At 74.0% G+C, this 56,714-nt stretch carries 50 protein-coding genes (1 of these 50 cut by a window edge); 14 read left to right on the top strand and 36 right to left on the bottom strand.

All coding sequences use genetic code 11. The features are described from left to right. Window positions 1–765: the 5' portion of a D-alanyl-D-alanine carboxypeptidase family protein gene (locus ACWCHM_RS11030; protein WP_454222326.1), read on the bottom strand. 468 nt of this gene lie to the left of the window's left edge; 765 of the gene's 1,233 nt are visible here — the first part of the coding sequence; its start codon is at window positions 763–765; the stop codon falls past the left edge of the window. Window positions 766–923: 158 nt separating this feature from the next. On the opposite strand from ACWCHM_RS11030, the gene ACWCHM_RS11025 reads away from it, so the two are divergent. Further along, on the top strand, window positions 924–1,154 hold the full coding sequence (locus tag ACWCHM_RS11025; protein WP_454222325.1) for a hypothetical protein: 231 nt from the start codon (window positions 924–926) through the stop codon (window positions 1,152–1,154). Window positions 1,155–1,257: 103 nt separating this feature from the next. Here ACWCHM_RS11025 and ACWCHM_RS11020 read toward each other — a convergent pair whose 3' ends face one another. Both ACWCHM_RS11020 and ACWCHM_RS11015 read right to left on the bottom strand, forming a co-directional pair. Then, window positions 1,258–2,037, bottom strand: coding sequence for a peptidylprolyl isomerase (locus tag ACWCHM_RS11020; protein ID WP_281897251.1), 780 nt, complete (start codon window positions 2,035–2,037; stop codon window positions 1,258–1,260). A gap of 141 nt (window positions 2,038–2,178) precedes the next feature. Beyond that, window positions 2,179–3,429 (bottom strand): D-alanyl-D-alanine carboxypeptidase family protein, encoded by a 1,251-nt coding sequence (locus tag ACWCHM_RS11015; RefSeq protein WP_454222323.1) that lies wholly within the window; start codon window positions 3,427–3,429, stop codon window positions 2,179–2,181. 358 nt (window positions 3,430–3,787) lie between these two features. On the opposite strand from ACWCHM_RS11015, the gene ACWCHM_RS11010 reads away from it, so the two are divergent. Next, window positions 3,788–4,987 carry a hypothetical protein gene (locus tag ACWCHM_RS11010; protein WP_204960679.1) on the top strand — a complete coding sequence of 400 codons (1,200 nt, stop codon included), beginning with the start codon at window positions 3,788–3,790 and terminating at the stop codon, window positions 4,985–4,987. Window positions 4,988–5,079: 92 nt separating this feature from the next. Here ACWCHM_RS11010 and ACWCHM_RS11005 read toward each other — a convergent pair whose 3' ends face one another. Then, entirely contained in the window at window positions 5,080–5,790 is a 711-nt protein-coding gene (locus ACWCHM_RS11005; RefSeq protein ID WP_204960678.1) for a MerR family transcriptional regulator, read from the bottom strand. Window positions 5,791–5,930: 140 nt separating this feature from the next. On the opposite strand from ACWCHM_RS11005, the gene ACWCHM_RS11000 reads away from it, so the two are divergent. Beyond that, entirely contained in the window at window positions 5,931–8,207 is a 2,277-nt protein-coding gene (locus ACWCHM_RS11000) for an ATP-binding cassette domain-containing protein (protein ID WP_454222322.1), read from the top strand. A gap of 33 nt (window positions 8,208–8,240) precedes the next feature. Here ACWCHM_RS11000 and ACWCHM_RS10995 read toward each other — a convergent pair whose 3' ends face one another. The 7 genes from ACWCHM_RS10995 to ACWCHM_RS10965 form a co-directional block, all read right to left on the bottom strand. Continuing rightward, window positions 8,241–8,654: a protein-tyrosine phosphatase family protein gene (locus ACWCHM_RS10995; protein WP_454222321.1), complete on the bottom strand. Its 414-nt coding sequence runs from the start codon at window positions 8,652–8,654 to the stop codon at window positions 8,241–8,243. A gap of 317 nt (window positions 8,655–8,971) precedes the next feature. Beyond that, on the bottom strand, window positions 8,972–9,562 hold the full coding sequence (locus ACWCHM_RS10990) for a hypothetical protein (RefSeq protein ID WP_454222320.1): 591 nt from the start codon (window positions 9,560–9,562) through the stop codon (window positions 8,972–8,974). A 465-nt stretch (window positions 9,563–10,027) separates the two neighbouring features. Continuing rightward, window positions 10,028–10,339: a MazG-like family protein gene (locus tag ACWCHM_RS10985; RefSeq protein WP_454222319.1), complete on the bottom strand. Its 312-nt coding sequence runs from the start codon at window positions 10,337–10,339 to the stop codon at window positions 10,028–10,030. 123 nt (window positions 10,340–10,462) lie between these two features. Further along, a complete protein-coding gene (locus ACWCHM_RS10980; RefSeq protein WP_204960674.1) occupies window positions 10,463–11,095 on the bottom strand; it encodes a hypothetical protein in 633 nt (210 codons plus the stop codon). Between the two features lie 12 nt (window positions 11,096–11,107). Beyond that, window positions 11,108–12,910 carry a DUF4012 domain-containing protein gene (locus ACWCHM_RS10975; RefSeq protein WP_454222318.1) on the bottom strand — a complete coding sequence of 601 codons (1,803 nt, stop codon included), beginning with the start codon at window positions 12,908–12,910 and terminating at the stop codon, window positions 11,108–11,110. Between the two features lie 84 nt (window positions 12,911–12,994). Continuing rightward, window positions 12,995–14,221, bottom strand: a complete 1,227-nt coding sequence (locus ACWCHM_RS10970) for a glycosyltransferase family 4 protein (RefSeq protein WP_454222317.1) — start codon at window positions 14,219–14,221, stop codon at window positions 12,995–12,997. Window positions 14,222–14,378: 157 nt separating this feature from the next. After that, on the bottom strand, window positions 14,379–15,836 hold the full coding sequence (locus tag ACWCHM_RS10965; protein WP_454222316.1) for a polysaccharide biosynthesis tyrosine autokinase: 1,458 nt from the start codon (window positions 15,834–15,836) through the stop codon (window positions 14,379–14,381). 188 nt (window positions 15,837–16,024) lie between these two features. On the opposite strand from ACWCHM_RS10965, the gene ACWCHM_RS10960 reads away from it, so the two are divergent. Further along, window positions 16,025–17,902 carry a polysaccharide biosynthesis protein gene (locus tag ACWCHM_RS10960; RefSeq protein ID WP_454222315.1) on the top strand — a complete coding sequence of 626 codons (1,878 nt, stop codon included), beginning with the start codon at window positions 16,025–16,027 and terminating at the stop codon, window positions 17,900–17,902. A gap of 49 nt (window positions 17,903–17,951) precedes the next feature. On the opposite strand, the gene ACWCHM_RS10955 is transcribed toward ACWCHM_RS10960, so the two are convergent. From ACWCHM_RS10955 to ACWCHM_RS10910, 10 genes are all read right to left on the bottom strand, one after another. After that, window positions 17,952–18,155 (bottom strand): hypothetical protein, encoded by a 204-nt coding sequence (locus ACWCHM_RS10955; protein ID WP_204960670.1) that lies wholly within the window; start codon window positions 18,153–18,155, stop codon window positions 17,952–17,954. After that, entirely contained in the window at window positions 18,152–18,496 is a 345-nt protein-coding gene (locus tag ACWCHM_RS10950; protein ID WP_421488287.1) for a hypothetical protein, read from the bottom strand. Before ACWCHM_RS10950 ends, ACWCHM_RS10955 begins: the two co-directional genes overlap by 4 nt. Further along, the gene (locus tag ACWCHM_RS10945; RefSeq protein WP_204960668.1) at window positions 18,493–18,900 is read right to left on the bottom strand and encodes a DUF1622 domain-containing protein; all 408 of its coding nucleotides are present in this window, start codon (window positions 18,898–18,900) and stop codon (window positions 18,493–18,495) included. Before ACWCHM_RS10945 ends, ACWCHM_RS10950 begins: the two co-directional genes overlap by 4 nt. Before the next feature lie 32 nt (window positions 18,901–18,932). Further along, entirely contained in the window at window positions 18,933–19,520 is a 588-nt protein-coding gene (locus ACWCHM_RS10940) for a TMEM165/GDT1 family protein (protein ID WP_204960667.1), read from the bottom strand. Between the two features lie 327 nt (window positions 19,521–19,847). Next, the gene (gene egtD, locus ACWCHM_RS10935; RefSeq protein ID WP_454222314.1) at window positions 19,848–20,819 is read right to left on the bottom strand and encodes an L-histidine N(alpha)-methyltransferase; all 972 of its coding nucleotides are present in this window, start codon (window positions 20,817–20,819) and stop codon (window positions 19,848–19,850) included. A gap of 41 nt (window positions 20,820–20,860) precedes the next feature. Beyond that, complete coding sequence (egtC, locus tag ACWCHM_RS10930) at window positions 20,861–21,628, bottom strand: ergothioneine biosynthesis protein EgtC (protein WP_204960665.1); 768 nt, start codon at window positions 21,626–21,628, stop codon at window positions 20,861–20,863. 16 nt (window positions 21,629–21,644) lie between these two features. After that, the gene (egtB, locus tag ACWCHM_RS10925) at window positions 21,645–22,982 is read right to left on the bottom strand and encodes an ergothioneine biosynthesis protein EgtB (protein WP_281897221.1); all 1,338 of its coding nucleotides are present in this window, start codon (window positions 22,980–22,982) and stop codon (window positions 21,645–21,647) included. Next, on the bottom strand, window positions 22,979–24,214 hold the full coding sequence (gene egtA / locus ACWCHM_RS10920; RefSeq protein WP_454222313.1) for an ergothioneine biosynthesis glutamate--cysteine ligase EgtA: 1,236 nt from the start codon (window positions 24,212–24,214) through the stop codon (window positions 22,979–22,981). The genes egtB and egtA overlap by 4 nt, the downstream gene beginning before the upstream one ends. A gap of 141 nt (window positions 24,215–24,355) precedes the next feature. Next, window positions 24,356–25,144 carry a hypothetical protein gene (locus tag ACWCHM_RS10915; protein ID WP_204960662.1) on the bottom strand — a complete coding sequence of 263 codons (789 nt, stop codon included), beginning with the start codon at window positions 25,142–25,144 and terminating at the stop codon, window positions 24,356–24,358. Between the two features lie 16 nt (window positions 25,145–25,160). Beyond that, a complete protein-coding gene (locus ACWCHM_RS10910) occupies window positions 25,161–25,784 on the bottom strand; it encodes an RNA polymerase sigma factor (protein WP_421488282.1) in 624 nt (207 codons plus the stop codon). 499 nt (window positions 25,785–26,283) lie between these two features. Here ACWCHM_RS10910 and ACWCHM_RS10905 point away from each other — a divergent pair, with 499 nt between their 5' ends. Next, a complete protein-coding gene (locus ACWCHM_RS10905) occupies window positions 26,284–27,684 on the top strand; it encodes a serine/threonine-protein kinase (protein WP_204960660.1) in 1,401 nt (466 codons plus the stop codon). 113 nt (window positions 27,685–27,797) lie between these two features. Then, a complete protein-coding gene (locus tag ACWCHM_RS10900) occupies window positions 27,798–29,060 on the top strand; it encodes a nucleotide sugar dehydrogenase (RefSeq protein WP_204960659.1) in 1,263 nt (420 codons plus the stop codon). A 37-nt stretch (window positions 29,061–29,097) separates the two neighbouring features. On the opposite strand, the gene ACWCHM_RS10895 is transcribed toward ACWCHM_RS10900, so the two are convergent. From ACWCHM_RS10895 to ACWCHM_RS10880, 4 genes are all read right to left on the bottom strand, one after another. Next, window positions 29,098–31,575, bottom strand: a complete 2,478-nt coding sequence (locus ACWCHM_RS10895) for an FtsX-like permease family protein (protein ID WP_454223062.1) — start codon at window positions 31,573–31,575, stop codon at window positions 29,098–29,100. 227 nt (window positions 31,576–31,802) lie between these two features. Then, window positions 31,803–32,468, bottom strand: a complete 666-nt coding sequence (locus tag ACWCHM_RS10890) for a response regulator (protein ID WP_204960658.1) — start codon at window positions 32,466–32,468, stop codon at window positions 31,803–31,805. Next, entirely contained in the window at window positions 32,465–33,697 is a 1,233-nt protein-coding gene (locus ACWCHM_RS10885) for a sensor histidine kinase (RefSeq protein ID WP_421488281.1), read from the bottom strand. The genes ACWCHM_RS10890 and ACWCHM_RS10885 overlap by 4 nt, the downstream gene beginning before the upstream one ends. 58 nt (window positions 33,698–33,755) lie before the next feature. Further along, window positions 33,756–34,436: a DUF305 domain-containing protein gene (locus ACWCHM_RS10880; protein ID WP_281897205.1), complete on the bottom strand. Its 681-nt coding sequence runs from the start codon at window positions 34,434–34,436 to the stop codon at window positions 33,756–33,758. A 139-nt stretch (window positions 34,437–34,575) separates the two neighbouring features. On the opposite strand from ACWCHM_RS10880, the gene ACWCHM_RS10875 reads away from it, so the two are divergent. Continuing rightward, window positions 34,576–36,030: an LVIVD repeat-containing protein gene (locus ACWCHM_RS10875; RefSeq protein ID WP_454222312.1), complete on the top strand. Its 1,455-nt coding sequence runs from the start codon at window positions 34,576–34,578 to the stop codon at window positions 36,028–36,030. Window positions 36,031–36,099: 69 nt separating this feature from the next. Here ACWCHM_RS10875 and ACWCHM_RS10870 read toward each other — a convergent pair whose 3' ends face one another. Next, window positions 36,100–37,113: a linear amide C-N hydrolase gene (locus ACWCHM_RS10870; protein ID WP_454222311.1), complete on the bottom strand. Its 1,014-nt coding sequence runs from the start codon at window positions 37,111–37,113 to the stop codon at window positions 36,100–36,102. A 151-nt stretch (window positions 37,114–37,264) separates the two neighbouring features. On the opposite strand from ACWCHM_RS10870, the gene ACWCHM_RS10865 reads away from it, so the two are divergent. Continuing rightward, window positions 37,265–38,491, top strand: coding sequence for an SLC13 family permease (locus ACWCHM_RS10865; protein ID WP_281897199.1), 1,227 nt, complete (start codon window positions 37,265–37,267; stop codon window positions 38,489–38,491). A gap of 16 nt (window positions 38,492–38,507) precedes the next feature. Here the strand turns inward: ACWCHM_RS10865 and ACWCHM_RS10860 are convergent, their stop codons facing one another. From ACWCHM_RS10860 to ACWCHM_RS10850, 3 genes are all read right to left on the bottom strand, one after another. Next, the gene (locus ACWCHM_RS10860) at window positions 38,508–39,464 is read right to left on the bottom strand and encodes a hypothetical protein (RefSeq protein ID WP_454222310.1); all 957 of its coding nucleotides are present in this window, start codon (window positions 39,462–39,464) and stop codon (window positions 38,508–38,510) included. 209 nt (window positions 39,465–39,673) lie between these two features. Beyond that, entirely contained in the window at window positions 39,674–41,911 is a 2,238-nt protein-coding gene (locus tag ACWCHM_RS10855) for a glycoside hydrolase family 9 protein (RefSeq protein ID WP_454222308.1), read from the bottom strand. A gap of 115 nt (window positions 41,912–42,026) precedes the next feature. Next, window positions 42,027–42,554 carry a 2'-5' RNA ligase family protein gene (locus tag ACWCHM_RS10850; RefSeq protein ID WP_204960651.1) on the bottom strand — a complete coding sequence of 176 codons (528 nt, stop codon included), beginning with the start codon at window positions 42,552–42,554 and terminating at the stop codon, window positions 42,027–42,029. Window positions 42,555–42,653: 99 nt separating this feature from the next. Here ACWCHM_RS10850 and ACWCHM_RS10845 point away from each other — a divergent pair, with 99 nt between their 5' ends. Then, on the top strand, window positions 42,654–44,372 hold the full coding sequence (locus tag ACWCHM_RS10845; protein WP_204960650.1) for a DEAD/DEAH box helicase: 1,719 nt from the start codon (window positions 42,654–42,656) through the stop codon (window positions 44,370–44,372). Between the two features lie 56 nt (window positions 44,373–44,428). Here ACWCHM_RS10845 and ACWCHM_RS10840 read toward each other — a convergent pair whose 3' ends face one another. Beyond that, complete coding sequence (locus ACWCHM_RS10840) at window positions 44,429–44,800, bottom strand: DoxX family protein (RefSeq protein WP_204960649.1); 372 nt, start codon at window positions 44,798–44,800, stop codon at window positions 44,429–44,431. A gap of 127 nt (window positions 44,801–44,927) precedes the next feature. Then, on the bottom strand, window positions 44,928–47,264 hold the full coding sequence (lon, locus tag ACWCHM_RS10835; RefSeq protein ID WP_454222307.1) for an endopeptidase La: 2,337 nt from the start codon (window positions 47,262–47,264) through the stop codon (window positions 44,928–44,930). A 243-nt stretch (window positions 47,265–47,507) separates the two neighbouring features. Here lon and ACWCHM_RS10830 point away from each other — a divergent pair, with 243 nt between their 5' ends. Further along, the gene (locus ACWCHM_RS10830; RefSeq protein ID WP_204960647.1) at window positions 47,508–47,855 is read left to right on the top strand and encodes a histone-like nucleoid-structuring protein Lsr2; all 348 of its coding nucleotides are present in this window, start codon (window positions 47,508–47,510) and stop codon (window positions 47,853–47,855) included. A gap of 212 nt (window positions 47,856–48,067) precedes the next feature. Here the strand turns inward: ACWCHM_RS10830 and ACWCHM_RS10825 are convergent, their stop codons facing one another. Both ACWCHM_RS10825 and ACWCHM_RS10820 read right to left on the bottom strand, forming a co-directional pair. Further along, entirely contained in the window at window positions 48,068–49,360 is a 1,293-nt protein-coding gene (locus ACWCHM_RS10825) for a hypothetical protein (protein WP_454222305.1), read from the bottom strand. Between the two features lie 321 nt (window positions 49,361–49,681). Continuing rightward, a complete protein-coding gene (locus tag ACWCHM_RS10820; protein ID WP_454222304.1) occupies window positions 49,682–50,554 on the bottom strand; it encodes a hypothetical protein in 873 nt (290 codons plus the stop codon). Window positions 50,555–50,696: 142 nt separating this feature from the next. Here ACWCHM_RS10820 and ACWCHM_RS10815 point away from each other — a divergent pair, with 142 nt between their 5' ends. Beyond that, entirely contained in the window at window positions 50,697–51,806 is a 1,110-nt protein-coding gene (locus ACWCHM_RS10815; RefSeq protein WP_281897186.1) for a DICT sensory domain-containing protein, read from the top strand. Between the two features lie 15 nt (window positions 51,807–51,821). Then, the gene (locus tag ACWCHM_RS10810; protein WP_204960644.1) at window positions 51,822–52,538 is read left to right on the top strand and encodes a helical backbone metal receptor; all 717 of its coding nucleotides are present in this window, start codon (window positions 51,822–51,824) and stop codon (window positions 52,536–52,538) included. 21 nt (window positions 52,539–52,559) lie between these two features. Here ACWCHM_RS10810 and ACWCHM_RS10805 read toward each other — a convergent pair whose 3' ends face one another. Beyond that, entirely contained in the window at window positions 52,560–53,249 is a 690-nt protein-coding gene (locus ACWCHM_RS10805; protein ID WP_204960643.1) for a CBS domain-containing protein, read from the bottom strand. Window positions 53,250–53,475: 226 nt separating this feature from the next. On the opposite strand from ACWCHM_RS10805, the gene ACWCHM_RS10800 reads away from it, so the two are divergent. Together ACWCHM_RS10800 and ACWCHM_RS10795 are read left to right on the top strand one after the other, a co-directional pair. Continuing rightward, window positions 53,476–54,042 (top strand): DoxX family membrane protein, encoded by a 567-nt coding sequence (locus ACWCHM_RS10800; RefSeq protein ID WP_281897178.1) that lies wholly within the window; start codon window positions 53,476–53,478, stop codon window positions 54,040–54,042. Between the two features lie 260 nt (window positions 54,043–54,302). Continuing rightward, the gene (locus ACWCHM_RS10795) at window positions 54,303–54,686 is read left to right on the top strand and encodes an FKBP-type peptidyl-prolyl cis-trans isomerase (protein WP_204960641.1); all 384 of its coding nucleotides are present in this window, start codon (window positions 54,303–54,305) and stop codon (window positions 54,684–54,686) included. A gap of 146 nt (window positions 54,687–54,832) precedes the next feature. Here the strand turns inward: ACWCHM_RS10795 and ACWCHM_RS10790 are convergent, their stop codons facing one another. Together ACWCHM_RS10790 and ACWCHM_RS10785 are read right to left on the bottom strand one after the other, a co-directional pair. Beyond that, complete coding sequence (locus tag ACWCHM_RS10790; protein WP_454222302.1) at window positions 54,833–55,201, bottom strand: STAS domain-containing protein; 369 nt, start codon at window positions 55,199–55,201, stop codon at window positions 54,833–54,835. Between the two features lie 167 nt (window positions 55,202–55,368). Then, entirely contained in the window at window positions 55,369–56,646 is a 1,278-nt protein-coding gene (locus ACWCHM_RS10785; RefSeq protein WP_454222301.1) for an Ig-like domain-containing protein, read from the bottom strand. Between the last annotated feature and the right edge of the window lie 68 nt (window positions 56,647–56,714).

The raw sequence follows: 56,714 nt of genomic DNA, 5'->3' as shown, positions 1-56,714 counted from the left end.
CGCCGGCTGGGCGGGGATCATCGTCTCCCGGGTGGTGTCGTAGCGGCGGAAGGTGGCGTCGGCGAAGCAGGCGCGGGCGATCAGCGCCAGGTCGTAGGCGCTGGTGAACTGGCCCGGCCCGTCCAGCCCGGACGCGGTCACCGCGTGGGTCTGCAACGCGCCGAGCTGCCGGGCGTGCTCGTTCATCGCCCGTAGCCCACCGGGCAGCCCGTCGGGGCCGCCGCCGAGGCGGGCCAGCGCGTTGGCCGCCTCGTTGCCGGATTTGAGCAGCAGACCCAACCAGAGGGTCTCGATCCGGTACCGGCCGCCCTCGGCGAAGCCCACGGCGGAACTGCCCGGCTCGATGTCGAGGTCGCCGGGGGTGAGGGTGACCGTCTGGCGGGGGTCGAGCTTCGGCAGCACGGTCGCGGCGAGCAGCAGCTTCTGCACGCTGGCCGGGGTGCCGTACTCGTGCGGGCCGCAGCCGCCGAGCACGTCGCCACTGTCCAGGTCGGCGACCAGCCAGGAGGTGGCCGGCACGGCGGGCGGCCGGGATGTCCCGGCCGGTCGGACCTGCCCCGTGGTGGCCAGGGCGGGGCCGCCGACCGCGCGGGTGGCGGGGTCGGTGTGGGGTGGGACCGGTCGGGGTGGCCGGGACACCGCCGGCACCGGCGCGCACGGGCCGGTGGTGACCGCCCCGGCGGCGTCCGCCGCACCGGCGGGCGCGACGACCGGCGACAGCAGCAGGGCGGCGATGGCGGCGGCGGTACGTCCCCGAACTCTCACGCTGACGAAGGTAGTGACGCCCGCCCCGCCGGTCCGGCGATCCGGCGAATCCCACCCGGTGGGTGCGGACCGGCCGCTAGCATGCCGCCGGCCGACGGGAGGTGTCGACGGGGGTTGATGGGGGTAGCGGAGGGTAGACCCCGGTGAAGGAGGAGACCATGACCGACCCCCGTTACGCCCCGATCGGCCTCGCGGCCGGTGGTGACCTGGTCGACGTCGACGACGTCGACACCCGTCCCGTGGTGGGTGCGGACGACGCCCGCGCCGACGCCGCCCGGGCCGGCGCGGACGTGGACCTGTCCGACGCCACCCGCGACGGCGACGGCGTGCCGGTCGGCGCGGCCGACGCGGACGCCGACCGGGCCCGGGCGGCAGGCGAACAGAGCTGACCATCGGGCGGGGGCGGGTGACCGCCCCCGCCCGGCGGGGTACTACCCGGCCGGCCCGTCGACGGGCCGGCCGGCCTTGCCCGACGGCCCCGGGTCGCGGGGCTCAGTGGCCCCGGATCGCGCGGTGGATCTGCACCGGCAGGGCCGGGGCACCGTCCACCGGTGCCGGGTCCTCAGGCGTGGGCGCGATGCCACCGGCGGCGATCTTGTCCAGGGTCTTCAGCCCGGCCGCGTCGATGCTGCCGAACACGGTGTAGTTGGGGCGCAGCGCCGAGTCCGACTGGACCAGGAAGAACTGGCTGCCGTTGGTGTCCGGGCCGGCGTTGGCCATGGCGAGCGTGCCCCGGGCGTAGAGCCGGCGCACCCCGGTGGGGTCGGTCGGCGCGGGCGGCAGGTCGGTGGGCAGCTCGTCGCGGTAGCGGTAGCCCGGCCCGCCCTCACCGGTGCCGGACGGGTCGCCGCACTGGAGCACCTGCAACGTCGGGTAGGCGGTCAGCCGGTGGCAGGGCGTCCAGTCGTAGAACCGGTGCTTCGCCAGGTGCAGGAAGCTCTGCACGGTGCACGGGGCCTGCTCGCGGTCCAGGGTCAGCCCGATCGGTCCCTGGCTGGTGCGCAGGGTGACCCGGACCGTGCCCTGGTCGGGCGTCCGGCGCGGGTCCGGCGGCAGCGGCACCGGCCGGGCCGGCGGCTCGTCGGGCGTGGACGTGTACGCGCACGGCCCCTTCGTGGTCCGGGCGGCGGCCGGCCCGTCGGCGGGCGCGGCGACGGCGGCGGTGCCACCGGCGACGACCAGCGCGGCCGAGGCCAGGGCCGCCCCGGCGAGGCGGGCCAGCCGGCCGTGGGGGCGCGACCCGGCGGCGGACGGTCGGGGTTCACTCGACACTGATGGTCCTCCTGGGACTCGTGATACCGGAGAGACGGCGGGTACCGGAACGACCGGAGTCTATGGAGGCTGCCACCGGTTGTCGACGCCGGCCGGTCCCGGCGCGGCGTGACCGGAGGTGCCCGACGCAGGCGGTCCCCGTCAGTCCCAGGCGACCCGCCGCCGGACCCGGCGGCGGGAGCGCCGCCGACGGCCGACCGCGAGCAGGACGGCCAGCAGGCCGACCAGCCCGGCCGCCCCGCCGACCACCGCCCCGCCGAGCCACTGCGGCGCGCGGGGCGTCGGCCGGGAGGCGGCCGGTACGGCGGCCACCCGGGCGGACGGCGTCGCCGACGGGCTGGTGGCGATCGGCTCGCCGGGTTCGACCAGCCGCCCCACCGAGGTGTCCCGGGGCAGGCCGAAGCCCCAGTCGAGCAGCCGCGCCCCCTGTTCCCAGCCGCGTACCGGGCGGGCCTCCGCACCGAGCAGGGTCACCACGAGTCGTCGACCACCGCGCTCGGCGGCCCCGACGTAGGTGTGCCGGGCGAGGTCGGTGTAGCCGGTCTTCCCGCCCAGCGCCCCCGGGTACCGGTAGATCAGCTGGTTCTCGTTCTGAATCTGGAAGCCGGGTTTGCGCAGCGCCGGCTGGGCCGGGATCTGGGTCCGTTCGGTCAGGGCGTACCGGCGGAAGGTGGGGTCGGCGAAGCAGACCCGGGCGATCAGCGCCAGGTCGTAGGCGCTGGTGAACTGGCCGGGCCCGTCCAGCCCGGACGGGGTCACCGCGTGGGTCTGCCACGCCCCGAGCCGGCGTGCCTCGGCGTTCATCTCGCGCACCCCGGCGGCGGCGCTGCCCGCGCCGAGGCGGGCCAGCAGGTTCGCCGCGTCGTTGCCGGACTGGAGCAGCAGGCCGAGCCAGGCGGTCTCGACCGGGTAGCGACCGCCGTCGAGCAGGCCGACGGCGGAACTGCCCGGCTCGATGTCCAGGTCGGCGCGGGTGACCGTGGCCACCTGCTTCGGGTTCAGCTTCGGCAGCATGGTGGCGGCCAGCAGCAGCTTCTGCACGCTGGCCGGGGTGCCGTACTCGTGCGGGCCGCATCCGCCGAGCACCGCCCCGGTGTCCAGGTCGGCGACGAGCCAGGACGTCGCGGTGACCGGCGGCGGCGCGGGCACCCCCGGCGGCACGGTCAGCCCGGGGGTGGCCAGCGCCTCGCCGCCCACCCGCTGCTGCTCGGGCACCGCCGGGGGCGGGGTGGGCCGGGGCGGTCGGGTCACCTTCGGCGTCGGCGTTTTCGGGCACGGCACGACGGCGGCGGCCGACCCGGCGCGGGCCGTGGCGCCCGCGGCGGCGGGGACGGCCGGCACACCGGTGAGGAGTACGGCCGCGACACCGGCGGCCAGGACCCGGGCTCTCATGGTGAGGCACCCTACCGAGGCGGGAACCGGGTTCCCCAGGGGGCGCGGGCCGCCCGGACCTGACCTTCGATGACCATGCGATCACCCCAGGTAGCCGGAATCGGCTTCCCGGGGTCGCCCCGGAACCGCTCCCAGCCCCCTTGAGCTGGGATTTCTTCATCAGCCACGCAGAGCTACCAGAAGCTCACCGGAATTCTTGAACGATCTTCGACCGGTCCCCGTATCCATCGCCGCAAGGACGGATCGGGGTGGACGCCAGTGCCGGGCGTCGGACATCCGGTCCGCCTTGACCCCAGCCACCGTCGGGCCAACGGACGCGATGCCGTCGACGACCCGCCGGAGATCAGAGGAGAGGTACATGGCCAGGCCAATGCGGAAGAATGCCGTCCTCAAGCTCGGCGGAGTGGGCGCCCTGGCGGTGCTGCTCCTGGGTGGCGGTCTGCAACTCGCCTCCGCCGGCGAGAACACCGGCAGCACCGCCGCGCAGACCGTCAACTGCCCGACGGTACGGGACAAGCTGCCGGCGATCCCCGCGTCGGCCGCGGCCGGGGTGGAGCGGGAACTGGCCAACCTGGACGAGGAGATCGCCAGGCAGAACGAGCGGTTGGCGCAGCAGGCGGCCAACCCGCAGGGCGGCGCGAACTTCATCAACAACGCGATCCTCGGCCCGTTGAAGAGCAAGCGGGTCGCGGTGCTGGACCGCATCGAGATCAACTTCAACCGGGCCGGCGCCCAGCGGCCCAACCTGGACGCCCTGGCCACCTGCGGCCTGAACGCTCCGGGTGTGGCCAGCGCGCTGAACAGCTCGGTCAAGGCCGGCAACGCCGCCACCGGCGGGAACAACACCACTGCCGCCGCCCAGACGGTGAACTGCCCGACGCCGCAGATCCCCGCCGTGCCGGCCCAGGCCGCCGCGAACGTCCAGGCCGAACTGGCCAACCTCGACAAGCAGATCAACGAGGCCAACGCCCGCCTCGCCCAGCAGGCCGCCAACCCCCAGGGCGGCGCGAACTTCATCAACAACGCCATCCTCGGCCCACTGAAGGACAAGCGCCAGGCCGCCCTCGACCGCATCGAGATCGCCTTCAACCGCGTCGGCGCACAGCGCCCCAACCTCGACAGCTTCGCCGCCTGCGGGCTCAACGGCGCAGGTGCGGGCAACGCCGGCAACGGCAACGCCGGTGCCGGGAACGGCAACGCGGGCAACGGCAACGCCGGGAACGGGAATGCGGGCAACGGCAACGCGGGCAACGGCAACGCCGGTGCCGCCCGGACGGTGAACTGCCCGACGCCGCAGATCCCCGCCGTGCCGGCCCAGGCCGCCGCGAACGTCCAGGCCGAACTGGCCAACCTCGACAAGCAGATCAACGAGGCCAACGCCCGCCTCGCCCAGCAGGCCGCCAACCCCCAGGGCGGCGCGAACTTCATCAACAACGCCATCCTCGGCCCACTGAAGGACAAGCGCCAGGCCGCCCTCGACCGCATCGAGATCGCCTTCAACCGCGTCGGCGCACAGCGCCCCAACCTCGACAGCTTCGCCGCCTGCGGCCTGAACTGACCCTTCGCGCACCGACGGCCCGGCGGATGATTCCGCCGGGCCGTCCGGCTGTGCACGGCCTGCGCAGCGGGTTGACGCCGCCGCCGGCCGGTTCAGCTGCCGGTGGCGTCCAGGTAGTCGTGCAGGGCTGCGGAGGCCCGCAGCCGGCGCAGGCTACGCCGGTTCAGCTCCTGCTCCCGCCTGGCGAGTTCGGCCCGGACCCGGTCCGGCCGGCCGGTGCTGCGCAGCTCGTCGAGCACCGCAGTGATGATCTCGAACGGATAGCCGCCCCGGCGCAACAGCGCCACCACCTGCGCCGCCCGCCCCTCGGCCGCGTCGTACACCCGGTAGCCGGTGCCCCGCTGGCGGTGCGGGCGGAGCAGGCCACGCTGCTCCCACAGGCGCAGCTGTGAGGTCCGCACGCCCACCTGGGCCGCCACCTCGCCGATCCGGGCGTCCCGACGCGGCACGCCGGCCGGCCGACCGGCCAGCACCGTCTCGAAGGCACCCAGCACCCGGGCGATCTCGGCCCGCTCGCGGTCCAGCTCGGCGTGCCCGGCGTCGAGCGCGGCGAGCGCCGCCGGCAGCTCGCCCCGGTGCACCGCCGCCAGCACCTCCCGGGTACGCGCCCAGCCGTGCCCCTCGGCCATCCGGCGGGCCACCGACAGGGCCCGGACGTGGCGGTCGGTGAAGATCCGGTAGCCGCTCGGGGTGCGGTCGGTCGGCGGTAGCAGCCCGTCGGCCAGATAGTTGCGCACCTGCTGGGCGGAGATGCCGGCACTGGCCGCGACGTCGACCAACCGCCACCGTCGCTGCCCCGTCACCCGGCCCTCCCCACCGCTCGCGCTCCCGCCCACCCTAGTGGTTGTCACGTGGTTTGAGACTTCTCGCCCGATAACCATGTCATCGACGCCCCAGATGCGGAAAAAGTCGCTACAGGAGCACGAATGAGAAAATCGAAGGTATGGAGCAACCAGCGCAGTCCGCCGCCGACCAGCACGACGTGATCGAGGTACGGGGGGCCCGGGAGAACAACCTCACCGGAGTCTCCGTCGACATACCCAAGCGACGGCTCACCGTCTTCACCGGCGTCTCCGGGTCGGGGAAGTCCTCCCTGGTGTTCGGCACCGTAGCCGCCGAGTCCCGCCGCCTGATCAACGAGACCTACAGTGCCTTCCTCCAGTCGTTCATGCCGAACCTGTCCCGCCCCGACGTCGACTCGCTGCGGAACCTGACCCCGGCGATCGTGGTCGACCAGGAACGGATGGGGGCGAACTCCCGCTCCACCGTCGGCACCGCGACCGACGCGTACGCGCTGCTGCGGATCCTGTTCAGCCGGCTCGGCGAGCCGCACGTCGGCGGGGCCGGAGCGTTCAGCTTCAACCTCGCCGAGGGCATGTGCCCGACCTGCGAGGGGCTGGGCCGCGTCTCCGACCTCGACGTGTCGGCCATGGTGGACGTGGAACGCTCGCTCAACGACGGGGCGATCCTGGTGCCGAACTTCGCCGTGGATTCCTGGTACTGGCAGACGATCGTCGGGTCCGGCCTGTTCGACCCGGACGTCAAACTCCAGGACTTCACCCCGCAGCAGTGGGCGGACTTCCTGCACAAACCCGCCACGAAGATCAAGGTCGGAGCCAACAGCTGGACGTACGAGGGGCTGGCGGTGAAGGTCCGCCGGCTCTACCTGGCCAAGGACCGCGATTCCCTGCAGGCGCACATCCGCGCCTTCGTGGACCGGGCGGTCGCCTTCGCCACCTGCGCCGCCTGCGGCGGGGCCCGGCTCAACCCGGCGGCACTGTCCTCGACGATCGCCGGCCGGAACATCGCCGAGTGCGCGGCCATGCAGGTCAGCGACCTGGCCGAGTTCGTCGGCGGGATCGACGCGCCGTCGGTGGCCCCACTGGTGGCCGACCTGCGCGACACCCTGGACTCGATGGTGGAGATCGGCCTGGGCTACCTCAGCCTGGACCGCGAGTCCGGCACCCTGTCCGGCGGCGAGGCGCAGCGGGTCAAGATGGTCCGTCACCTCGGGTCCAGCCTCTCGGACGTGACATACGTCTTCGACGAGCCGACGGTGGGGCTGCACCCGCACGACATCGCCCGGATGAACGGCCTGCTGCTGCGGCTGCGCGACAAGGGCAACACGGTGCTGGTCGTCGAGCACAAGCCGGAGACGATCGCCATCGCCGACCACGTCGTCGACCTGGGTCCGGGCGCGGGCTCGGCCGGCGGGCGGATCTGCTACACCGGCGACGTCGCCGGGCTGCGCCGTTCCGACACCCTGACCGGCCGGCACCTCGACCACCGGGCCACCCTGCGTACGACGTTCCGCCGGCCCACCGGCCACCTGGCGATCCGGGGAGCCGACCTGCACAACCTGCGCGACGTCGACGTCGACCTGCCGCTGGGGGTGCTCACCGTGGTCACCGGCGTGGCCGGCTCGGGCAAGAGTTCACTGATCCACGGTTCGCTGCCCCGCCGCGACGGCGTCGTGGTCGTCGACCAGTCCCCCATCCGGGGCTCCCGGCGCAGCAACCCGGCGACCTGGACGGGCCTGCTCGACCCGATCCGCACCGCGTTCGCCCGCGCCAACGGGGTGAAGGCCGCGCTGTTCAGCGCCAACTCCGAGGGCGCCTGCCCGACCTGCAAGGGGATCGGGCTGGTCTACACCGACCTGGCGACGATGGCGGCCGTCGCCAGGGTCTGCGAGGCGTGCGAGGGACGGCGGTACACCCCCGAGGTGCTGGCCTACACGTTGCGCGGTAGGAACATCAGCGAGGTGCTCGGCATGTCGGTGACCGAGGCCCGGGAGTTCTTCCCGTCCGGCCCGGCCCGGGTGGTGCTGGACCGGCTGAGCGAGGTGGGCCTCGGCTACCTGACCCTCGGGCAGCCACTGACCACCCTGTCCGGTGGGGAACGCCAACGGCTCAAACTGGCCGTGCACATGGCGGAGAAGGCGGCCACCTACGTGCTGGACGAGCCGACCACCGGCCTGCACCTGGCCGACGTGGACCAACTGCTGGCCCTGCTGGACCGGCTGGTCGACGCCGGCAACACGGTGATCGTCATCGAGCACCACCAGGCGGTGATGGCGCACGCGGACTGGATCGTCGACCTGGGCCCCGGCGCCGGCCACGACGGCGGCCGGATCGTCTTCACCGGCACCCCCGCCGACCTGGTCGCCCACGGTGACACCCGTACCGCCCGACACCTGCGCGAGTACGTCGCCCCGCGCTGAGCGGGGCGGTGGGTCAGCCGCCGTGGCATGCGGTCAGTGGCTGGGGAGCCGCCGCAGCCAGGCGCGCTGCCAGGGGGTCTCGACGGCCTTCGGGTGGTAACGCTCGCGGACCCACCGGACGGCGTCGCGGGCCGGCACCCCGTCGAGGATCGCCAGCGCGGCGAGGGTGGTGCCGGTCCGGCCGATCCCACCCCGGCAGGCCGCCTCGACCCGGTCGCCGGCGTGGGCGCGGCGCAGCGCCTCACGGAACGCGTCCAGGGCGTCGGCGCGGTCGGTCGGCACCCAGAAGTCGGGCCACCGGATGCGCCGGTGCGCCCAGACCGGGGTTGGGCCCGGGGCCAGGATCAGGGCGAAGTCGGCCGGGGACACGGCGTCGGCCACCCGCCGCCCGCGTACCGTCGCGCCGCTGGGCAGGGTGATCACACCGACCGAACTGGACCAGTCCACCCCCGTGATTCTGCCCGTTACGCACACAGCGCGCCGCCCCCGGCCGGTTCGGTCGGGGGCGGCGCGTGGTCGGTGTGCGGGTCGCCTCTCGGCGCGTGGCGCGACGCGGCTCCAGCCGAACGGAACTCCGCGACGGCTATTTCAGGTGAGGCCCGGGGACACCGAACACACCGACGCCCTGCACAACGCGGCACCCCACCTACTCCTTCCCCACCCTCCAGTGACCCCCGTCACCGGCGGCCCGCCGAACCGCCGCGGTGAACGTGCCGATGGCCGGCACCCCGGGCGGGGTGCCGGCCATCGTGTCGTACGCAGGGTCAGCTGTTCCAGTGCTGGGCGACGAGGTCGGCGGCCTGCTGTTCCCACTGGGCGTAGTGGTCGGGGTAGGCCGACACCTGGACGGTCTGGGCGGCCTTGGTCAGGGGCATGTCCTGCCAGCCGTCGACCTGCTTGAGGCCCTTGAGGAAGGCCAGGGTGGCGTATTCGGGGTCGGTGATCTGCTCCACCGTGCCCCAGCCGGAGGAGGGGCGCTGCTGGAACAGGCCCTGCGAGTCGTGGTCGTTGCGGTCGCCGAGGTGGCCGAGGTTCTCCAGCTTCGACTCCTGCAGGGCGGTGGCGATCGACACCACCGCGGCCCGCTCGTCCATGCCGGCCTTCTTCGTCGCCGCGATGATCGCCTTGACGTTGCCGGTCTGCTCGTCGTTGAGGTCGATGCGGGACTGCTCGCCCTGCACACCGTGCGGGATCAGCTTGGCGGTGTCGACGGCCGGCTTGTCGGCCTGGACGGCGGCGACGGGGCGGGTGTCGAGGGTGGGGGTGTCGTGGTTGAGCGGGCCGGCGGCCAGGCCACCGGCGACGGCGAGACCGGCGATACCGAGAACACTCTTGCGCAGCATGGTGGTGTTCATGGGGGAAGCTCCTTCGGGGGTAGACGCCCCGTCCGGCCGGTGGAGGCCGGGTGTGCCCGTGGGGGACGGGCGGTGTTGGGGCGTGGGCACCACGTCGGGGGCCGCTCGTGCGGGGAAAGGGATGTTCAGGGGTTCCCGGCCGGGGTGGTTGCCGCTCGTGCCGGGGTCAGATGTAACGACCGGGGTCCCGGGGTCATTCCCGCAGCTGGTGCGGGGTGGGCCGGGGTGCTGCTGCGGTCGTACCGAGGTGTAACGACCGTCGTGCCGGGTCATTCCGCCGGCGGCCGGGGCGTCGGGCGGCCCGGGGGTGCTGCTGCGGTCGTACGGATGGTGTAACGCCGGGGGCCCGGTCGGGATTCCGGCCGGCGGGTGCCGCCGGTCACGGCGACCGGGGTCGGACCGGGCGATACCGGACAACCGTCGCACCGGCGCTGGGGGCATACCACCCACCCGGGCCGCAGGTGGTCAGGTGGTGATCCGGGACTCGACCTTCGCGGCGCAGGCGGCCACCACCGACCGGGCGTCCAGGCCCAGGCTCTCGATGGCGACCAGAGCGGTGAAGACCACGTCGGCCAACTCGGCGGCCACCTCCTCGTGGCTGTGGGTGACCCCCTTGCGGGGGTTCTGGCCGAGCGCGCCGATCCACGCGCCGGCCGCCTCCCCGACCTCCTCGCCGAGCTTGAGGATGCGGCAGGTCAGCTCCGTCTGGTCGGTGCCGTTCGCGGCGTCCAGCCAGGCGCGGGCGGCACGGGCCGCGTTCCAGATCACCTCGTCCACCCGTCCAGTGAACCGGACGGGGGTGACGGTCCGTGCGTGGGGGCGGTCACGGCACACCCGGGACGGACGGTGCCCGCCGGACCGGATGGTCCGACGGGCACCGGGTACCGCAGCGGTTCCGGGTCAGCGGGTCATGCCGAACCGTTGGCGACGCCGCCAGCCGAACGCGGTGAGCATCAGCACCACACCGGCGCCGACCAGCCCGCCGCCGACCTTCAGCGGTGTGCTCAGGTTGTCACCGGTCACCGGCAGGTGCGGGTGCGGCTTCTTCTTCGGCAGCACGGTGATCGTCGTGCTGGCCGTACGGCCCGAGGTGCGCCCCGTCGCCGTGAAGGTGATCCGCCCGACGTCGCTCGGCCGGTAGCTCACGGTGAAGTTGCCGTTCGCGTCGGTCTGCGCCGTGAAGTGCCGCGGCGCGGGCTGCGGCTGCGAATAGTCGACCTTCACCATCGCGACGGTGGTGCCGTCGCTGCGTCGGGCCGGGGCCTGCCCCGGAACGGCCGCGGCGAGGGGCGCCACGGTGACGTCGATGTCGACGATCTCGTTCGGCCCGAAGCCGGTGCCGGTGAGCACCACCGTCTCACCGAGGAAGATGGTCGTCGGGTTGGCCGTCAGCGAGGGCGTGACGGGCGGATACGGTGGCGGCTGCGGCGTGCTGTCGGCGGGTGGCTGCGGCTGAGCAGCCCCCGCGGCGGTCGGCACGGCCACGATGGCCAGACCGACCGTCAGCGCCATGAGAATGCGGGATAGCCGCATGATGGTCTCCTCCTACTGTTTGCAGCTAGGTGCGGGAACTACTTGGGTGGTCCATGGGGTGGCGGTCGGTGTGTGCCACAGTTCGGGGGTGCCGGTGGTGTTCCTGCCGGTGAGCAGGTCCACGTCGAGGGTCCGGGTGGCGCCGGGGGCGACGTCGACGGTGGCGATGACCACCTGCCGCCGACGCTCGATCCCACTGCCCAGCGAGGTCGGTTTTCCGTCGACCCGGGCGCTGAGCACCGTGCCGCCCGCCGGGCTGTAGATGGAGATCAGGGTCCGGGCCGTGTACGGGTCACCGGCCATGCCGAGGCCGAGCACGGACTTGGCCAGACCCGAGTCGGGGGCCGAGGAGTGCAGGGTGAAGCGCAGCTTGAGCTGCCGCCGCCCCTCGTCGGCACAGTCACCGGCGGTGAGGATCGCCGTCGGCCGCAGGTAGTAGCCGAGCTTCGCGCCGCTGCCGTCGTTGAGGAAGACCCCGACGGTCGGGGTGCTCTCCTGTTCGGGAAGCGCACCGGCGAGCCGGGTGTCGGCGAACGTCCGCTGTTCCGTGGATCGGGCACTCCAGAACAGTATCCGTCTTTCCGTGATGGAGCGGTCTAAAGCCGACAAAAGCACTCTTGGGTTGACCTTCTTCGTGAGGAAGGCATCGAACACCGCAGAGGCCGAGGCGGCGAAGAAGGCGTCCTGCCCGGTGTCGTCGCGGCCCTGGTAGGCATCGCTGAGCAGGGTGCGCACCACCTGGGTGCTGACCAGGGTGGCGTCGCCGGGCACCTGCACCGGGCCGGTGGCCTGGAGCAGGTAGGACAGCATCACCGGGTCGACGGTCAGCACCCCGTCGACGGTCACCCCGCTGTGCCGCCGGTACATCTCGCGGTAGAGCTTCGCGGCGGCCGGGAAGTTCGGACTCAGGTTGACGTCGGCCGGATAGATGCCCGGCAGGTCGGTGTAGAGCCGGCGCACCTCGTCGTCCACCCGCAGCGCGGGGGTGAACCGCCCGAACTGGGCGCTGGTGCCCTGCTCGCGCATCCGGATCCGCCCGTCGTCGGCGTGGATCACCGCGTACGCGCCGAACATCCCGCCGGTGGCGCGCAGCTCGGCGAGGTTCTGCGAGAGCAGCAGGTAGGTGCGGGGACCGTCCGCGCCGAGCAGGGCGGGCAGCACCCGGGCGCCCCGGTCCGCCGCGCCGGTCAGCCCGGCCAGTCTGTCGATCTCCGCCCGCAGCTCGGTCAGCGCCGTGCCGAGCTGACTGACCAGGTCCTCGGCGGGTACCGCGTCGAGGCCGGCCCGGGACCGGCGCACGGCGGCGTCGGCGGCGGTCAGGTCCGCCGAGGCGGCCCGCAGCCGGGCCAGGTCCAGCCGTCCCTCGGTCGGCACCAACGTGGTCAGGTCGGTGCGCAGCAGCGCCGGAAACGCCTCCCGGGCCAGGTCGTCGATGGCCACCGCGATGGTCCGCACGGCCGCCACGTCGTCCCCGGCGTACGGGGTGTGCCGGGCGAGCTGCCAGCCGGGGTCCCCGGTGGCGGTCCGGGCCGCCCCGGCCTGCTCCTGCAACGCCGCCAACGTACGCCGGGCCCGGTCGAGGTCACCATCGACCACCTGGGTGCTCAGCTCCCGGGCGAGCCCGGCCGCGTTGACCAGGTGGGCGCGTGCCTGCCAGCCGCGGAACCCCACCCAACCGGCGGCACCGAGCAGCACCGACCCGACGACCAGGCAGACCAGCAGGGCCCGGCGGACCCGTCGCCGGGTCCGCCGCCGTAGTCTCCGTCGGCCGCTGCGCGGCCTACCGCTCTCCGCCACCCGTTGCCCCGCTCTCACTTTCGGGCGATATGACCATTCATGAGCTTTGTAGCACGAAAAATACCGCTGTCATGCTGTTACCGAATTTTCGTACTTGGGTCACTACGCCAGGGATTTCCCGGCAGGCACCCGGGGGGACGCCACGTCCCGCAGCAACGACTCGATCCGGTCCACCCCGGCCCGCAGCGACATCTCCCGCAGGTAGGTCTCCCGCCCCCGCCGCCCCATCTCCGCCCGCGCGGGCGGTGGGATCGTGCTGGCCAGCCAGAACCGGTCGGCCAGCGCGGCCCAGTCCTCGGGCGGGCAGGACAGCCCGGCCCGGGCCCGCTCCACCAGCGCCGCGGTGTCACCCCCGGCCGAGGCGACCAGCGGGGCGGCACAGGCCAGTGCGGACTGCACCTTGCTCGGCACCGTCCCGTTCAGTTCCGGCAGATCCCGCAGGGTCACCAGCTGGTAGTCGGCGGCGGCGTACAACTCGGGCATCTCCCACGGCGACCGCCGGTCGAGGAACCGCACGTTGCCGGCCCCGAGGTCGCCGGCCAGCCCCCGGACCCGCCGTTCCTGCGCCCCGGAGCCGACCAGCACCAGATCCATCCGGTCGGGCAGCGCCGCGGCCGCCCGGACCGCCGTCTCCAGGCCCTGCCGTTCACCGATCGTGCCGGCGTGCATGACGACGCAGCGCGCGTCCCCACGGACCAGCGCCTGGGCGGCCCGGCCGGCACGCACCGGTTGGAAGATCCGCTCGTCGGTCCAGTTGGGCACGGTACGCACCCGGTCTTCGGCGACCCCGTCGGCGAGCACCAGGTCCCGCATCGAGGGGGCGGTGACCGCCACCGCGTCGGCCGCCCGCAGCACCCGGCGCATGGTGGTGGTGATCCGCCCGGGTCGCTGCGGTTCGGCCGCGGCCTCCCCGGTCCAGAGATCCTGCACGTGCAGCACGGTGGGCACCCGGCCGAGCAGCCGCAGCAGCCCGGCCACGGCGAAGCTGGTCGCGGGGAACTGGAAGACGTAGAGCACGTCGACGCCGGCCAGGTAACGCCGTCCGGCGAGCGCCGCGCTGCCGGCGAAGGAGAGGTAGCCGGCCATCCGGGCGGTGGGCGAGGCGTCGCCGCCGGCATAGCGGGGCACCCGCCGCACCGTCAGCCGCTCACTGTGGGTCAGATGCCGCCAACGCTGCCGCCACCCGGGATAGACGTGGCCGCCGGGATAGTCCGGGAAGCCGGTCAGCACCCGCACCTCGTGTCCGCGCCGGGCCAGCTCCTCGGCGAGGCTGCCGGGGATGAAGGCCGGTTCCGGCGGGAAGTGGTACGACAGGATTCCGACCCTCATCGCCGCGCTCCCCCCTGCGTACCAGCGAGGTGGTGGTGACCGGCCGGCCGGCCGGCGCGGCCCCGGGCCGGGGAGCGACGGCGGACCGTCGCCCCCGACCCGCGGGGTCCGCGCGTCGCCCCACCCGCAGGCGACCCGGCCGGCCCGGCGGCGGCACTCATCGCGGCAGCCGGGTGAGTTCCTGCGTACGGTCTGCGGCCGGGTGCAGCCCCTGGTCGTCGCGGTGGGCAGCGGTGGCCCGGTCGGCAGGCACCGACGCCGGCGACGCGGTGGCGATCCGGTACGCCTCGTACTGGTAGGCGTCCGCACGGGCCACCTTGGCCATGTTGAGCACACACCCGAGCAGTCGCACCGACACCGAGTGCAGGGACCGGGCCGCCGCGGCGGCCTGGGCGCGCGAGGTACGCCCCTGCTGGGTGACGAGCAACGCGCCGTCGGCCTGCACGGCCACCACCACGCCGTCGGTGACGGCCAGCAGAGGCGCGGTGTCGATCACCACGATGTCGGCGGACTCACGCAACGACAGGAGCAGGTCGGCCATCGACTTGGACCCCAACAGCTCGCTCGGGTTCGGCGGGGTCGAGCCGCTGGGCAGCACCAGCAGGGACTTGTCGCCCCAGCGCTGCACCACGTCACCGACCTGGACGTCGCCGACGAGCACGTCGGTGAGCCCGACGCCGCCGTCGACGCCGAGGTAGTCGGCGACCTTGGGACGACGCAGGTCGGCGTCGACCAGCAGCACCCGCCAGCCCGCCTCGGCCAGCGCGATCGCCAGGTTGCAGGACAGGGTGGTCTTCCCCTCCCCCTGCAACGCGCTGGTCACCGCGATCACCCGGGCCGGCTCGTGCACGTCCACGAAGCGCAGGTTGGTCCGCAGCTTGCGGACCGCCTCCGCCCGGGCCGAGGTCGCCGCCTCGCCGACGATCAGTGGCGCCGCCTTGGCCCCCTGGTCGAACGGGATGTCGCCGAGCAGCGGACTGCCGGTCGCGCGTTGCAGGCCGGCGGCGTCACGCAGCCGGACGTCGACCATGCCGCGCAGCACGGCGAGCGCCACGCCGAGCAGGAGCCCGACCAGGACGCCGAGGGCGAGGTTGCGGTTGGGCTGCGGGGAGACCGGGCTGGCGCTGACCCGGGGGCCGCCCACCACCTCGATCCGGGTCGGTCCGGCCTTGCCGTCCGAGGTGGTCTCGATCTTCGAGACCAGCTCGACGAACTTGGCCGACAGCGCCTCGGTGACCTTCATGGCCCGGGTCTGGTCGGTGTCGGTGACGCTGGCCCGCAGCAGCACGGTGCCCGGCTCGGTCGAGGTGGCGACCCGGCGTTGGATGTCGTCGGCGGTGAGGCCGAGGCCGGAGTCGGCGACCACGGCCTGCGCCAGACGGTCGCTGCGCAGCAGGTCGGCATACGACTTGACCCGCTGCTGGAGGAAGAGTTCGCCCTGGTAGGCGTTGCTCACGCCCTGGTTGGGGGCGGTGACGAAGAAGGTCACCGAAGCCACGTACCGGGGCGCCGTGCGGACCGTGACCAGCGCCGCCGAGCCGACCGTCAGCATCAGCGTGACCAGGACGATCCACCAGTGTCGGCGGACCAGGCGCAGGCAGGTGCGGACGTCCATCACGCCCTCCGTTCCGGCGGAACGGCCAGCTGGTGAAAAAGCACGAAGTCTCCCTAGGTTCCTATAACGGCGTGAGAGTATCTAAACGCAGCGAGTAGTCCCTTAAGTTGCAAAAACAACGTATACGATACAAACCGCTTGTCAGTGCCGAATCCTCGCAATCACGGAACAAAACGCAGAGGACGCCAATGAACCACGTAGACCCCCGGCCCGACGACGACCCCAGCCAGCGGCGCGACTGGGTCACGCGACGCGCGAAGGCCCTGTCCTTGCTAACGCTCGACACCGCTTCCTGGTGCGCGGGTTTCCTGGTCGCCTCCTGGGCCCGGTACGAGTTCGGCATCACCCCCCGGCAGTGCGCCCTGGCCCTCGGCGCCGCCGGCGTGTGCGCGGTGATCCACGCGGCGCTCGAACAGGTCCGGTTCACCGCCCGGGGCCGGCACCCGGTCGGCAGCGTCGGCGAGGCCCGCGACCTGGGCGGGACCGTCGCGCTGGCCGCCGCCGTGGCGCTGGCCGCGCTGCTGCCGATGGCCGAACGGCCCATCCCGGCCAGCGTGCCGATCCTCGGCGCCGCCGTGGCGTTGCTGCTGATGGGGGCCGGCCGGGTCACCTACCGGTGGCGGCGCGACCGCGACGCCCGACCCGCCCGCTCGGCCGACCGGACCCTGATCTACGGGGTCGACGCGGCCAGCGAACGCCTCGTCCGGGTGCTGCTCGGCGACCCGACCAGCGGATACCTGCCGGTGGGACTGCTCGACGACGACCCCGAACGGCAGGGACTGCGGGTGGCCGGGCTACGGGTACTCGGCGGCCGGGAGCAACTGATCCAGGCCGTCCGCAGCACCCGGGCCGGCACGGTGATCTTCTCGATCAACGGCTCGGACGCCGAGCTGATGCGCGACGTCCGCAGCCGCACCCTGCAGGCCGGTGCCGCGTTCAAGGTGCTGCCGCCCGTACGCGAACTGCTGGACCGCCCGGTCACCGCGCACGCCGTGCGCGACCTGCAACTCACCGACCTGCTCGGACGCGCCCAGCGGGTGGCCGACCTGCCGGTGGAGCGCAACGGGCTCGCCGGACGCCGGGTCCTGGTCACCGGCGCGGGCGGCTCGATCGGCTCCGAGCTGTGCCGGCAGATCGCCCGCTGCGACCCCGGCGAGCTGATGATGCTCGACCGCGACGAGTCGGCGCTGCACGCGCTACAGATGTCGCTGCACGGCCGGGCGCTGCTGGACGGGCCGGAACTGATCCTCGCCGACCTGCGCGACGCCGACCGGATCGCCCGGATCATCGCCGAACGGCGGCCCGACATCGTCTTCCACGCCGCCGCCCTCAAACACCTCACCCTGTTGCAGCGGCACCCGGGCGAGGCGGTCAAGACCAACGTCCAGGGCACGCTGAACGTGCTGGAGGCATGCCGCGACGTCGCCGAGTTCGTGAACATCTCCACCGACAAGGCCGCCAACCCGATCAGCGTCCTGGGCTACTCCAAGCGGATCACCGAGCGGCTGACCGCGCACTACGCCGAGCGGTACGGCGCGGCGTTCCTCAGCGTCCGGTTCGGCAACGTGCTCAGCAGCCGGGGTTCGGTGCTCACCGCCTTCCAGGCCCAGGTCCGGGCCGGGCTGCCGATCACCGTCACCCACCCGGACGTGACCCGCTACTTCATGACCGTGCAGGAAGCGGTGCACCTGGTGCTCCAGGCAGCCGTCGTCGGCCGGGGCGGGGAGGCGCTGGTGCTCGACATGGGCGAGCCGGTACGCATCGCCGAGGTGGCCCAGCGGCTGGCGGCCGAGGCGGCCCAGCCCCCCGAGATCGTCTACACCGGCCTGCGCCCCGGGGAGAAGCTGCACGAGGACCTGTTCGGCGTCGACGAGATCGACAGCCGGCCGCTGCACCCGCTCATCTCCCACGTCCGGGTCCCCGCGCTCGACCCGGCCGGACTGGCCGGGCTCGACCCGTACGGCGACCCGGACGAACTGGTCAAACGACTCGCGGCATGCTGCGACGGGCACCTCGCCCGGGTCGACGACACCGCCCGGTTGTCCACCCTGCCCTCACCACGCTGAACCCACCGTCCGCCCGGTGTGTGCCGCCGGGCGGACGGTGGCCGGCCGGTCAGCGGCGTCGCCGGGCCGCGTCGTCCCGCTCGTCCGGTTCGGTCGCCTCCAGCGCCTCGGTGGCCGACCCGGTCAGGTCGTCACCCGGCACCGCGACCGCCTCGGCCCGGTCCTGCTCGTCGGGGCGTCCACCCGGCGGGGGTTGCGGAGCGGTCGCCCCGCCCGCGAAGCCGTACTCGTTCGGCTCGTCGTGCCGGCTCATAGCGGAATCCTTCCGTCACACGTCCGGTTCGTGCCCTGCTGCCCCCGGTGGGGATGTGCTCGGCTTACCCACGGCGGGGGGTCGGTAGTCGGCGGCGCGGCCGGCGACGCCGGGGCGAGACCCGACCAGAGCATCCGGCGCAGCACGACGACCGCGACCGCCGATGCCAGCGCCGTCCAGCCCGGCCCGCCGGCCAGCCGTAGCAGGCCCGCCGCGACCAGCAGGTCCAGCAGGACCCGCAGGGCGGTCCGCCAGGATCCGACGGTCAGCAGCACCACACCGCCGACGCCGAGGGCGAGCGTGCTCACCACCGTGGCGAGCAGCACCGCGAGGTCGGTCATCCGGGGGTCCCGCCACTGCCGCCCGACGCCGGCTGTGGGTCGGGGCGCGGCCCGTCACCGGCTTCCACCTGCCGTTTCTCCTGGGCGATCTCCCGGCGCAGCACCACGTTCAGCGCGGTCCGGATGGTGGCGATCGCCGCCAGCTGACCGAGCTGGGCGAAGGTCGGTGAGACCGCGGTCCGCAGGATGTCCGCCGCGAGCTGGAACTCCAGGCCGAGGGTGAGGAAGCGGCCGAGGGAGAGCCGGATCGGGGTGAACACGGCGGCGCTGCGGTGCCGCAGCCCCTCGACCACGATCCGCAGCGCCGCCCAGAGCGCGCCGACGACGATGACGGCCGCGCCGATGGTCTCCACGACCCCCACCACGACCGCGTCGCCGTGGCGCAGCAGTTCGTCGACCCCCACCGGGTGGCGTTACCCGCCCGCACCGCGGCTAGTCAGGACAGCTCCCGTACCGCCTCCAGGATCAGCCACAGGCCGCAGATGGCGAAGAGCACCGCCGCGCCGTACCGGATGGTCCGCTCCGGCAGGTGCCGGCCGAGCAGCCGGCCGACCAGGATGGCCAGCGCGTCGGCAGCCACCATGCCCAGCGTCGAGCCGAGCCAGGTGCCGAACCAGCCGTACTTGGTGGCCAGGGTGATGGTGGCGAGCATCGTCTTGTCGCCCAGCTCGGCCAGGAAGAACGCGACACCGACGGCGACGATGGCGGACTTGCCGGTCTTCTCCGCCTTGCGCTTCTCCTCCTCGGTGAGCTTGTCCCCGCGCAGCGTCCAGACGCCGAAGCCGAGGAACGCCAGGCCGGCGACCAGCGAGATCCACCCGGTGGGCAGCGCCGCGTTCAGGCCGACCCCGATCGCCACCGAGGCCAGGTGCACGATCGCGGTGGCGACGGTGATGCCGATCAGCACCGGGACCGTCTTGAAGCGGGTGGCGAACGTGAGCGCCATGAGCTGGGACTTGTCCCCCAGTTCGGCGACGAAGATGACGCCGAAGCTGACGACCAGCGCGACGAGGAAACCGTCCATGAGTAACCTTCCCGATCAGGCCGGGAGGAGGTGACGGGGCGACCTCGACCCGGCTGTGTTGACAGCCCGAGTCGAAGGTCTCGCCCGCCCCACCGTTGGTGGGGCCGCGTGGCCGGGTGCGGAACGCACCAGTGTGTCGACCACGACATTGGGGGCTACTCCCCTTCGCGCGGTCAGCCTAACCGACCGCCCCGACCGGCCGGTGTGCCGGGTGCGTCACGTCACCCCGGAGGGTGCCCATCGACGCCCCGACGCACCGGGCCGGCGGTGTCGTCACCGACGGTCGGGCCCGGTCGGCGGCGGACCGGCCGGCCTGACCGCCGACGGTCAGGCGGCGCGGGCCAGGGTCACCCCGAACAGGCCGGCCGGATCGGTCCAGAACTCCGTCGGCAGGAACCCGGCCGCCGTCAGCTCCGCGCCGATCCCCGCCGGCCGGAACTTCGCCGACACCTCCGTGCGCAGCTCCTCGTCGGCGGCGAAGTCGACGGTCAGGTCGAGCGCGTCGACGCGGACCCGCATCGGGCGTCGGGCCCGTAGCCGCATCTCGATCCACTCCTGCGTCGGGTCCCAGCGGGCGACGTGGGCGAACGCGTCCGGGTCGAAGTCGGCGGCCAACTCCCGGTTGATCACCCGCAGCACGTTGCGGTTGAACTCGGCGGTGACCCCGGCCGCGTCGTCGTACGCCGGGACGATCACCGCCGGGTCCTTGACCAGGTCGGTGCCGATGAGCAGATGGTCGCCCGGCTCCAGGGCGGAGCGCATGGCCGCCAGGAAGTCGGCCCGCTCGGCCGGCACCAGGTTGCCGATGGTGCCGCCCAGGAAGACCACCAACCGGCGGCCACCGGTCGGCAGCCGGTCGAGGTGCCTGGTGAAGTCGCCGACGATGCCGCGTACCCGCAGCTGCGGATAGTCGGTGGCGATCTGCGCGGTGGACTGCCGCAGCGCGCTCACCGACACGTCCAGCGGCACGAAGGTGCCCAGCCCACCGTGCCTGGTGAACGCGTCGAGCAGCAGCCGGGTCTTCTCCGACGAACCGGAGCCCAGCTCGATCAGGGTCTTCGCCCCGGTCGACGCCGCGATGTCGGGTGCCCGGACGGCCAGCACCGTCCGTTCCGCCCTTGTCGGGTAGTACTCCGGCAGCCGGGTGATCTCCTCGAACAACTCGCTGCCCCGGGCGTCGTAGAACCACTTCGGGGGCAGCCACTTGGGGTCGGCGGCCAGCCCGGTCCGCACGTCGGACCGCAGCGCCCGGTCGAGGTCCCGTTCCTGAAGGTAGATCTCCAGCGGTTCCGCGCTCATGTCGTCCTCTCCCTGCATCGCGAAGGTGCTGTTGGGTCGGGTCAATCCAGCTCGCCGACGTGCACGCCGTCCGGTCCCGCCCGGACCCACCGCCGGTCGGGCACCTCCCGCCAGCCGGGCGTGTCGTCCACCGGTTCGGAGGCCAGCAGCGCCGTGCGGTCGTCGGCGCGCACCGACAACGCGTGCCCCCACACGCTCGCCACCACCGACACGCCGTCGGTGAGCAGCAGGTTCAGCCGTGATCCCGGGGCCGCGGCGGCCACCTCCCGGACGGTCGCGGTGACCGCCTCGGTCGGCGACGCGCCGGCCCGCAGCCGGTGCCGCACCAGCGCCCACAGCAGCGCCGAATCGGTCGGCGCGTCGAGGGTGAGCAGGTCCCGCACCGGCAAGCCGCCGGCCGGCCCGAGCACCGCGTCCGGCCAGCCGCGCACCACCCCGTTGTGGCTGAACAGCCACCGTCCCTCGGCGAAGGGCGCGGCGGCGCTCTCCTGCACCGGCATACCGACGGTGCCGGAACGCACCGCCGCCAGCACCGCGCCGGAGCGGGTCACCGCGGCCAGCTCGGGCAGCGTCGGGTCGGACCAGATCGGGCCGGCCCGGCGGTACCGCACCGGGTTCCGGGTGCCGCCGGCGTCGCCAGCGGCCGTCCCGTCGGGATACCAGCCGACGCCGAAGCCGTCGGCGTTGACCGTCCCACCACCACGCATGTCCCGGGGGGCCCAGGACTGCCGGACCAGCGAGTGCGGCGGCTCGTACAGCAGTGACCGCAGGGTCACCGGGGGGCCGAGGTACGCCAGGTGCCGGCACATCAGGCGACACCGCCTCTCACCCGTGGGCCTCCTCGGGGTGGGCGTCACGGGCGCAGCGGAAACCGCTGAAGATCTGCCGCCGGATCGGGTGGTCCCAGTTGCGGAAGGTGCCCCGGCAGGCCGCCCGGTCGGTGCCGAACGAGCCGCCGCGCAGCACCCGGTAGTCGCCGCCGAAGAACACCTCGGAGTACTCCCGGTAGGGGAAGACGGCGAAGCCGGGATGGCCGTGGAAGGGGCTCGCCGTCCACTCCCAGACGTCGCCGATCAGCTGGTGTACGCCGAGCGGCGAGGCACCCGCCGGGTAGGCCCCGACCGGCGCCGGCCACAGGTGCCGCTGCCCCAGGTTGGCGTGCTCGGCGGTCGGCTCGTCGTCACCCCACGGCCAGCGCCGGGACCGGCCGGTCGCCGGGTCCCAGCGGGCCGCCTTCTCCCACTCCGCCTCGGTGGGCAGCCGTTTGCCCGCCCACCGCGCGTACGCCTGCGCCTCGTGCCAGCAGACGTGCACCACCGGCTCGTCGTCGCGTACCGGGGCCCACCGACCGAACCGCTGGTACGCCCAGCCGTCGCCGTCGCGTCGCCAGTGCATCGGCGCGGTCAGCCCGGCCTCGGTGCGGTGCCGCCAGCCGGCCGCGCTCCACCAGCGCGGGTCGTCGTACCCGCCGTCGGCGAGGAACTGCCGGTACGCGCCGTTGGTGACCGGCGCGGCGTCGATGACGTACGCGGGTAGGTCGACGGTGTGCGCCGGACGTTCGTTGTCCAATGCCCACGGGTCGGTCGAGGTGCCCATGGTGAACGGCCCCGCCGGCACCAGCACCTCGGCGGCGACCCGGGCCCGGGGCTCGGGAGGTGGGGGCGCGTCGAGCACCGGTGGCCCGGAGCGCAGTTGGTGGGTGGCGAGCATGGTCTCGTCGTGCTGCTGCTCGTGCTGCACGATCATGCCGAAGACGAAACCGTCTTCGACCAGCGGCCGGTCGGTGAACCGGATCCCGTCGAGCAGGTCGTGCACCTTGTCCCGCACGCTGGCCACGTAGGCCCGCGCCTCGGCCGGGGGCAGCAGCGGCAGGGCGGGGCGGTCCTTGCGGGGCTGTTTGAACGCGTCGTACAGGTCGTCGATGTCGCGGCGTACCGGCTCCCGCCCGCCGACATCGCGGACCAGCCACAGTTCCTCCTGGTTGCCCACGTGGGCGAGGTCCCAGACCAGGGGGGACATCAGCGTCGAGTGCTGCCGGACCAGGTCGTCGTCGTCGACCGCGCCGGTCAGGGCGTCGGTGCGGGCCCGGGTCCGGGCCAGTTCGGCGGCGATCCGGCTGCGCAGCGGCTCGGCCTGCGCGTCCGGTCGTTCGGTGGTGGTCACCGGTCTCCCCTCTCCGCAGCGGCGATCCGTCGGCGGATCCCGCGGTCGATCTCGTCGTGGGTCTCGGTCGGCAGGTCCGACGTCGGCAGCGTCTCCCGGGCCAGGTCGAGCAGGGCCGCGGCAGCTCTGGCCAGGGCCGGGTCGGCCAGCCCCTGCCGGGCGGCGGTGCGCCAGCGGTCGGCCACCGGCGCGGCGATCGTGCGGGCCGCCCGCACCGTCCGGTCGTCGCGCAGCAGCGCGGTCAGCACGGCCAGCGGAAGCGTCCAGTCCCGGCCGGGTTGGGCGTCGAGGTAGCGGACCTCCAGGTAGCCGCGCGGACGCACCGGTGGGAAAAGGGTGCTGACGTGGTAGTCCAGGTCGTCGGTGGTGGGCGGGTCGGGCAGCGCCCCGGCGATCCAGTCGGCGAACGTGACCCCGGGCGGCGGTGTCCAGTCCGGGCCGGCGTGGCGCAGGCAGAGCAGTGGCGCCGCGAGGACGTACTCCGTCCAGGCGGCGACCGGGTCCCGGTCCGGCTGGTGTACCGACCAGACCGGCCCGGTGCGGGCCGGGTCGATGTCCAGCCAGGCGGCCATCCGGGCGGACGCCCATCCGGTGGGCCGGCCGGCGTGCCGGTCGGCGGTGGCGAAGGCGGCCACCAGTGGTGGCCCGATCGCGTGCACCGCCGCCCAGCGCTCGGCCAGGCCGGCGGCCGGGCCGACGTCGAGGCAGACCTGGAGGCCGGCGGTGCTGTACATCATGGTCTGCCCGGCCGGGCCACGCCGGTCGAAGACGCAGCGCATCGCGCGGTAGCGCGGGGTGTCGACCACCGGGCGGGGGGCCCGCCACGGGTCGATGCCGGTCTGCCCGCGCACCAGTCCGGCACGGGCGAGCAGGGCGTCAAGTTCGTCGATGTCGGCCTGGGTGGCCGAGACCAGCGCGGCGACCGAGGATCGCGGCGGGGTGGACACCTCCACCTGGCCGCCCGGCTCGACGGTCACGGTGCTGCCGTGCCGCAGGGGGCGGGCCGGGCCGGTGTCGTCCAGGGTGGGTGGGCTGTGTGGCCCGAGTGCCGCTCGCAGCCGCGCCCGGTCCAGTGGTCGGGCGGGGTCGGCGGCGTCGTGGACGGTCCATTCCAGTTCGACGCCGGTGAGGGTGGGTGGCCCGGTCTTGAAGCAGATGCGGGCCAGATGCCCGGCCGCCCCGGCAACCTCGCCGAGCACGGTCGACCGGTCCAGCCCCGGCGACGTCACCACGAGACGGTTTCCTCCCGACGCAGGGTCCGGCCGTGCCGGCCGGTGGGCACGGCCGCCGTGGGCCCTCCCGTCCTCCATCTTCTGTCTCGGGGGCCGATCCCGCAGACCTGACGGGAAGAAATAATTGTGAAGCCTTTTCGACTAGTTCTTGGGGCCGGGCCCGCCGCCGGTGCCGGCCGGACCGCCGCTGGTGGCGGGTGGACCGGTGGTGGCGTGCGGGCCGCCCGCACCGCCGGGCGCAGCGGACGTTGGGCGCTGCGGGACGAGGGCGCGGCAGTACGCCTCCACCCGGTCGGGCCCACCTGCGGCGGCCACCAGGTCGGCAAAGCCGGGCCTGGTCAACGCCTTCGCCCGCTGCGCGGGCGGCTTGGCCAGGTACGCCCGGCACTGCCCGACCAGCCTGCCGGCGTTCGCCGGCCCGCCCGGAGCGGGCGGGCCGGGTGGCGCGGGTGGGGCCGAGGGGCCGCCGCCGGGCGCGGTGCCGCCGGGCCGCCGCGACGGGGTCTGCCGGGACGGCTCGGACAGGAACGGGGACGGCCGGACCGATCCGGTCCCGGTGACGGACGGGACGGGTCCGGGTGTCCGCTCGGCGGGACGGTCGAGGGCCACGGTGGCGAAGGCCACCCCGGCGGTGGCGGTGGCGGCCAGTCCGGCGATCCAGGCCACCACGCCGGTGGTCAGCCGGGGACGCCGCCGGCCGGCCGGGTCGGGCCCGGGTGCCGGCGCGCCCCGCGCGGCCCGGAACGCCGCCAGCGCCGCCTGCTCACCGGCGAACTCGTCGGGTCGCGCCGGTGCGGCGGCTGCGGCCAGCAACCGGGTGAGCGGATCGTCGGTGGACGGCGCGACCCCGGGCGCGGTCGGGCCGAGCAGCCGCTCGGCCTCGGCCCGGCTCACCCGCCGGCCGGAGCGGGCCGACCGGCGGATGTTCATCCAGTCTCCCCTCATGTCAGCCGTCCGCCGGCTCGGCCCGCGACGCGTGCGGCGTCGGCCGGGGGCGGGGCGGGGTGACCCGCTCGTCGTCGGACGACCGGGGGGCGTCGCCGCGTTCCAGCATCGCGGCCAGCCGGCGCAGCCCCCGGTGGGCGGCGGTGCGGACCGCGCCCGCCCGCCGGCCGAGCACCCGGCCGGCGGTCTCGGCGTCCAGCCCGATCACCGCCCGCAGCAGCACCGCCTCCGCCTCCCGGGGCGGCAGGGTGGCGATCAACGCCAGCGCGGACTCGGTGCCGATCGTCTCGCCGGCCCGCTCGGCGGTGTCGGCGTCGCCGGCCAGGTCGCTGAGGTCCTGGACGGGCACCGGCAGGGACGGGCGACGACGCTGCCGGCGCAGGTGGTCCATGGCCCGGTTCCGGGCAATGGTCACCGCCCAGGCGCGGAACTCCCCGCCGGTGAACCGGGACAGGTCCCGGGCGATCTGCAACCAGGTCTCGGAGGCCACGTCCTCGGCGTCCGGGCCGACGAGCGCGGTGAGGTAGCGCAGCAGGCCCGGCTGGATGCTGCGGTAGAGGACCCGGAACGACTCCTCGTCGCCGGCCTGCGCCGCCGCGACCGCCCCGGACAGGTCGTCGGTCACGGCCGGGCCGCCCCGCCGACCGACCCGGGCCGGCGGTCGGCGGACATGCCGCCACCCCGGCCCGACCAGCGGACCCCTTCGCGCACCTTCAGCCCCCCGCTGCCCCGCTCGCACCCGACACCGGAGGTCGGGTGACCCGTCGGGCACGCCGCCGGGAGAGTACGGCGTCGGGTCTGGGCGCGGTACCGGCACCGGGACGCGCCAGAGGGGGCAACACTAGGAGGCGGAGCGGGGCGCAGGCAAGCGGTCAACGGGGCGGAAAGGGTGAGATAGATCAATCTCGCTGGCGGCGCGTCGGAGTAACACCGATCACCGTCCGGACGCCCACCCGTGACGTCGGTCGGACCGGCCGCGAGGTCACGACGCGCGGCCGGTGACCACCCGTCAGTTGCCGGTGACCGCCCGTCAGATCGGTCCCCGCCGGGACCTGGACGGGTCGCCCCCCGAAAAACCGGAAGGGATATCGGCGTCTGCCGGACGGGAGCACCCTGGGTACGGTATGGGGGTGTTGTCATCCGAGGTCGTGCTCAGCGGTCGCTACCGCCTGGACGAACGTGTCGCCACCGGCGGCATGGGCGATGTGTGGCGGGCCACCGACCTGGTTCTCGGTCGCCAGGTCGCGGTGAAGGTGCTGCTGCCGGCGCTCGTCTCGGACCCCGACTTCATCGCCCGGTTCCGCGCCGAGGCGCGGATCATGGCGGCGCTGCGCCACCCCGGCATCGTGCAGGTCTTCGACTGCGGTGAGGACCGGCTCGCCGACGGCAGCCGGGCCGACTACCTGGTCATGGAGTTCGTCGAGGGCGAACCGCTGTCGCGGCGGATCGAGTCCGCCGGCCACCTGGACGTGGCCGAGACGATGTCGGTCGTCGCCCAGGCCGCCCAGGCCCTGCACGCCGCGCACGCCGGCGGCATCGTCCACCGCGACGTCAAGCCGAGCAACCTGCTGGTGCAGGAGGACGGCACGGTGGTGCTCGTCGACTTCGGCGTCGCCCGCTCCACCAATGTGACGAGCATCACCAGCACGAACGCGGTGCCGGGCACCGCCCTCTACATGGCGCCCGAGCAGGCGTCCGGCCGGCCCGTCTCGGCCGCGACCGACATCTACGCCCTCGGCGCGGTGGCCTACTGCTGCCTGACCGGGCAACCGCCGTTCACCGGGGACAACCCCCTCCAGGTGGCCGTGCGGCACCTCGACGACGAGCCGCCGGAGCTGCCCGCGGACATCCCGGCGGCGGTCCGGGCCCTGGTGGCACGGGCCCTGGAGAAGGACCCGGCGGACCGCTTCGCCACCGGCGCCGCAATGGCCACCGCCGCCCGCGTCGCCGCCGGTGACGACACCGCCGGCACGACCGCGCTGGTGACGCCGCCGTTGCGCGACCCGTCGGGGGCCGACGACGTCCGCGTCGGTGCGGTGGCCGACCAGCGGACCGTGGTCGGCTCGGGGCCGCGGCGGGGCCGGCGGGGCTCACTGGTCGGCGCGCTGGCCGCGGTGCTGGTGGCGTTGACGGCGCTCGGCGCGGCGTTGGGTGCCGCGAAGTCGCTCGACAACGGGGTGCCGAACATCCGCAGCACCGGGCCGGCCGTGGCGCCCACCGAACGGACGGAGGTCCCGGCGCTGGTCGAGGAGACCGGCTCCGACGAGTCACCGCGTCCGCCCCGGCCGACCAACCAGTACGAGAAGCCGTCCCCGTCGGTCTCGGTCAGCCCGACGCCGCTGCCGGACGGCTCGTCCCCGCCGCTGCCGACGAAGTCCGCGACACCCGCCCCGACGGACCCGGTCACCAGCGAGCCCGCCCCGTCGGACCCGCCCACCACCGGGCCGCCCGGAAGCGACCCGACGGCGACCCCGACCGAGGCGGGCGGCGGGGGCGGCACCAACCAGGTGCCCCCCGGTGTCTGACCGGTCGTCGCGGGACACCCGGAACACCCAGGACCCAGGAACACCAAAACGGACGTAGATCGCCATATCGCCATCTAGGCTCCCTGCAAGGACACGCTTGCAGGGAGCACCGGGTGAACGCACAGAAGCTGGTCGTCATCGGTCAGGGATACGTCGGACTGCCGTTGGCCATGCGCGCCGTCGAGGCCGGGCTGGACGTGGTCGGGTTGGACGTGGACGCCGACCGGGTCAAGCGGCTCGCCTCCGGCGAGTCCTTCGTCGAGGACATTCCGGCCGACCGGCTGGGCCGGGCCCTGGCCAGTGGGCGGTACCGGCCGAGCACCGAGTACCCGGACGCCGAGGGCTTCGACATCTGCGTGATCACCGTACCCACCCCGCTACGCGACGGGGTCCCCGATCTGAGCTTCGTCGAGCAGGCCGGCACCGCCGTCGGCCCGTACGTCCGGCCCGGCTGCACGGTGGTGCTGGAGTCGACCACCTACCCGGGGACCACCGAGGACCTGCTCCGGCCGCTGCTGGAGGCGGCGAGCGGGCTGCGTAGCCCTGGTGACTTCCACCTCGGTTACAGCCCGGAGCGGATCGACCCGGGCAACCCGACGTGGCGGCTGGAGAACACCCCGAAAGTGGTGTCCGGGGTGGACGCGGCGTCGCTGGAGCGGGTGGACGGCTTCTACCGGCGGCTGGTCGAGCGGACCGTGCCGGTGGACTCCACCCGGGTGGCCGAGCTGACCAAGCTGATCGAGAACACCTTCCGCCAGGTCAACATCGCGTTGATCAACGAGCTGGCGATGGCCTCCCACCAGCTGGGCATCGACGCCTGGCAGGCCATCGAGGCCGCCTCGTCCAAGCCGTTCGGGTTCATGCCGTTCCGGCCCGGCCCGGGGGTCGGCGGGCACTGCCTGCCGATCGACCCGTGCTACCTGTCCTGGCAGGTCAAGCGCACCCTGGGCCGGCCCTTCCGGTTCATCGAGCTGGCCGACGACATCAACCACCAGATGCCCGAGCACGTGGCCCAGCGGGTGATGGCCGGGTTGAACCGGATCGGCCGGCCGGTCAACGGCGCCCGGCTGCTGCTGCTCGGGCTGGCGTACAAGAAGAACACGGGTGACATGCGCGACTCGCCGGCGGTCGACGTGGCCCGCCGGTTGCAGGCGCTCGGCGCGGACGTGCACGCGGTGGAGCCGTACGCCGAGCCGCAGCACATCCCGGGCGGGGTGGTGGTGGTCGACCTGACCGCGCGGGAGGTCGCGGCGGCCGACGCGGTGGTCCTGGTGACCGACCACGACAGCTTCGACTACGACCTGGTCACCCGGCACGCCCGGTACGTCTTCGACACCCGGGACCGGTGCCGGGGCGCGATGGTGGAACGGCTCTGACCGTCGCCCCGCCGACCGACGGGGCGACGGCCGGCGGTCACTGCCCGCCGAGCGCCTCGACCACCGGGCGGGCCAGGGCACGCCGGGCCGGCAGCACCGAGGCGGCCAGCGCGGCGAGCACCGCCACGGCGAGGATCAGCCCGAGCCGGCCCCAGGGCAGCACCAGCGTGAAGCCGCCACCGAGGCGGGCCACGAAGGCCACCGCGCCGGCGCTGACCGCGACCCCCAGCGCGGTGCCGAGCACCGCCCCGACCAGGGCGGTCAGCACCGCCTCCAGGGCCAGCAGCAGCCGCATCCGCCTTCGGGACAGCCCCACGGCGCGCAGCACGGCGTGTTCCCGGGTGCGTTCCACCACCGAGAGGCTGAGCGTGTTCGCGACGCCGACCAGGGCGATCACCACGGCCAGGCCGAGCAGCGCGGTGACGAAGGCGAGCAGCATGTCCACCGTGCCGGTGAGCATCCTCTTGTAGGCCGCCTGGTCCATCAGGTTCACCGTCGGGTACCGGGCGGCCACCGCCTCGATGGCGGCGCGGGCCCGTTCGGCGGGCACCCCGTCGGCCGGTTCGACCTCGGCCAGTTGGCCGCGTTCGTTCGGGTAGAGCGCGGTGAAGTCGCTGTCGGCCAGGTCGACCACGTGCCCGGCGGGCACCCCCTGCGACGTCGGGCCGTCGGCGGCGACCACGGCGGCCACCCGGAACGGACGCCCGGCGACGGTGACCGTCGACCCCACCCGCCAGCCCCGGGCGGCGGCCAGCTCGCGGTGCACCAGCACCGACCCCGGCCCCAGGTCCGCGACGTCCCCGGCGTCGACCGCGTCGAGGGTACGCCGGGCCAGCGCCGGGTGGGCCGAGCGCAGCTCGACACCGTCGACGACCCGGTTGCGGTGCTCGTGCACCACTCCCACCTCGGGTCGGGCGGCCAGCTCAGCGGCGAGCGGGGCGGGCAGCTCGACACCGACGCCGGTGACCACGAAGTCGACGCCGACGCGGGCGTCGACCGCCCGCTCGATGCCCACCTTGACGCTGCCCGCGCCGACCACGAACGCCGAGACCAGCCCGATGCCGATCACCAGGGCGGTGGCGGTCGCCGACACCCGGCGCGGGTTGCGGCCCGCGTTGGCCACGGCGAGCGCCGCGGTGGCCCCGAACACCTGCCGCAACGGCCTGCCGAACAGCCGGACCAGCACCGGCACCAGCAGCGGACCGAACAGGACGATCCCGAAGAAGGACAGCACCCCGCCCACGGCGACCAGGACGATCTGCCCGACGGCGGCGGCCCCGGCCAGCGCGGCGATGCCGGCCAGGCCGACCAGCGCGCCGAGGGTCAGCCGGACCCGCCCGACGCCCCGGGCCGGCTGCCCGGCGGCGGCGGTGAGGGCGGCCACCGGCGGCACCCGGGTGCCCTGCCAGGCGGGCAGCAGCGCGGACCCGACGGTGACCAGGGTGCCGAGCAGCAGGCTGAGCCCGACCGTCCGGCCGGTCACCGTCAGGCCGGCGACGGTCAGCGGCAGGTCGAGCCGGGGGACCAGGACCGCCGCCCCGGCGGCGAGCCCGGCCCCGAGCCCGATCCCGAGGGCCGAGCCGGCCAGTCCGAGCACCGCCGCCTCCAGCACGGCGGCCCCGAAGACCTGCCCCCGCCGGGCCCCCACCAGCCGCAGCAGCGCGGTCCGCCGGGTCCGCTGGGCGAGCACGATGGCGAAGGTGTTGGCGATGACGAACCCGGCCACCACCACCGCCACCCCGGCGAAGATGAGCAGCACCAGGCGGAACTGGTCGAGGTCGCGCACCCCGTCCTCGACGGCCTCGTCGAGGATGCGCTGCCGCGACTTGACCGTGGCGTCCCCGCCGACCACGGCGGCCACCCGGTCGGCCAGGGCCGGCCCGGCGGTCCCCGGGGCGGCGGCCACCATGATCCGGTCGTAGCCCGGTCTCCCGCCGACGGCCAGCGCGTCCGCGCCGACCAGCCCGACGAACGGGCCGCCGACGTCACGCGTGCTGTCGGCCACGTCGACCGTGCCGACCAGGGTGTACGGGCGGGCCGCGCCGGTCGCGCCGCCGACGCCGACCGGGCTACCGAGGGTGAACCCCTGCGCGGCGACCGTGGGCGCGTCGAGGACCACCTCGCCGGGGCGGTCGGGCAGCCGGCCGGCGACCACGTCGTAGGAGCGCAACGCGGGTCCGGTGGGGATCGCGGCGAGCAACCCGACGCCGAGCACCGGCCGGCCGTCGACGCCGACCACCCCGACCAGGGCGGTCAGTTCCCCGGCGGCCTCGGCCACCCCGTCGACCGTGCGCACCCGGTCGACCAGGGACGGCGGCAGGGTGGCCCGGTCGGGGTAGACGCCCAGGTCGGTGTGCCTGTCGAAGGCGCCGGCCCGCGCGTACGCCCCGGCCTGCATGCCGTCGGTGAGCATGAGCGTGCCGGCGACGAAGGCGACGCCGAGCACGATCGCCACCGAGGAGAGCAGCAGGCGCAGCGCGTCGGCGCGCAGCGTACGCAGGGTCAGCCGCCACATGCCGGTCACCGCCCCCACCGGCGGCGGCCGGCCCGGGGAGCTGCGGGACGGCGGGGTGGGCGGGGCGCGGCAAGGACGGACATGGGGACTCCCGGTCGGCGTGGTACGGGTCCCCTCCGACGCTAGGCAGCGCCCCGGCGGCCCGCGTCCACCCGCACGCGCGACCCGGCTGCGCCACAGGTCGACCCCGACCGGGGTGACCCGTACGACCCAGGTCGTACCCGGCCTCAGCCGCCCGGGGTGACCAGGCCGCTCTCGTACGCCAGGACCACCACCTGGACCCGGTCGCGGAGCTGGAGCTTGGCCAGGATCCGCCCGACGTGGGTCTTCACGGTCGCCTCGGCGACGTGCACCCGGGCGGCGATCTCGGCGTTGGCCAGCCCCTGCGCGACCAGCAGCAGGATCTCCCGTTCCCGGTCGGTGAGCTGGGCCAGTCGCGGGTCCTGCGCGGGGGCCGGGCCGAGCCGGTCGGCGAACCGGTCGAGCAGCCGGCGGGTGATCGACGGGGCGACCACCGAGTCGCCCTCGGCGACCACCCGGATGGCCGCCAGCAGTTCCTCCGGCGGCACGTTCTTGAGCAGGAACCCGCTGGCCCCGGCGCGCAGCGCGGCGAACGCGTCCGCCTCGGTGTCGAACGTGGTGAGCACCAGCACCCGGGGCCGGCCGTCGGTGGAGGCGGCACAGATCCGGCGGGTCGCCTCCACCCCGTCCATGGTCGGCATCCGCAGGTCCATCACCACCACGTCGGCCTCGACCCGGCCCAGCACCCGCAGCGCGTCCGCCCCGTCGATCGCCTCGCCGACCACGGCCAGGTCGGGTTGGGAGTCGAGCACCATCCGGAAGCCGGCCCGGACCAGCGCCTGGTCGTCCACGATCACCACTCGTACGGTCATGCCGCGATCACCTCCGCCTCCGGGGTCGACGGTAGCGGCAGCCGTACCTCGACCTGCCACCCGCCACCGGTTCGGGGGCCGGCGGTGAGGCGGCCGTCGTACACGCCGACCCGCTCGCGCATGCCGACCAGGCCGTGCCCGCCGGAGGGGGCCGGCCGGGCCGGTGGCCGGCCACGCCCGTCGTCGGTCACCCGGACCACCAGCCCGTCGTCGACGCCGAGCAGGACCGTGGCGTGCGCGCCGACCCCGGCGTGCTTGAGGGTGTTGGTCAGGGCCTCCTGCACCACCCGGTAGACGGTCAGGTCGAGCCCGGGTGGCAGGGCGGCCGGCACCTCCTCGGCCCGGTAGCCGACGCTGAGGCCGGCGTCGCGGAATCGGCCCACCAACGCGGGCAGTTCGGCGACGGTGGCGCGGCGGCGTTCCGGTTCGGTGCCGGGGGTGTCCGCGCCGGGGCCGGTCGTCGGCTCCGGCGGGTCGGGCTCGCGCAGCACGTCGACGAGCCGGCGCATCTCCTCCAGGGCCTGTCGGCCGGTGTCGGCCACCACCTTGACCGCGTTCCTGGCGGTGTCCGGGTCCCGGTCGAACATCAGCCGGGCCCCGTCGGCCTGCACGATCATCACCGCCATGCTGTGCGCCACCACGTCGTGCAGCTCGCGGGCGATCCGGGCGCGCTCCCCGACCACCGCCGCGCGGGCCTCGGCCTCGCGTTCCCGTTCCAGGGTGGCCGCCCGCTCCTCCAGGCTGAGCACGTAGAGGCGGCGGGTGCGGACGTTCAGCGCGGCCAGCCACACCCCGCCGGTGATCAGGCCGAAGTAGATCGCCGGGCCCCACCAGGCGACGGCGGTCCGGGCCTGCGAGGCGGCCAGCAGCACCCCGACGGCGGCGACGACCCCGGCCAGCATGCCGTCGCGCAGCCGGTCGGCGTACTTGACCACGCTGTAGAGGGCGATGAGCACGGCGACGTCGTAGGCCAGCGGCCCCCAGCCCGCGACCACCTGGATCAACGCCAGCCCGGCGACGACCGTCGCGACCAGCGACGGGTGGCCGCGCCGGAACAGCAGGGCCACCGCCATGCCCAGGCCGACCAGCGCGGACGGCCAGCCCCCTGGTTGGGCCGACAGGCCGGGCTGGGCCGCCGCCGTGACCAGTGTGAAGAGCACCACCAGCGCGCTGACGCAGACGTCGAAGGCGACGCTGCGCAGCGGGCGACCGAAGAGGGTACGGCTCACGGTGACCGAGCGTAGTGCCCCGTTCGGGGTCGATGCGGGCCCGTGGGTCGACCGGGGCTCAGACCAGCTCGCGCAGCCGGGCGATCTCGACGGTCTGTTCGGTCGCCACCGCGTTGGCGAACTCGTTGAGCTGCTGGTCGACGCCGGCGGAGAGCAGCTGGGTGGCCATTTCCACCGCGCCGGTGTGGTGGGCGGTCATCAGGCGTACGAAGAGCCGGTCGAAGGTGACGCCGCGGGCGTCGGTGAGCTGCCGGATCGCCTCGGGGGTCTGCATGCCCGGCATCAGGCCGTGGTCGTGGCCGGGCTCCCCGGCGGCCAGGCCCCGGGCGTCGAGCCAGCCGCGCAGCAGCCCGATCTCGGGCGCCTGGGTGCCCCGGATCCGGGCGGCGATCGCCTTGACCTGGGCACTGGCGGCCCGGTCGGGGGCCAGCTCGGCCATCTGGAGGGCCTGTTGGTGGTGCGGGATCATCATCCGCACGAACCAGACGTCGGGGGTGTTGTACCGGGGTGTGCCGGGGGCGCGGACCTCCTGGGCGGGCCGGGTCGCGGCGGGTTCCCCCGGCCGGCCGGGCACGATCACCGCGGGGGCGTCGGTCGGCCCGGCCGTGGTCGACGTCGTCGTGGGGGTCGCCGCCGTCGGGGTCGGCGGGCCGTCGGGGCGCAGCGCCAGCCCGACCGGCACCGCGACGGCGGCGGCGACTGTGACGGCGAGCAGGATGCGTCCACGTCGGCCGGTCATGCGCCTCCCTCTCCGGTCGAGGTCGTCGCGATCGTATCCATTCACTGCGGCTGATTGATGTGACGCAGTTCACATCAACTCTCATCACTGGCCGGTAAGGTGCCTGATACGTATCTCCCCCTTTCGAAGGGTTCCGCCGATGATCAGGTTCTCCCTGCCCCGGCCACGGCACCTGAAGATCGTCAGCGTGGTCGCCGCCGGCCTGCTGGTGGCGAGCGTCGCCACCAGCCCGGCGGGCAACGCCGCACCCGCCACCGCGACGCCGGGCGGGACGCCGACAGCCCCGGGCCTCGCCGTCGACGAGATCTCCAGCAGCCCCAACCTGCGCCAGGTCGCCAACCTGCCCAAACAGGCGCCGTTCGACACCACCAGCGCGTTCGGCACCGACATGGCCTTCCAGGGCCGGTACGCCTTCGTCGGCAACTACAACGGCTTCGTCATCTACGACATCGCCCGGCCCGACGCCCCGAAGATCGTGTCGCAGGTGCTCTGCCCCGGCTCGCAGAACGACATCTCCGTCTACGGTGACCTGCTCTTCGTGTCCACCGACTCGTCCCGCACCGACGACTCGTGCGCCAGCGCGAGCCAACCGGCGACGGTGAAGGAGTCCTGGGAGGGCATCAAGGTCTTCGACATCAGCGACAAAGCCAACCCGCGCTACATCAAGTCGGTGGAGACCGCCTGCGGCTCGCACACCCACACCCTCGTCCCCGGCAAGGACCGCAGGACCGTCTACCTGTACGTGTCGTCGTACAGCCCCCGGGCGGACTTCCCCGACTGCCAGCCACCGCACGACTCCATCTCGATCGTCAAGGTCCCGGTGCACAAGCCCACCGACGCGGCCGTGGTCGCCACCCCGAACCTCTTCCCCGACGGCGGCTACGAGGGCATCCCCGGGCAGACCTCGGCCACCACCGGCTGCCACGACATCACCGCCTACCCGACCAAGGACCTGGCCGCCGGCGCCTGCATGGGTGACGGCGTACTGCTGGACATCCGCGACCGCGAGGCGCCCCGGGTGATCAACCGGGTCCGGGACACCGTCAACTTCGCGTTCTGGCACTCGGCGACGTTCAACAACGCCGGAACCAAGGTGGTGTTCACCGACGAACTCGGCGGCGGCGGCGCGGCCACCTGCAACGAGATCGTCGGCCCGAACCGGGGCGCGGACGCCGTCTACGACATCACCGGCCGGGGCGACGCCCGCACGATGGTCTTCCGCAGCTACTACAAGATCCCCCGGACCAACGCCGACACCGAGAACTGCGTGGCCCACAACGGCTCGCTGATCCCCGTGCTCGGCAAGGACGTCATGGTGCAGGCCTGGTACCAGGGCGGGGTCTCGGTCTGGGACTTCACCGACTCGACCCGGCCCAAGGAGATCGGCTTCTGGGAGCGCGGGCCACTGTCGGACACCCAGCTCAGCACCGGTGGCGCCTGGTCGACGTACTACTACAACGGGTACATCTACTCCAGCGACATCCAGAAGGGCCTGGACGTGCTCAAGCTCAGCGACTGGCGGACCTGGACGGCCGACCTGGTCCGGGTGCCCGAGCTGAACGTGCAGACCCAGGCCGGCTACCTGAGCTGGTAGCCGGCACCACAACGACGGACGGCCCGGCCCCCGCGCGTCGGGGGGCCGGACCGTCCGTCCTGCGAGGGGTCAGCTGATCGGCAACCGGTAGCGGCGTTCCTGCCCCCCACCGGCCACGGTGACCAGCCGGACCTCACCGTCACGCAGCCCGTACGTCACCGACCAGCGGGTGTGGCCCTGCCGGACCTGGTCCAGCAGCCGCAGCGCCGCCGCCGGGTCGACCCGGCCGTCGGCCGCGTCCAGCGCCTCCGCCAGGACGCCGTAACGGTGGTCACGGCGACGCTGCTGCTCGGGTACGTCGACCACCGGCACGTTGGTCAGCGCCTGCCACCGCCCCTGCCCCCGCTGCACCCGCATCGTCCCGTCGACGAACTCGACCACCGCCGACCGGCCGCCCGCGTCGGCGAGCAGGTAGTGCAGCGGCGGCCCGCCGTCGAAGTCGAGGTTGTGCCGGCCGAACAGCGCCACCGCCTCGTCCACCGTGGCCGCCCGGTCCAGCACCAGCCGCAGGATGCGCACCGACCCGACGGTGGGCCGGCCGGGCACCGGCTTCGCCGTCGCGGTGTCGTCGGCGGCCAGGCCGACGGCCAGCCCCCGCTCGTTCATCCCGTCGAAGGGCAGCAGCGGCGCGTCGAGCAGCCGGCGGTCGCCGGTCGGGTCCGGGCCCACCCCCAGGTAGGACAGGTCGACCAGGGAGACCGAGGCGTACCCGTCGGGGGGATCGGTGCGCAGCACCATCGCCGGGTTGGCGTCCCAGTCGAAGTTGCGGGCGAACAACGGCCGGGCCGGATCACCCGAGGCGGCGAACAGGGAGCAGCCGAACGGGCCGGTGTCCGGCCGGGCGTCGGTGCCCACCGTCGGATCGTAGCCGCCGACGTAGGTCATCTCGTAGAGCGGCAGGTCGTCGACCTTGCGCAGGCTGTCCAGCGTCCGGCGGGCCTGCTCCGGGTCCTGTCGGGAGGCGAGCGGCGGGCTCGCCGACGCCGGGCCGGTCGGGGTGGCCCGATCCGTCGGGGTGGCCGAGGCACAGCCGGCGGCGACGAGCGACAGGGCCAGTCCGGCCCCCAGCAGCATCCTGCGCATATCTCCTGAACGCTAGGGCAGCGGTGCCGGGATGTCCACCGTGGCGGTAACCGCGGACGTCGATGCCGGGCCGGTCGGTACGGGGGTCGCCAGCGGGCAGTTGCGGCCAACCGGCCGCACGGCCGGGCCGGCTGTGCGAGGATCGTGCGCCGTGACACCTGCCGGCGGGACACCGCCCGTACCGACCGAGCGGCCCCGCAGGTTGCGGCTGCACCCGCTGGACCAGGTGGCGATCGGGCTGGCCCTGCTGGGGCTCGGCGCGGTGGTCACCGGCCTGCTCCCCCGGGCCGACGCCGAGGCCACCCTGCACCGCATCCTGCCGCTGCTGCTCTTCCTCGGCGCGGTGGTGGTGCTCGCCGAACTGACCGCCGTCGCCGGGGTGTTCGACGTGCTGGCCAGCCGGCTGGCGATCACCGCCCGGGGCAGCTTCGCCGCCCTGTTCCTGCTCTGCGTCGGGTTCGCCTCGCTCACCACCATCGCCCTCAACCTGGACACCACCGCGGTGCTGCTCACCCCGGTGATGATCGCGCTGGCCCGGAGGTTGGACGTCGCCCCGGGTCCGCTGGCGATGACCACCGTCTGGCTGGCCAACACCGCCAGCCTGCTGCTGCCCGTGTCGAACCTGACCAACCTGCTCGCCGCCGACCGGATCGCGCTGGCCCCGGCGGCGTACGCGGCCCGGATGGCGTTGCCGCAGGTCGCGGCGATCGGGGTGACCATGGCCGGGTTGTGGCTGTGGTACTGGCGGCGGGGGCGGCGCGACGTCGACCGGTTCACCCCTCCCCCGCCGCACCGGGTGGCCGACCGGCTGCTGTTCGGCACGGCGGTCGCCGGCTGTCTGCTGCTCGTCGCCGGCATCCTGGTCGGGGTGGAGATCGGCGTGGCCGCCGCCGTCGCCGCCGGGCTGGTGGTGGCCGGTTTCGCGGTCCGGTCCCGGCGGACCCTGCGCCCGGCGCTGCTGCCCTGGCGGCTGCTGGTCTTCGTGACCGGCCTGTTCCTGGTGGTGCAGACCCTCGGCCGGCACGGGCTGGACGACCTGGTGTCCGTGCTGCTCGGGGACGCCGGGGGCACGGCGGGGGCGCTGCGCGCCGGGGGCACCGGGGCGTTGCTGGCCAACCTGGTCAACAACCTGCCCGCCTACCTGGCCGGGGAGGCGGTGCTCCCGACCGGTGACGAGACCCGGCTGTTGGCGTTGCTGATCGGCACCAACGTGGGCCCGCTGGCGGTGCCGTGGGCGTCGCTGGCGACCCTGCTGTGGTTCGAGCGGTGCCGGGCCGCCGGGGTGGCCGTGCCGCTGGGCCGGTTCGTGGCGACCAGCGCGGTGGTCGCGGTCCTCGGTACCCTCGCCGCGGTGCTCGCCCTGCTGGTCGCCGGCTGACCCGCCGGCGGGGTCGTCAGATCCCCATCTCGGCCTCGTACGCCGAGCGCAGCCGGGCGCGGGCGGACGGGGCCAGGCAGACGTGCCAGGCGGGTCCCTCGTCGATGACGTTCAGTTCACCGGCGGCCTGCCGGGCCAGCAGGATCTCGGCCAGCACGTCCCGCGCGCCGAACCGGTCGTACCAGGCCAGTTCCACGTCCACCGCCCAACCGAGGCAGTGACCGCTGGGCAGCATGGCCGGCCGGCCGAGCCGGCGCAGCCGGTACTGGTGTTCGGTGCTGTGGGCCAGGCTGGTCACCCACAGCGGTGGGGTCTGCGCCGGGGCGGACCGGGCGAACTCCCGGGACAGGTCGTTGAGGAGCGCGACGACCTCCCGGCGGGTCCGGCGGAACGCCACTCCGGCGGTCGGCGGGGCGGCCTCCGGCCGCAGCCGGCCCCGGAGGGCGCGCACGCCCCGGCCCAGGACGCCGGCCGGCTGTTCCCGGTAGCGGAAGCCGAGCAGACCCCGGCGGCGCAGCCATTCCAGGTCGATCAGGTCGGGATGCGTGTCGACCTGCTCGTCGGTCGCCAGGACGGTGGTGTCCCGCCACCACATCAGGTCGATGCGGGAGAGCAGGTAGATCCGGACCAGCGCGGTCAGGTCGGGGCCGGCGTCGGGCCGGTCGGGCTGGTGCCGGGCCAGTTCCAGCAGGAGGGTCTCCCGGGCGCCCAGCACCCCCTGCCCGGTGGCGTCGAGCACGTCGGCGATGGCTGGCTCGCGCAGCCGCTCGTCGAGCAGCACCTGACGGGCGGCGGTGCCGGCGGTCCCGGCGAGCGCGCCGACCTCGACCAGCAGTTCGGCGACCGCCTGCCGGTACGCGTCGAGGTCGGGGGCGGCCGGCCGCACGCACCGGGTCGGGGTGGGCGTCCGCCGGGCCGGGGCGGGCGGGGTGACGCCGGGTTGGGGGCCGGGGCTTCGGCTGGGCACGCGCATGGTCGGTCCTCTCCCGGTGCGACACGGTGCGGATGAACCTGAGGGCACCGTAACCGTGGTGAACCGGTGGAGACCGAGCATTCCTCCCATGACCCCCAAAGGGCGACACGTGGCCGGCGGTGTCGCCAGGTCCCACACCGGCCGGGGCCGGTGGCCGACCGCGACCGGGCCGCCCGCCGACGCGCGACGGACGGCCCGGGGCGGACGGGTCAGCGCAGCGTGCAGGCCGTCCCGTTCACGGCGAACCCGGTCGGGGTCGCGTTCGTGCCGGTGTAGGAGGCGTTGAAGCCGAGGTTGACCGAGCCGTTCGGCGCGACCGCGCCGTTGTAGCTCTCGTTGGTCACCGTGACCTCGCTGCCGCTCTGGCTGAACCGGCCCGACCAGCCCTGGCTGATCTGCTGGTTACCGGTGAACCGGAAGGTCAACCGCCACGACGACCAGGCCGCCGCGCCGGTGTTGGTCAGCGTGACGCTGCCGGTGAAGCCGGTGCTCCAACTGTTCGCCGAGTAGGTCACCGCGCACCCGCCACCCGCGGGCGGGGTGGTGGTGGGCGGGGGCGTGGTGGTCGGCGGGGGCGGCGTGGTGGTCGGCGGCGGCGTCACCGTGGGGGTCGGCGTCGGGTCCGGACCGGTGCCGGTGCCGGCCTGTTCGGCCGCCCAGTGCACCAACCACGCCAGCGCCGAGTTCCAGTTGATCGCCACCTCGTTGACCGAGTACGCCCCGATGTCGTCGACGTAGCACTTCTGCGGCTTGCAGCCACCGAGCTGGGCCTGCACCACCGGGTCCTGCAACTCGCTGTTCGGTCCGCCGGAGAGCGAGCCGGGCGGCGCGGTGGGCAGCGAGCCGTCGTTCTGGTTGGCCCAGAACCGGTGGTGCACGTTGCGCACCGGCTTGTCCCCGTAGCCGGCCACGTAGGACTGGTTGAGCGGGTTACGGCCGAGCAGGTAGTCGTAGGCGGCGAAGGCACCGTTGCGGTACTTCGGGGTGCGGGTCAGGTCGTAGGCCACGGCGAGCGCGTTGGCGTTGTTGGCGACCGCGCCGTTGGAACCCCAGTAGTACGTGCCGTTGCCGCTGCCCGGGGCCGGGTAGCCCTGGTTGGCGATCTGGGCGAGCATCCGGTCGGCGAAGGAGACGATCGCCGCCCGGATCGCGCTCACGTCGCCGCTGGCCAGGCCGGTCGGCACCAGCGCCAGGGTGGTGTCACCCAGCCCGGCCGTCCAGCTCCAGTCGTACGCGCCCCGGGTGAAGCTCGTGCCCCGGGCGTGCGGGGAGCTGCTGAGGTCGTTGCGGTAGCCGGTGGTGCCGGTGGTGGCGTACAGCTCCGCCGCCGCCCAGTAGAACTCGTCGGTGACGGTGTTGTCCTCGTACGCGCCGCCGCCGGTGTTGTCGGTGGCGGGGGCGAGCCGGTTCGGGTTGGCCTTCGCCGCGGCGTACGCCTTCTCGGCGGCGGCCAGGGCCCGGGAGGCGAACGCGGCGTCGAACGGGCGCCACAGCCGGGACGCCTGGGCGGCCACGGCGGCCATGTTGAGCGTGGCGGCGGTGCTCACCGGGGAGAGCAGCCGCGCCTCGCTGTCCAGCTCGGGGCGGGTGGGCAGGGCGGTCCAGTTCTGGTCGTGGATCTTGTGGTGCACCATGCCGGCGTTGGTCCGGCCGTCCGGCACCTGCATCTTGAGCAGGAACTCCAGCTCCCAGCGGGCCTCGTCGAGCACGTCCGGCACCCCGTTGGACCGCTCGGGGATGGCCAGCGTGCCGTCGGCGACGGCCGACTTGTCGGCCCCGGCGACGTGCAGGGTCCGCTCGTAGATGTTCTGCAGCTGCCAGGTGGCCAGGCCACCGTTCACCACGTACTTGCCCTGGTCACCGGCGTCGTACCAGCCACCGCGCACGTCCAGGGTGTAACCGCAGGAGGTGCGGCAGGGCACGTTGTTGTCCCCCCGGTTGGGGGCGACGTTGACGTGCCCGGCCGGGCGGGCGTAGCGGGAACCGACGTACTGGGCGTCGATCGGGGTGCCGCTGCGCTGGTGGTAGAAGAACGCCAGCGAGTCCCCGCGCAGCCGGCGCACCGCGTCGGCGGAGATGTCGAACGGGTAGCTGTTGCTCCCGCCGACCGACAGCACGTAGCCGGTGCCGGGGGTGTCGTAGGCCGAGAAGTCCGCGATGTGCACCGGGTCGCCGGAGAGCGCGTCGGTGCCCCGTACCGTGGTCTGCCCGGAGGCGACCGTGGCGCCGCCGGCGTTGCGCAGCGTCCAGCCGAGCGGGGAGTTCGCGGAGTTCACGACGGTCGCCTGCTTGGGCAGCCCTGGCACGTAGGCGACCTGGTTGACCTTGACCGGTGAGCCGGGGTCGGGGGCGGCTGAGGCGAGCTGCGGCACGGCCGCGAGCCCGCCGAGGGCGAGCAAGGCGGCAGCCGCGAGCGCGACCGGACGCCGTCGGGAATGCTGGGGCATGGGGCCTCTTCCGGTGGGGATGGCAGTGACCATCCGACCGGACCGACGCAGCATTGACCCGCCGGGCGGTCGGATGGACCGTCGACGGGAGCGCTCCGCCCACCATAGACCACCGTCAGTCCGCCGGAAAGTCACCGCCCAACGGCTGGACGGTCCGGGTGTCGCCGTCGTAGCTGCGCGCCGCCACGAGCGCGCCCGCCGGCCGCCCGCCGCCGACCACGGCGCGGGCCAGCCGCCGATCCCGGTCGCGGAAGCGCAGCGCAAGGCTCAGGTGCGGCACCCAGGTCCCCGGGGCGTGCCAGGGCCGCTGCCCGGGAACGCCGTGCAGCGCCTCCCAGACGGCCTCGTGCAGGGCGGTCAGCGCCGGGTCGGGCCGGACCAGCCACACCAGCGGGGCGCTGCCGTCGAGCACCGTCACCCGCTCCAGGGCGACCGGCAGCGGCAACGCGGTGGCGAACAGGACGGCGAGCCGGTCGGCGACACCGGGCGGGAACGCCTCGACGGCGGCCAGTGTCAGGTGCGGCCGGTTCGTCGGATGGCCGTGCCGGGCGAGGCTGGGCAGCCCCGCCTCGGCCAGCCGGTCCCAGGCGGTCCGCACCGTCCGCTCCAGCGCCGGGCAGCAGAGCAGTTCCACCGTACGCACGCCCGTCAGGCTAACCGGCGGGCGGGCTCGGCTGTGCCGGTCGGCACGGTGGGGCCGGTCGGCGGCACGGCCCGACCGGGGTGATGGAAAACTTTGCCCATGAGTTCCGCACCCACACCGACCGACCTCTCCGCTCCCGGCGACTCCGACGGCGGGCCCGCCTTCGTGGATCTCGGGCTGCGCGCCGAGTTGCTGGGCGCCCTCGCCGCGCTCGGCTACGAGGAGCCGACCCCCATCCAGCGGGAGGCGATCCCCCTGCTGCTGTCGGGACGGGACCTGCTCGGGCAGGCGGCCACCGGTACGGGCAAGACCGCCGCGTTCGCCCTGCCGCTGTTGCAGCGGATGCCGCAGAACCGCCAGGGCGGCGACCCGGTGTCGCTGGTGCTGGTGCCCACCCGGGAGTTGGCCGTGCAGGTCTCCGAGGCGTTCCACCGCTACGGCAAGGACCTGGGCGCCCGGGTGCTGCCGATCTACGGCGGCCAGCCGATCGGCCGCCAGCTACGTGCCCTGGACCTGGGCGTGGACGTGGTGGTGGCGACCCCGGGCCGGGCGCTGGACCACATCGCCCGGGGCACCCTGCGGTTGGGTTCGCTGGCCACGGTCGTGCTGGACGAGGCCGACGAGATGCTCGACATGGGCTTCGCCGAGGACATCGAGGCGATCCTGGAGCACGCGCCCGCGCAGCGGCAGACGGTGCTCTTCTCGGCCACCATGCCGGCCCGGATCGACGGGCTCGCCCGCCAGCACCTGACCGACCCGGAGCGCATCCAGATCGGGCGGGAGCAGCCGGTGGCCGGCGAGGCCCCCCGGGTCCGGCAGAGCGCCTACATCGTCTCCCGGGCGCACAAGCCAGCGCTGCTGGGCCGGGTGCTGGACGTGGAGTCCCCGACGGCGGCGATCGTCTTCTGCCGCAGCCGGGAGGAGGTCGACCGGCTCACCGAGACGATGAACGGACGCGGCTACCGGGCCGAGGCGCTGCACGGCGGGATGAGCCAGGAGCAGCGGGACCGGGTGATGGGTCGGCTGCGCGCCGGCACCGCCGACCTGCTGGTGGCCACCGACGTGGCGGCCCGGGGGCTGGACGTCGAGCAGCTCACCCACGTGGTCAACTACGACGTGCCGTCCGCACCGGAGTCGTACGTGCACCGGATCGGCCGGGTGGGCCGGGCCGGCCGGGAGGGGGTGGCGATCACCCTGGCCGAGCCCCGGGAGCACCGGATGCTCAAGACCATCGAGCGGGTCACCGGCCAGCGGATCACCATCGACAAGATCCCGACGGTGGCCGACCTGCGCACCCGGCGGCTGGCGCTGACCCAGGCGGCGCTGCGGGAGAGCCTGCTGGAGGACGACCTGGACCCGTTCCGGGTGATCGTCGAGTCGCTGTCGGACGAGTTCGACCTGATGGAGGTGGCGCTGGCCGCGGTCAAGCTGGCCCACGAGGCGGCCCTGCCGGGCTCCGACGACGAGGAGGAGATCCCGCAGGTGCCGGTCCGCCCGGCTCGGGAGCCCCGCCCCGGGTTCGACAGCCGGGGTGGGGACCGGCGCGGCGGCGGCCGGCCCCGCACGGGCGGCACCGCGCAGGTCTTCATCGGCCTGGGCCGCCGGGCCGGGGTACGCCCGCAGGACCTGGTCGGCGCGATCACCGGTGAGACCCGGGTGAGCGGCCGGGACATCGGCTCGATCGAGATCGCCGACCGGTTCTCGCTGGTGGAGGTGCCGCAGGGCGTCGCCGACGAGGTGATCGCCGGGCTGCGCAACAGCACCATCAAGGGCCGCAAGGCGACCGTACGGCGCGACCGCGGCGTCGACGGGCGCTGACCCGGACGCGACACCGGCCCGCCTCCCCACGCGGGATGCGGGCCGGTCACGGCGGCTCAGAGCGGGTACGGCCCGAACCGGCCCCAGGCGACGAGTGCCGCCAGGACCAGCAGCGCCACGGTCACCACGGTGCCGGGGAGTTCCTTGGCGCGGGCGTGCACCACGATCGCGCCGGCCATCACGATGACCAGTCCGACGGCGGCCAGCGGGGTGAGCACCGTGGCGATGCCGGTGAGGCCGGGCAGGACCAGCCCCAGCGCGGCCAGCAGCTCGGCCGCGCCGAGCGCCTTGACCTGAAGCGGCGGGGTGTTCCGCACCCACCCCATCCGGTCGAGCAGCTTCTCCCTGGGCTGGGTGAGCTTGGTCAAGCCTGCGCCGGCGAAGAGCGCGGCGAGCAGGATCTGCACGATCCACAGGAACACGTTCACGGGTGGTCGCCTCCGGGGGGTGCCACCGGACGGTGGCGGATGCGGGAAACGGGAGAGGTCCAGGCTACGGGCCCGCAGCGGCCCCCGACGCCGGGCGCGACGTCGGGGGCCGTGCGGTGGGTTCCGGTCAGGCGGCGCCGACCGGTCGACCGCCGAGCGTGTCCGCGTCGATCTCGGCCGGGCGCAACGCCAGGGCGAGCACGTCGGCCACGTCGGCCAGGGTGTGCACGGTCAGCGCCGCGCGCACCTCGGTGGGCAGGTCGTCGAGGTCCGGCTCGTTGCGGGCCGGGATGATCACCTCGGTCAGGCCGGCCCGGTGCGCGGCGAGCAGCTTCTGCTTCACCCCGCCGATGGGCAGCACCCGCCCGGACAGCGTCACCTCGCCGGTCATCCCGAACTCGGGCCGTACCGGTCGGCCGGTCACCAGGGAGGCCAGCGCGGTGACCATGGTGATGCCGGCGCTCGGGCCGTCCTTGGGCACCGCGCCCGCCGGCACGTGCAGGTGGATCCGGCGTCCGGCCAGGACGTTCGGGTCGAGGCCGTAGCGCCGCCCGTTGGCGCGCAGGTAGGACAGCGCGATGTGGGCGGACTCCTTCATCACGTCGCCGAGCTGCCCGGTGAGGGTCAACCCGGGCTCACCGTCCATGCTGGTGGCCTCGATGAAGAGCACGTCGCCGCCGGCACCGGTGACGGCCAGGCCGGTGGCCACGCCGGGCACCGCCGTCCGTTCGGCCGACTCCGGGGTGAACTTCGGCCGGCCCAGGTAGCGGGCCAGGGTGTCGGTGTCGACCCGGACCGGGGCCGGGTCGGTGGCCAGGGCCACGGCGACCTTGCGCAGGATCTTCGCCAGGGCCCGTTCGAGCTGTCGGACGCCCGCCTCCCGGGTGTACTCCCCCGCGATCAGCGCCAGCACCTCGTCGGTGACGGTCACCTCGTCGGCGGTGAGGCCGGCCCGCTGGAGCTGCCGGGGCAGCAGGTGGTCGCGGGCGATGGCGACCTTCTCGTCCTCGGTGTACCCGTCCAGGGTGACCAGTTCCATCCGGTCCAGCAGTGGGCCGGGGATGGTCTCCACCACGTTGGCGGTGGCCAGGAAGAGCACGTCGGACAGGTCGAGGTCGACCTCGAGGTAGTGGTCGCGGAAGGTGTGGTTCTGGGCCGGGTCGAGCACCTCCAGCAACGCGGCGGCCGGGTCACCGGCGTATCCGACGGCCAGCTTGTCGACCTCGTCGAGGAGCACCACCGGGTTCATCGAGCCAGCCTCCCGCAGCGCCCTGACGATCCGGCCGGGCAGCGCGCCGACGTAGGTGCGCCGGTGCCCACGGATCTCGGCCTCGTCGCGGACGCCGCCCAGGGAGACCCGGACGAAGTTGCGGCCCAGCGCGCGGGCCACCGACTCGCCGAGGCTGGTCTTGCCGACGCCGGGCGGGCCGGCGAGGGCGAGCACCGCGCCGGAGCCGCGTCCGCCGACCACGCCGAGGTTGCGCTCGGCACGACGGTTACGCACCGCGAGGTACTCCAGGATGCGGTCCTTGACGTCGGCCAGGCCGGCGTGGTCGGCGTCGAGCACCGCCCGCGCCGCCGTCAGGTCGGTGTTGTCCTCGGTGCGCGTGTTCCACGGCATCTCCAGCACCGTGTCCAGCCAGGTGCGGATCCAGCCCGCCTCGGGTGAGGCGTCGCTGGCCCGCTCCAGCTTGCCGACCTCGCGCAGCGCCGCCTCGCGGACCCTGTCCGGCAGGTCGGCCGACTCGACCCGGGAGCGGTAGTCGGCGGAGCCGTCCGGCTCGTCCTCGCCGAGTTCCTTGCGGATCGCGGCGAGTTGCTGGCGGAGCAGGAACTCCCGCTGGGACTTCTCCAGCCCCTCCCGGACGTCGCTGTTGATCTGTTCGGTGACCTCCTGCTCGGCCAGGTGGTCCTTCACCCAGCCGACGAGCAGTTCCAGCCGGGCGGTGACGTCCGGCGCGGCGAGCAGTTCGGTCTTCTGCGCCAGGCTGAGCCACGGCGCGTAGCCGGCCGCGTCGGCCAGTTCGGACAGGTCGGTCATCCGCTCCATCGCGTCGATGACCTGCCAGGCGCCCCGCTGCTGGAGCACCGAGGTCATCAGGGCGCGGTACTCGCGGGCCAGGTCGCGGGCGCGGCCGGCGGGGGCGGGTTCGTCGAGCCGGGTGGCCTCCACCCAGAGGGCCGCGCCGGGTCCGGGGACGCCGGAGCCGATCCGGGCGCGGGCGAGGCCGCGCACCACGGCGGCGGGCTCACCGTCGGGCAGGCGGCCCACCTTCTCGATGGTGGCGATCGTGCCGACGGGGCCGTACTCGCCGTCGATGCGGGGTACGGCGAGCAGGGTCTTGTCGCCACTGGCCCGGGCGGCGTCGACGGCGGCCTGGGTGGTCGGGTCGAGGGTCACCGGGATGACCATGCCGGGCAGCAGGACGACGTCGGTCAGGGGAAGTACCGGAAGGGTTGCCATCGGACACCTGCCATCACTTGAGGTTGAGCGTGTCTCACTCAAGTCACAAACCGTGCCCCGTGTTCCGACCTGTGACCCAGGACACATCCCAGCCGTACCGCCACCGCCGGCCAGCATTGGCCGTACCCGGATTTCCCAGGATTGACGCGACCCGCCAAATGAAAGCAAGGCATATTGTTGCGGATTTGCCGCCAGATACGTCAAACTCTTAGCACACCCCGATCACCACAGGGAGTAATGGCGATGGCAAGGAAAGTAATCACCGTTCTGACCGACGACCTCGACGGCGGAAAGGCCGATCGGACCGTCGAGTTCAGCCTGGATGGGGCGGCGTACACCATCGACCTCTCCGACGAGAACGCGGGGGTGCTGCGCAAGGCCCTCGACGCCTACATCACCGCTGGCCGTCGAATGGGCCGGGGCGCCGTCGAGGCCGGTCGCCCGGCCCGCCGCCCGGCCCGGCCCGGCGTCTCGGGAATGGATCGCGAGCAGAACCGTGCCATCCGGGAATGGGCCACCAAGAACGGACACGAAATCTCCGAGCGCGGGCGCATCCCGGTCTCGGTCGTGGAGGCGTGGAAGAGCCGCTGACGACGGGCCGGACCACGAACGGACACGCCGGGGTCACGCTGGGATATCAGCGTGACCCCGGCGTTTTTGCCGTGTCCACAGTTTCCACCCGGCGACCCCGCACCGAAAACATCTGCCGGTAGGCTGCCCGGCCCGCCGGCGCACCCGGCGGGAACGGAACTGCGGGCCATCCCGGAGGTTTCCGGGATGGCCCGCAGTCGTCGCCCGTCGGGTCAGTTGACCCGGATACGCACCACGTCGAAGGCGGGGGTCTGGTTGGCCCGCTCCATCATCGGCACCCGGTGCGAGCCGTCACCGGCCCAGACCGCGCACTGCGCCGTACCCGACTGCGGCAGGCCCGGGATCTGGATGGTCACGTCGTCGGCCTGGTTGCCGCCCTTGCCGTCCTCGGTGGCCACGAAGAACGCCGGCACGTCCTGCGGGTTCGAGGGGGCCTGGTTGGTGTTCTGGAGCATCCGGCAGGCGGTGTGGAAGTGACCGCGGGTCAGGCCCTGACCGTTGAGCACCGAACTCTCCAGGTAGTAGCCACCCTGGCCGGCCGCCAGGAACCGGTCACGGACCAGGTTGCGGGTGGAGACCTTCAGGGTGAAGGCCTGGTTGCGCTGCACCTGGTTGGGGAACTGGGTGATCAGCAGCGACGGGTTGTTGGCCGCCGCGCCCACCTCGCCGAACGCGGTGCTGACGCACCGGTTGCCGTTCTGGAAGCCGTCGTGCGGCTGCAACCGGCTGTTGGCGCAGTCCTTGGCCAGCACGCCCAGGGCGTTGCCGTTGTTGCCGTTGTTGCCGTTGTTGCCGTTCTGGCCGTTGTTGTTGCCGTTCTGGCCGCCGTTGTTGTTCTGGCCGCCGTTGTTGCCGTTCTGGCCGTTGTTGTTGCCGCCGTTGTTCGCCGCGGCGGCCACCTGGCAGCCGGCGAGCTGCTCCAGACCCTGCGGACGCTGGGCGAAGCGGCCGATCGCGGTGGCGATCCGGTTCAGCGCCGACCGGCGCTTGTCGGCCAGCGGGCCGAGGATGGCGTTGTCGATGAACGCCTTGCCGTTGCGCCCCTCGGCCGCCAACCGCTTGTTGGCGTCGTCGATCTGGGTCTTGAGCAGGGCGAGTTCCTTGTCCACCTCGGCCTTGGCCTGGGCCGGGATCTGCGGCAGCCGGGGAGTGACCTCCGGGCAGGCCACCGTCGAGGCCAGCGTGGTCACCGGCGCGTTGCCGGCCTTGACCGCCTGGCACTCGGCGACGGACATCTGGCCGTCACCCCAGTGGTTACGGACCCACCTGCCGTTCTGCCACGTCTGGGTGGTGCTGCCGCGCCCGCTCGGCGAGGTGGCACCGGGGCTCGGTGCGACGCAGGCCGACGAGACGTTGCGGGTCTGCTGCCTCGGCTTGTCCCCGGCCGAGGAGATCTGGGTGACGGCGGCGATACCGCCGAAGACGACGAGCGCACCGACCGCCGCCAGCAGCCGCTTGCTCCGCGCGTTACCGGATGACCGGCGTGCCCCTGTGGACCTGCGCATCGAATTGCTCTCCTTCTCGATCCGGTACCTGACTCGCGCCCCCGACGAGGAGACCCTTTCCGGGTCGGTCACCCCCGCCGGAGACGCTGCGACGTTCCGGTCGCACGTCGATGGCCGACGATGCCTTTCCGCACCGTCCGCCGCGTCGGGTGGCGCGGCTGGGAAGATCCTGTCCATTCCCGCTTAGGTACGGGCCGGCATCGGCGAAGGTTCAACGCGGATCGAGGAATCCCGGACCGTTTTCCGGGCCGGCCGCAATGTCACCAACCGTCGCCGGAAAATGACGGCCGGTCGTTCGGCGGCGGGGCGTTTCGACGGCGGTCAGTCCACGCAGAGGTGATCGAACGCGAACGGGGCGGCCAACTCGTCGCGCTGGTCCCGCAACGCGCGGATCTGCCGACGCAGGTCGTCCCGGTCGAGCAGGGCCGGTTCCTCGTCCTGCGCCCCGGCCAGCCGGTCGCCAACCGCCACCGCGGCGAGATCCTCGGCCAGCCGGCCCGGGTCCACCCCGCAGCGCAGCCGCGCCTCGTGCACCGTGACCCGCTCCACCAGGCACCGGCCGGGACGCACCTCGACCCAGCTCCACCCCTCGGCCGTCCCGTCGCCCCAGCGCACGTGCAACCCGCGCACGATCGGGTCGCTGAGCCGCCGCGACACGTACGCCTCGACGGCCGCCGCCCGGGACAACGCGCCGAGGTCGTTGACCGGCCCGGTACGTCCGTCCGGCAGCCGCCCGACGATGTCCCGGAAGTCCACCGGGGCGTCGTCCGACCCGTCCGGGGCGGCCCCGGCGGCGTAGGCGCGCGCGTCGATGACGTACGTGACGATGCGCCGGCCGTGCCCGGCGGCCCGCAGCGTCGGCGAGCCGATCCGCAGCACCGGCAGGCCCACGGCGGCGCACACCGCGGCGGCCATCCGCCCGGCCCGCTGCCCGGCCGACCCGGGAGGCGCGGTCGGTCCGACGGTCAGGGCGAACAGCGGCACACCGGTGTCGGCCGCGCAGACGACGTGGTCGAACCCCTCGCGCAGGGCGGAACTCCACTGGTGCCCGGTGACCCCGGCCGGTCGGCGCGTCACCAGGTCGCCGAGCCGGCGGGCAGCGTACACGGCCTGACCGGCCCGGACGAACAGCGGCGCGGCACCGGTCGGCACCGGCCGTAGCCGGGCGTCGTCGTCGGTGGCGGTACGCGTCATCGTGCGGTCGGTCCGTCCGTGGCAGGCGAGGGTGACCGGCCGAGTCTAGGACGTCGAGGACGATCACCACCCCGCCGGTTCGGACGACGGACCCGGCACCAGGCGGTTGGTGCGCCCCGGGCGCGATCTCTACGCTCACGGGGTGCTGCACGACGGACCGGCCCCGGAACTGATGACCAAGCGGAGTCTCGTCACGGTCTCCCACGCCATCGAGCGGTCGGCGCTGGCCACCGCCGAGGACGGCCCGCTGGTGGTGATCGCCCTGTTCCAGCGGATGCCGTACTTCCAGCGGGAGCGGGAACGCTACGCCCGGATCGCGGCCGGCGCGGCGGTCACCGTGGTCGGGCTGGTCGGGCAGACACCGCCGGAGCTGCCCGCCGGGGCGTACCCGGTGACGATCGACGACACCGAGGAGCTGGCCCGGGAGTGGAGCGTGGTGGCGCTGACCCCCCGGTTCGGGGCGAGCCTGGTGGCCCGGGACCGCCGGGAGGTGGTGCCGGCCGACACCCTGGAGCAGGGGCGGCTCTTCGCCGGCCGCTGGGGGTTCCGCCGCGACGAGGCGTTGCACGAGGTGATCCGGCTGCGCGCGCAGCTCGGCGACCGGCTCCCCCCGGCCGCCTTGACCGCCGTCGACCAGGTGCTGCACCGGGTCCGGGACCTGCCGGCGACCCCCGGGGAGAGCCGGGCCGAGGCGGCGTTGCGGCTGATGGCCGACCGCGCCGAGCGGGCCCACCACAACGGGCCGGGCCGGCACGCCGAGCCGGAGGACGGCCCGTCGGGGCTGGTGGACGAGCCGACGCTGCGCCGCTGGACCGGGATGGACGGGATCACCGCCACCGGCACCCTGCCGGTGGCCCTGATCGGGGTGCGCGTCGGTGAGCCGGCCGGCGCCCCGGAACGGTTCGGACGCCGCAGCGCGGCACGCGAGGCGCAGGCCCTGATCGCCGCGCTGACCGCCCCGCTGCGCCCGGTCGACCGGGCCGTCCGCCTCACCCCCGACGAGTACCTGCTGGTGCTGCCGGCGTTGACCCGCGAGGAGGCGCTGGCGGTGGCCGGTCAGGTGCACGACTGCGTGGCCGGGCTGGCCAGGTCGTACCCGTTCGTGTCCTTCGCGGTGCACACGGCGGTCACCGTGACCGACCGGCGGCCGTTGCCGGTGGCCGAGGTGCGGCACGCCGTGCAGTGGGCGGCCCGGGAGGGCGTGCCGGTGGCCACGGTGGCCCGGGAGACCGTCGCCAGCGCCGCCCACTGAGGACGGGGGGACGACGTGCGGGTGGTCTCGCTGGTGCCGTCGCTGACCGAGGCGGTGGCGGTGACCGCGCCGGAGCTGCTGGTCGGCGCGACCGACTGGTGCGTGCACCCGGCGGGGCTGGACGTCGCCCGGGTCGGCGGCAGCAAGTACCCCGACCTGGACCGGGTCCGGGCGCTGCGGCCTGACCTGGTGCTGCTCAACGTGGAGGAGAACCGCCGCGTCGACGCGGACACCCTCACCGCGGCCGGGGTGCCGGTGCTGGTCACCTATCCCCGGACCGTGCCGCAGGCCCTCGACGAGCTGGCCGGGGTGCTCGCCGCGCTGGGGGTGACCGGGGAGCCCGGCTGGCTGCTCGACGCCCGCCGGGCGTGGGCCGCGCCCGCCGTCCCCGACCGCCCCCGGCGGGCGGTGGTCCCGGTGTGGCGGCGGCCGTGGGTGGTGCTCGGCGGGGACACCTTCGCCGGGGACGTGCTGCGCCGCCTCGGCGTGGTCAACGTGTACGACGACGACCCGGACCGGTATCCGCGTCCCGACCTCGACGCGCTGCGGGCCCGCCGGCCCGACCTGGTGGTCCTTCCCGACGAGCCCTACGCGTTCACCGCCGACGACGGGCCGGACGCCTTCCCCGGTGTCCGCTGCGCGCTGGTCTCCGGCCGCCACCTCACCTGGTACGGCCCGTCGCTGGCCGAGGCGCCGGCCCTGCTCGCCGCCCAACTCGCCACCCCGGTCTGACCCCGGCGGCCGGAAGGCGGGTCAGGCCACCGGGGTGATGCCCCGCTCCACCAGGCCGGCGTCGTCCACGTCGTACCCGATGGTGCTGGTGACCTGGACCACCCCGCTGACCTGACCGGCGAGCTTCTCCGCCAGCTCGGCGGCGGTCCGCCGGTCGAGCCGGCCGTCCAACCGCACCGCGCCGTCGCGGACCTGCACGGTGACCAGCCCGTCCCGCACGGCCAGCACCCGGCGCAGCACCTCCTGCACCACGTCCTCGCGGATCTCGGCGTCGGTGCGCAGGTGCACCCGCAGCAGGTCGCTGCGGGTGACGATGCCGACCAGCCGGCCCAGGTCGTCCAGGACGGGCAGCCGCTTGACCGCCTCCCGGTCCATCAGCCGGGCCGCCGCCGGCAGCGACGCCCCCGGGAAGGTGGTGACGGCCGGCGCGGTCATCAGCTCCTTCGCCAGCAGCGCCCCGGCCTTCTCCCGGGACGCCCGACGCCGCCGCCCGGTGAACACCCGACGTTCCTCCTGCGCCCCGGAATGCTCCACCTTGTGCAGCAGGTCCGCCTCGGACACCACCCCCAGCACCCGACGGAAGTCGTCCACCACGGGCACCGCGCTGACGCCCCGGCGGATCAGCATGTCGACGATCACCCGGTACGGGGTCTCCTCCCCCACCGTGGCGACCTCCCGGGTCATCACGTCGTCCACCTGCCACGTCCTCATCACGACCTCCTCGCCCGGTTCTCCCGTCCGACGCTAGGGCCGCGCCGACCGGCCGGTACAGGGGCGGGTGGACCGGTGACACCGAGGTCGAAGGTCCCGTCCGCAGGCCCGGGCCAGGGGACTTAGGTCCCGCCCCGGCAGGGACCGGTCGGCCCTGCCGGGGCGACGCCGACCGGCGTGGAATGTAACTGCCACCGGGAAGTGCGGTGCCAGGCAGAGAAGGGACGTGGAGACCATGACCGCGACGATCGAGCGGAACACCACCGCCAGGACCATCGCACCGGTGGCCGGAACCGAGACCACCCGCCAGCGGGCCGCCCGGTACGTCTGGGCCGGAACCCGGCTGGCCCTCGGCTGGATCTTCCTCTGGGCGTTCCTGGACAAGCTGTTCGGCCTCGGCCACGAGACCGCCGCGAAGAACGCCTGGATCAACGGCGGCAGCCCGACCAAGGGTTTCCTCGCCTTCGGCGCGAAGGGCCCGTTCCAGGGGCTCTACCAGGACATCGCCGGGGCGGCCTGGGCCGACTGGCTGTTCATGATCGGTCTGGCCGGGATCGGGGTGGCCCTGCTGCTCGGCATCGGGATGCGGATCGCCGCCGTCGCCGGGGGTCTGCTCATGGTGCTGATGTGGACCGCCGTCCTTCCTCCGGAGAACAACCCCTTCATGGACGACCACCTGATCTACGCCGCGGTGCTGGCCGGCCTCGCCCTGGTCGGCGCGGGGAACACCCTCGGCCTCGGCCGGATCTGGGCCACCCTCCCGCTGGTCCGCCGGTTCGGCTGGCTCAGGTGACCGGTCCCACCCAGCCCGGGTGGTCGACCGACCGGCAGGGGCGTCACCGCCACGGTGACGCCCCTGCCGTGTCCGCGCAGGACCCCGCACGTGCGGGGTCTTGCGCGCGTGCCGGGTCCCACGTCGCGCGGCGGTCCGCGATGCGCGTCGGTCCCGCGACGCGCGGGCCCGGTCGGCGGGGCCCACGGCAGCCGGGGTGCCCCGATCGGGCAGGATCGACACCGTCCGGACGACCGGGTGACGACAGAGGAGAACAGCAGATGAACACGCCCCAGGCAGGCAAGCCGGAGATCGGCCCGATCGAGGGGGCGGCCCCGGCCGACCTGGTGATCGAGGACATCACCGTCGGGGAGGGCCCGGAGGCGCGTCCCGGCCAGCTCGCCAACGTGCACTACGTGGGGGTGGCCCACTCCACCGGCCGCGAGTTCGACGCGTCCTGGAACCGGGGCGAGGCGTTCGAGTTCCCGCTCGGCGGCGGTCAGGTCATCGCCGGCTGGGACCAGGGCGTGGTGGGGATGAAGGTCGGCGGTCGCCGTCGGCTCACCATCCCGCCGCACCTGGGCTACGGCAGCCGGGGCGCGGGCGGCGTGATCAAGCCGAACGAGACCCTGGTCTTCGTGGTCGACCTGCTCGGCGTGCGCTGACGCCGGTCGGGGCCGCCGGCACCGCCCGGCGGCCCCGCCGCCGCACGGCCTGATCGCCGCACCCGGTGGCGCGGCCCCGGCCGGGCTCCGGTGCTGCCCCGGTCGCCTGCCGCTCCAGGCACCGCCGGGTGTCGCCGGGCCTGCGGTCAGGCGCAGGCGGCCAGCGGGCGGGACCCGGCCGCGACCGGGACGTCGCCGTGCCGGACGGCGATGACGCGGTGCAGGCCGCCGACCCGCAGCACCCGGGCGACCACCGGATCGGGGTCGACCACCACCAGCTCACCGCCCCGGGCCCGGACCCGCAGGTGCGCGGCGACCAGCGCCCGCACCCCGGCGGCGGACAGCAACCGGACCCCGGAGAGATCCAGCCGGAGCAGCGGGCGGGCCGGCGCGGCCCAGAGGGCGGCCCGGAACGCGCCGACGGTGGCGATGTCGATCTCACCGGCCGCGCGCACCTCGACCACGTCGTCGGCCACCCGCAGCCGCACGTGGAACCGCTCCTCATCCTGCGTCATGCCCCGAATCTAGCCCCCACCTCTGACGTTTCCGCCCTGCCCAGGGCGGGTTTCGGGGTAGTCCCAGGGTCGCCCCGGAGCCGACCCCGAGTCCTTCTCAGGGTGGAGTCGCACCTGCGACGACCGGCCGTTCCGACGGCCGGTCGTCGCAGGTGCGGTCTTCTGCGTCAGCCGCCGCTGGCCGACGGCGCGGGGGCCGGCGACGAGCCACCGGCGACCGCCCCCGGGTGCGGCGCGGCGGTGGCGGGCGCCGGCTTCAACCCCGGCGGTACGGGCAACGCACTGCCCCGGGCGAACTCGGCCCAGCTGGTGTTCCAGGCCGTCCAGCCGTTGCCGGGCCGCAGCGGCACCTCGGTGCCCTTCACGGTCACCAGGTCACCGACCTGCGTGACGCCTATCAGCCAGTCGGCGGCGGCCGAGGAGACGTTGGCGCAGCCGTGCGAGACGTTGGTGTAGCCCTGGTCCCCCTCCGACCAGGGGGCGGCGTGGATGAACTCGCCGCCCCAGGTGAGGCGCTGGGCGTCCTCGACGTCGACCACGTAGCCGCCGTCGGGCTCCCCCCGGGTGTCGAAGCGGGTCTGCTGGTGCTTCTCCATGATCACCATTTTGCCGCTGGAACTCGGGGTGCTCGGCTTGCCGAGGCTGACCGGGATCCGGCGGACCAGCCGACCGTCCTGGAAGACCGACATCTGCTTGGTGGCGTTGTCGATGTCCAGGGCGACCTGCCGGCCGATCTTCGAGGTGGACCGCCGGTCGGCGTCACCGACGTACTCCTTGCCGATGGGCAGCCCCGCAAGCGCCGACCGGACGCTGATCGTCGTCCCGGGACGCCAGAAGTCGGGGGCCCGGTAGTAGACCTGGCTGCCGTCCTCCAGCCACGACCAGGTGCCCGGCTGGGGCGGATCGGTCCTCACGAACAATCGTCGCTGCACGGCCGCCCTGGCCTCTTTCGGAACGGCCGGTTCGAATGCCACCGTGACCGGCATCGCCGTGCCGTACGTCTGGTTCCCGGCGAAATAGAGCACGCTGGTCAGCGCCGACCGGTTCGTATTCGTCGCGGCCGTCGTGAACGTGGTGCGCCCGACGGTCGTCCGGCCGGCGTCGCCGGTCGCGGTGACCTCCGCGGTGTAGGTCCGGCCGCTGCCCAGCGGGGCCGCCGGCACCCAGCTCGACCCGTCCTCCCGCGGCTCCCCGGCCACCACCCGGCCCTTGTCGTCGGTGAGCTTGACGCTGGTCACCCGGCCGTTGCTCACGGTGGCACCGACCTCCGCGCTGACCGGGACGTCCTTCGCCCGGTCGGCGGGGGTCACCGTCACCGTGGGGGCCGCCGCCGCGCCAGGTGCCGCCCCGGCCGACGGCTTGCGCTCGGCGGTACACCCGCCGAGGACCAACGGTGTGGCTGCGATGGTCACCGCCATGAGCGTCAATCGCCGCCTCACGTCCATATTCCATCCCCCGTTTCCAGTCCCGTTGGCCACATTCTGTACAGCGTTTCTCGGGCCGGGCCGGGCTT

The organism is Micromonospora sp. SCSIO 07396 (assembly GCF_053667945.1).
The sequence above is the reverse complement of the archived record's forward strand: the minus strand, read 5'-3'. Positions and strand labels throughout refer to the sequence as shown.

What these genes read in the sequence shown, in the direction of transcription:
- ACWCHM_RS10955 (WP_204960670.1), bottom strand. Translation starts at nt 18,155, where the DNA reads ATGAGCCGGCACGACGAGCCGAACGAGTACGGCTTCGCGGGCGGGGCG.
- ACWCHM_RS10830 (WP_204960647.1), top strand. Translation starts at nt 47,508, where the DNA reads ATGGCAAGGAAAGTAATCACCGTTCTGACCGACGACCTCGACGGCGGA.
- ACWCHM_RS10805 (WP_204960643.1), bottom strand. Translation starts at nt 53,249, where the DNA reads ATGAGGACGTGGCAGGTGGACGACGTGATGACCCGGGAGGTCGCCACG.
- ACWCHM_RS10820 (WP_454222304.1), bottom strand. Translation starts at nt 50,554, where the DNA reads ATGACGCGTACCGCCACCGACGACGACGCCCGGCTACGGCCGGTGCCG.
- egtC (WP_204960665.1), bottom strand. Translation starts at nt 21,628, where the DNA reads ATGTGCCGGCACCTGGCGTACCTCGGCCCCCCGGTGACCCTGCGGTCA.
- ACWCHM_RS10790 (WP_454222302.1), bottom strand. Translation starts at nt 55,201, where the DNA reads ATGACGCAGGATGAGGAGCGGTTCCACGTGCGGCTGCGGGTGGCCGAC.
- ACWCHM_RS10785 (WP_454222301.1), bottom strand. Translation starts at nt 56,646, where the DNA reads ATGGACGTGAGGCGGCGATTGACGCTCATGGCGGTGACCATCGCAGCC.
- ACWCHM_RS10795 (WP_204960641.1), top strand. Translation starts at nt 54,303, where the DNA reads ATGAACACGCCCCAGGCAGGCAAGCCGGAGATCGGCCCGATCGAGGGG.
- ACWCHM_RS10895 (WP_454223062.1), bottom strand. Translation starts at nt 31,575, where the DNA reads ATGTGGCGGCTGACCCTGCGTACGCTGCGCGCCGACGCGCTGCGCCTG.
- ACWCHM_RS10905 (WP_204960660.1), top strand. Translation starts at nt 26,284, where the DNA reads ATGGGGGTGTTGTCATCCGAGGTCGTGCTCAGCGGTCGCTACCGCCTG.
- ACWCHM_RS10965 (WP_454222316.1), bottom strand. Translation starts at nt 15,836, where the DNA reads ATGGACGTCCGCACCTGCCTGCGCCTGGTCCGCCGACACTGGTGGATC.
- ACWCHM_RS10870 (WP_454222311.1), bottom strand. Translation starts at nt 37,113, where the DNA reads ATGCGCAGGATGCTGCTGGGGGCCGGACTGGCCCTGTCGCTCGTCGCC.
- ACWCHM_RS11015 (WP_454222323.1), bottom strand. Translation starts at nt 3,429, where the DNA reads ATGAGAGCCCGGGTCCTGGCCGCCGGTGTCGCGGCCGTACTCCTCACC.
- ACWCHM_RS11010 (WP_204960679.1), top strand. Translation starts at nt 3,788, where the DNA reads ATGGCCAGGCCAATGCGGAAGAATGCCGTCCTCAAGCTCGGCGGAGTG.
- ACWCHM_RS10855 (WP_454222308.1), bottom strand. Translation starts at nt 41,911, where the DNA reads ATGCCCCAGCATTCCCGACGGCGTCCGGTCGCGCTCGCGGCTGCCGCC.
- ACWCHM_RS10960 (WP_454222315.1), top strand. Translation starts at nt 16,025, where the DNA reads ATGAACCACGTAGACCCCCGGCCCGACGACGACCCCAGCCAGCGGCGC.
- egtD (WP_454222314.1), bottom strand. Translation starts at nt 20,819, where the DNA reads ATGAGCGCGGAACCGCTGGAGATCTACCTTCAGGAACGGGACCTCGAC.
- ACWCHM_RS10875 (WP_454222312.1), top strand. Translation starts at nt 34,576, where the DNA reads ATGATCAGGTTCTCCCTGCCCCGGCCACGGCACCTGAAGATCGTCAGC.
- ACWCHM_RS10980 (WP_204960674.1), bottom strand. Translation starts at nt 11,095, where the DNA reads ATGCGGCTATCCCGCATTCTCATGGCGCTGACGGTCGGTCTGGCCATC.
- ACWCHM_RS10880 (WP_281897205.1), bottom strand. Translation starts at nt 34,436, where the DNA reads ATGACCGGCCGACGTGGACGCATCCTGCTCGCCGTCACAGTCGCCGCC.
- ACWCHM_RS10825 (WP_454222305.1), bottom strand. Translation starts at nt 49,360, where the DNA reads ATGCGCAGGTCCACAGGGGCACGCCGGTCATCCGGTAACGCGCGGAGC.
- lon (WP_454222307.1), bottom strand. Translation starts at nt 47,264, where the DNA reads ATGGCAACCCTTCCGGTACTTCCCCTGACCGACGTCGTCCTGCTGCCC.
- ACWCHM_RS10950 (WP_421488287.1), bottom strand. Translation starts at nt 18,496, where the DNA reads ATGACCGACCTCGCGGTGCTGCTCGCCACGGTGGTGAGCACGCTCGCC.
- ACWCHM_RS10970 (WP_454222317.1), bottom strand. Translation starts at nt 14,221, where the DNA reads ATGAGGGTCGGAATCCTGTCGTACCACTTCCCGCCGGAACCGGCCTTC.
- ACWCHM_RS10915 (WP_204960662.1), bottom strand. Translation starts at nt 25,144, where the DNA reads ATGAACATCCGCCGGTCGGCCCGCTCCGGCCGGCGGGTGAGCCGGGCC.
- ACWCHM_RS10940 (WP_204960667.1), bottom strand. Translation starts at nt 19,520, where the DNA reads ATGGACGGTTTCCTCGTCGCGCTGGTCGTCAGCTTCGGCGTCATCTTC.
- ACWCHM_RS11000 (WP_454222322.1), top strand. Translation starts at nt 5,931, where the DNA reads ATGGAGCAACCAGCGCAGTCCGCCGCCGACCAGCACGACGTGATCGAG.
- ACWCHM_RS10845 (WP_204960650.1), top strand. Translation starts at nt 42,654, where the DNA reads ATGAGTTCCGCACCCACACCGACCGACCTCTCCGCTCCCGGCGACTCC.
- ACWCHM_RS10890 (WP_204960658.1), bottom strand. Translation starts at nt 32,468, where the DNA reads ATGACCGTACGAGTGGTGATCGTGGACGACCAGGCGCTGGTCCGGGCC.
- ACWCHM_RS11025 (WP_454222325.1), top strand. Translation starts at nt 924, where the DNA reads ATGACCGACCCCCGTTACGCCCCGATCGGCCTCGCGGCCGGTGGTGAC.
- ACWCHM_RS10990 (WP_454222320.1), bottom strand. Translation starts at nt 9,562, where the DNA reads ATGAACACCACCATGCTGCGCAAGAGTGTTCTCGGTATCGCCGGTCTC.
- ACWCHM_RS10860 (WP_454222310.1), bottom strand. Translation starts at nt 39,464, where the DNA reads ATGCGCGTGCCCAGCCGAAGCCCCGGCCCCCAACCCGGCGTCACCCCG.